Genomic DNA, 57364 nt, shown 5'->3' with positions numbered 1-57364 from the left:
CGAGTCGTTGGTCGCGTGGATGTGGAAAGGCGGGCGGGCTTGCAGCCTGCACCCGAACTGTTTTGCCCCGACGTTCTCGTGGGTCTTGCTCGTCGTGTCGTGTATGTTCGGTAGTAAACTCGTTCGCAAGGCCGCGAAGAAGGGGAAGGACAAGTACGGCTGGAAGGGCCTCGTCGCTGCTGGCGTGCTCGCGTTCGTCGGGAAGCGCGTCGTGAAGAAGAAACTCAAGCGGAAGGTCGCCTGAAGTCGCGGCGCTCCGAGCGCTCGCTCGACACCGCGCTCGCCGTCCGTTGATGTTATCCAACCAACACACGGAAAAAATTGGTTCGTGTGCCGACACGATAGCGTTGTTCTGGTCGTTAGTCGCGACGGTAGATGCGGAGTCGACCGTCGAGAACCTCGAAGGCCGACTTGAGCTGTGGCGGAATCGTCTCCGCCTTCCCGATGACGAGATACCCACCGGGCTTCAGCGACTGCGCGATGGTCCGCAGGATCGGTTGCTTGTACTCGTTGTCGATGTAGATGAAGAGGTTCCGGCAGACGACGAGGTCGAAGCCGCTCTTGGCCTCGCCGTTGATGAGGTCGTGCTTCGCGAACGTCACCTTCCGACGCACGCGCTCGGTCATCCGGAACGAGTCACCGTCACGGTCGACGTACGCATGGAAGTTCGAGAGGAACGACAGCTGTTCCTCGATGTCGACGGTCCGCGAACTGCTGTACTCGCCGTACTGCGCGGTCTGCAGGGACTCCTCGTTGATGTCCGTCCCGTAGATGCGGAACTTCTCCTCGTCGACGCGCGGGTCGTCGATGGCGAGCATCGCGAGCGAGTACGGTTCCCGACCGTCCGCGCACGCCGCCGACCAGACGTGGACGTGGTCGTTGTGCTCCGAGAGGTCCCGGAGGACGCCACGGATGCCCTCCCAGACGTCCGGATTCCGGAAGAACCCCGTGACGTTTATCGAGAACGAGTCCAACAGCGCCTGTGCCTCCTCGTCGTTGTCCTTCAGGAACTCGAAGTACTCCTCGTACCCCGAGACGTCCGTTCGACGCATCCGACTGGAGAGGCGTCGCTTCAGGTAGCTGTCGTTGTAGTGACTCGTCGCGAACCCGATCTCGTCCTCGACGTACGTGGTGACTTGCTCGTAGGCGACGTCACCGCTCACAGCTCGACCACTCCGTGATCGCCGTCGGCGGTCCGAACGGTGAGCGTGCCGGTGCTCGTGTCGAACTCGACCGTGCGACCACGCTGCCCGCCCGTGTCCTCGGCGATGATGGGGACGCCGAGCTTCCCGAGTTCGTCCTTCGCGGCAGCGGTGTTGCGATCGCCGACGCCGTCACCGAAGGACTCGAACTCGAACATGTCGCTCCCGCCCGCGATCTTCGCTTCGACGCTCGTGTACGCCGCGCCATTCTCCACCATCCGCCGGAGCATCGCGCGGATCGCGGTGTCCGCGTACTTCCCGGGCTTCTCGTCCGCGCCGTCCGCGGCGTCGCCGTCGGGCAGCATCACGTGCGCGAGCCCGCCGATTCCCGAGTCCGGGTCCCAGAGCGCGACCGCGAGACACGACCCGAGCCCGTACGATTTCAGCGTGTCCTCGGCGTCCCTGCCGCGGACGACGAACTCCGAGATGCCGACCTGTACCGGTTCCGGTGCCCCTGGTTCGCTCCCGTACGTCTTCATGCGTCCTCCATCGTCATGCGTTCTCCAGTTCGTCGATGGAGACGTCAGCTTTCGTCTCCGCGTCGGCGACCTTCTCCACGTCGAGTTCGTTCAGCGCACGTTCCAGGTCGTCCTGGTTCGGGATGGCGTAGATCGAGCAGTCGAACTCGCGGTCGTTCGCGCGCATCACGGTGTCGAACACGAACGCGAACTCCTGATCTTCGCCGAGCTGGATGACGACCGGGTCGATGACCGCCGCACCGTAGTCGTGGATGTACTCCGGCGGCGAGTGGTCGATGGTCGTCCCGAGGACGTTCGCCCACCCGTCGATGAACCCGCTCGCCATGATGTTCCCGAGTTCCTTGATCGCGCTGACGCCGAGGTCACCGAACTCGTCGTCCGGTGGACTCGGCACGGTCGCTTCGACGACCTCGCGAGCGCTCCCTTCGTCGAACAGGAACAACAGGTACCCGGAGGGGTTCCCGTCGAGTTCGTGCGCGACGCCGACGAGCATCTCGTCGTCGATCTCCTCGGGGATGGCTTCGAGACTCGCGAAGTTCAGCTTCCGGACCTCGACCTCGGTCTCGATGCCCGTGAGCGTCGTGATGTTCGACGCCACCTCCTTCGCGCCCTGTTTCGCCATCTCGTCGAACCCGGCGAGCTTGTCGTACTCGATCCCGATCGAGTTCGGGTCGCGGTGCCGGTCGAGGACGGCCGCCATCGACTCGCGCTCGGGGAACAGGTAGTGCCGGAACTCGATCTCCGTGTCGACCGCCTCGATCTTGCTCTGGAAGAGGAGCGCGAAGTCGTCGGCGTCCGGCGCTTCCTCGAGGTCGCCGATGAAGTCCATCGCGGTCCGGCCTTCGACGAACTCGGGCGTCTCCACGTCGATACCGGTCTCGAGGACGTCCGCCCAGCCGTCGATGAACCCCGCGTTCATTATCTGACCGACCTCGGTGACGGCACTTCGACTCATGTCGTCGAAATCGTCGCCGGCTTCGTCCAGGAGCGTGGAGACGACGCGCAGCGCGCTTTCGCGGTCGAAGACGATGACGGAGTGCCCGTCGATGCCGCCGGACAGTTCGACGCGGACGCCGACCTTGTCGGTGCCGTCGCCGAACTCCTTCTGGATCTCCGAGCCCCGCATGAAGTTCAGTTTCGTGACGCCGACTCGCGTCTCGACGCCAGTCATCCGCGTGAGGCGGCCTGCGGCGAGGCCGGCGCCTTCGCGCGCCATCTCGTAGAACGTCCCGAGTGCCTTGATGTCCAGTTTCATTGGGGCCGTGCCTCGATCGCGTTGACCATCTCCACGAACTCCTCGAGGTCGGGGAACGCGTAGATCTCGGCGGCGATGTCGTAACTCGGGACGGTCAGGTTCGAGTCGAAGAACAGCGCGAGGTCTTCGCCGCCCAGTCCCGCGGTCCGTTCGACGATGTCGCCCGCTGGCGCGTACACGAGCTGGGGTGTCGCGATGTCGATGGTGCGACCGAGGACGTCCGCCCAGCCGTCGATGAACCCGCTCGCCATCATGTTCCCGAGTTCCTCGACTGCCGACCGAGCCATCTCGCCGGACACGTCACCCATGTCGTCCACCATATCGGACAACATGAGCGCGGTCACCTTCTTCGCGGACGATTCCGGGAAGAGGATGAGGACGTGCCCGTGCGGCGGCTCCATCAGCCGCACGCGGACGCCGACGCGCTTCCCGTCGTCGAGCTGGGACTTGATGTCCTTCACGTCGATGAAGTTCGTCTTCGTCACCTCCATCTGGGCGTTCTCGCCCGTGAGTTTACTCATGTTCTCGGCGACGCCGTTCGTCCCCACCTTTGCCATTTCGTTGATGAAGCTAAGCTTCCGGATGTCGACCATCAAGCTCATGGTTTGTTTGCTCTCATAGCGTTTTCACGTCGAGGATGTTCACGACCTCGCCCTCCCCGAGGACGGTCGCGCCCGAGAGCCCGGGGATACCCCCGAGGACGTCGTCGTACGGTTTCACGACGACCTCCTGTTGGCCCTGAACGCGGTCGCAGTGCAGCGCCACGTCCCGGACGTCCCCGCGGACGTGCAGGAGCATGCCGCCGCCGTCCGCTCGGGCGCTACCCGGCGAGCCGAGCGCGTCTCCGAGGCGTACGAGCGGGGTCTCGTCCCCGTCGTCGGTTCGAACGACCTCGCGGTCGCCGTCCTGTTCCACCGTTGCGGCGGAGCCGATGTCCCGGACGACCTTCGTCGGGATACCGAACTCCTCGTCGCCGCATTCCACGAAGAGGACGTCGTCGATGGCGACCGACACAGGCAGCACGAGTCGGATCGTGGTGCCTTCGCCGAGTTCGCTCTCGATCTCGACCTCGCCGTCGAGGTCTTCGACCGTCGACCGAACGACGTCCATCCCCACCCCACGGCCGCTGACGTCGGTGACCTCCGAGGCCGTCGACAGCCCCGGATGGAACACGAGTTCGTGCGCTTCCGTGTCGCTGAGTGCGTCCGCGTCCTCGCGACTGAGGATGCCTTCCTCGACGGCTTCGTCGCGGAGGACGTCCGGGTCGAGGCCGCGGCCGTCGTCGCTGACCTCCACGACGACGCGGTCCCGTGCGCGTCGCGCTTCGAGCGACACGGTTCCCGTGTCCGGTTTGTCCAGGTCCTCGCGTTCCTCGCGGGATTCGATGCCGTGGTCGACGGCGTTCCGCACGAGGTGCACGAGCGGGTCGCTGATCTCGTCGAGGATTGTACGGTCCATCTCGACGTCCTCGCCTTCCAGCTCGAAGTCCACGGCTTTCCCCTGTTCGCGCGAGACGTCACGCACGACGCGCGGGAGTTTGTTCGCGGTCATCTTGAGCGGGACGAGGCGGATGTCCATCACGGTGTCCTGGAGTTCCCCCGTGATGTCCTCGAGTTCGTCGAGGTCGTCGTCGAGTTGCGCCGCGCCCGCGTCCTCCTCGACGGAGCGACGGAGCCTGACGCGGTTCGTGACGAGGCCCTCGACGAGGTTCAGGAGGCGGTCGACCTGGTCGACGTCGACGCGCACGGACTGGACGTCGCCTTCGCCGCTGTCGTCGCCGCGGGCGGGGAGCGTGGAGTCGACGAGCGCGCGCGCTTCGTCGGGGTCCATCTCGCCTTCGGGCGCGTCCACGTCGGCCGCGTCCTCGGGAGCGTCGTCGAACCCGCCGGCGTCGAGACCGTCGTAGTCGACGCCGCTCGATGCGGCGTCGTCGAAGCCGGCGTCGGTGCCGAAGTCGCCGGTCTGCACGTCGCTGTCGGCGCTCGCCGCGTCGTCGCCGGGTTCGTCGAGCTGGAACTCGCCGACCTCGACGCTGTCGAGGTCGGCTTCGTCGACGTCCGCGAGCGGGCCGGCCGTCGAGGACGCGTCGGTCTCCGCGTCGACGTCGGGTGCGTCGTCCGCACCGAAGTCGAGGTCGGCGTCGGTCTCGAACCCGTCGCCGGTGTCGAACCCGTCGCCGGTGTCGACGTCGAACGAGTCCTCCGCATCGACGGCGAACGAGTCGTTGGTGTCGAAGTCGCTGCCGAGGTCGTCGCTGTCGACGTCGTCGTCGAACCCGAGGTCGTCGTCGGTGCTCGCGGGCGTCGCCGTTCCGTCGAACGGGTCGTCGACGTCGTCGAACGACGTGTCGCTGTCGGGGTCGGCGGCGCCGAGCTCGAAGCCGTCGTCGTCGAGGTCGTCGCCGGCGGCGTCCGCGGTCGTCGGTTCGTCGAACCCGCCGACGTCCGGCGCGTCCTCGAACCCGTCGTCCGTGGTCGCCGAATCGTCGAACCCGTCGTCCGTGGTCGCCGAATCGTCGAACCCGTCGTCGGCGCCGGCCGACTCGGCGCTGTCTGCCGCGGTCGCGTCTGCGGTCTCGGGTGCGTCCACGTCGGCGGTCGCGTCTGCCGTCTGCGCATCGTCTGGCGCGTCACCGGCAGCGGCGACCTCGTCGGCGGCGGTCGACGCGTCAGCAGGCTCGTCGTCGGCGTCAGCGCCGACCGTCGACGCGTCGGCTTCGACGGGGTCCGCGTCAGCTTCGACCGTATCCGCGTCCGCGTCGGCTTCGACCGACTCGTCGTCGGCGTCGGCTTCGTCGAACCCGGTGACGTCGTCCACGAGGATGTCGTCGACGTCGCCGTCGCCGACGTCCATCTCGTCGTCGCCGAAGAAGTCCTCGTCGCCCTCTTCGAAGTCGTCGCCGAGGAGTTCGTCGAACCCGACCTCCTCCTCGTCGCTGTACTCGTCGAACTCGAGTTCGTCCAGTTCGTCCTGGAGTTCGTCGAACCCGACGGGATCGACCTCCTGTTTGAGTTCCGCGAACGTCTCCGCGGCGTCCTCGACCTGCTCCGGGTCGTCCGCGTCGTCGGCGTCGACCGCGGCGTCGTCCCCGACGACGTCGTCGCCGCCGAGGTCGAGGTCGTCGTCTCCGGCGACGTCGTCACCGCCGAGGTCGAGGTCGTCGTCCCCGGCGAAGTCGTCACCGAGGTCGAGGTCGTCGTCCCCGGCGAGCGGGTCGTTCGCCGGTTGGTCGTCGACCGCCAGGTCCTCGCCGAGGTCGAGGTCGTCGAACGACCCGGCTTCGCCGAGGTCGTCGAACCCGGAGACGTCGTCCATCTCCTCGACGAGCGCGTCCAGGTCGTCGTACTCGTCGAACTCGCCGAGGAGCTCGTCGACGCTCATGTCCTGCGCGACGTCCTCGTCGATCTCCGCGGCCGGGTCGTCGGGGAGCGGGTCAGCCGACGCATCCCCGTCGCCCGTGGACGCGTCCTCCACCGGCTCCGCTTCGTCGTAGCGCGTCGTGACGTCCGTGATGATCCAGTCGTCGACGGCGCCGACGGGTTCGAGGGCCGCCTCGATGGCGCCCGGCGTGACCGCACTCCCGAACACCGCGTCGATGCGACCGCTCGCATCGTCCGACTCGACGACGTCCCGCGGCGGCGTCGTCCCGAGCAGGTCGAACGCGTCCTCGAGCGCATCCACGACGAGTGCCGCGTTGTTCACGCTCTCGTCCTGCACGACCGCAAGCCGGACGTGATACACCGTGTGGTCCGGTTCGTCGAGGTCGTCCAGTCCACGGACCGCGTCGTCGAGGTCGTCGTCGGACGGGTCCGTGATACCGGGGGCGCCCGTCGCAGCCGCCTCCACCGCGCGAAGCCGGTCGATGGTGTCGCTCGGGTCCGTCCGGATCTCGCCGTGTTCGCGCACGTCGTCGAGCATCGACTCGAACTCGTCGACCGCGTCGAACACGTCGTCCATCAGGTCCGCCGACACGTCCATCTGGCCCGCGCGAACCGCATCCAGCAGGTCCTCGATGGCGTGTGCGAGGTCGCTCGCCTCCTCGAACCCCATCGCGCCAGCGTTCCCCTTCAGGGTGTGCGCCATCCGGAAGATGCGGTCCATCGCCTCCTCGTCCCCTGGCTCGCGCTCCAACTCCAGGAGCGCGTTGTTCAGCTCGGTGACGTTCTCTTCTCCTTCCTGCACGAAGTCGCGTACGTACTCATCCATGGGTCGAAGCCTCCTGAGCGAACGCGTCACAAATAGCTCCCGGCACGTCCGACGCCGACCGAACGTGGTCGACGGATCCCGTCGCGATCGCCTTCTCGGGGATGCCGAACACCGGACTGGACGCCTCGTCCTGCGCGATTGTCGTTCCGCCTGCTCGTTTGATCGCTTCGATACCCGCGGCGCCGTCCTTCCCCATCCCCGTCAACGCAACGCCGACGAGTGGGTCGGACACGCGCTCCGCAGCGGTCCGCATCGTCACGTCGATCGCGGGACGGACACCGTGAACGCGCTCGCCCTCGGTCAACCGCAAGCGGAGGTTCCCGGCGACGTTCGACGTGACCTCGAGATGATATCCGCCTTTCGCGACCACGACCTCGCCGTCCTGCACGCGCTGTCCGTCCGAGGCTTCGGACACGTCGAACGGCAGGAACGAGTCCATGCGCGCGGCGAGCCGGTCCGTGAAGCTCGCCGGCATGTGCTGGACGACCAACACCTTCGGGGCGAGCGTCACCGGGAGCGAACGTAGGATGCTCTCGAGTATCTTCGGGCCCCCAGTGGACGCCCCGATGACGACAGTGGGGTGCTCGACGAACGCACGGTCTGGCTCGACCGACGACTCGCCTGCCGCTCCCGACCGGTCGGTCGCCTCCGGCCGACTGGAACGCGTCGAACTCGTCGACCCCGCGGGGGCCGCGGCCCGTCGTTCCGTCGGGGTTATCGAGGACAGGTCCGCGCCGGCGACCGCGTCGACCTTCTCGACGATACGGTCGCCGAGCGATTCGATGTCCCGCGTCACCTCACCGCCGGGTTTCGCGAGGAAGTCGACGGCGCCGCGCGCGAGCGCGTCGAGCGTCGCCTCCGCGCCCTTCTGGGTGTGCGCGGACAGCATCAAGATCGGTGTCGGCTTCGACGCCATGATGCGCGACACGGCCTCGATCCCGTCCATCCCCGGCATCTCCACGTCCATCGTGATGACGTCCGGGTCGTGTTCGTGCACCATCTCGATGGCTTCCTGGCCGTCGCTGGCGCTCAGCACACGGTACCCGTGGTCCGCGACCACGTTCCCGATGACAGTGCGCATGAACTGCGAGTCGTCGACGACCAGCACGCTCGTCATGCAGGCACGACGTCCTTCAGCGCCTTCCTGACGCTGGGTTCCTCGAACGGCTTCGTCACGTAGCCGTCCGCGCCGGCCTTGACCGCGAGCTTCATCTTCTCGCGCTGACCGACGGACGTGCACATGATGACCCGCGAGTTCGGGTCGAGTTTCTTGATGGCGGCTGTCGCCTTGATGCCGTTACACTTCGGCATCACGATGTCCATCATGACGATGTCCGGTTCCTGTTCCTTGTACAATTTCACCGCTTCGGCCCCGTTGGACGCCTCTCCGAGTATCTCGTAATCGTCCTCCAGAATCTGTCTGAGGAGATTCCGCATAAAATGAGAGTCGTCCACGATGAGCACCCCTGTCGACATTCGGTTAATACACCAAGCATCGTTAGACGAAGCAAAAACATAAATGCTATTGCCCGGTTATCATTCGCGATAATACGTGTTATGGAGTCGTTACTCGCCGGTAGCGGCGTTTCAAGGGGTTCCTACCGATGCTGTCGCGACGTGACTATGACACGTTCTCCCGCGGCTCACTGCGTCGGGCCGGACGCTTCGATGACACCTTCGACGTCGACGAGGCCGACCGGCTCGGTTCGCTGGCCGTTCTCGACGCGGTGGAGGAGGCCGGCGACGAGCGGATGGTCCGCCGCGTCGTCGGTCGCGTCCTCGCTCGGCGTCACGTACTTGAGCGGGAACAGCTCGACGCCGTCGACGGTATCCACGCGGATGCCGGCCGATTGCCGGTCCTGTGGCATGTCGAAGACGATGATGCGCTGGTCGTTCTCGGGTGGTTCGTCGACGCGCGTCGGGAAGTGACTGCGCGCGTCGATGACCGCGGTTATCTCACCGCGGAGGTCCATGATGCCGTCGATGGCGTTCGCGGCTCGCGGGACGCGCGTCAACTCGCCGACCTTGACGATGTTCTTCACGGCGTCGACGTCCATCGCGAGGCGGCGGTCGCCGACGCGGAACACGACGAACTGCTCGACTTCGTCGGGCTCCCCGTCGCCGCCGGCGCGCTCCGTCTCCGGGTCTCTGGTCTCCTCGTCGGACGGCGAGGAGACCTCGACGTCCTGTAGTTCGTCGGGGAGGTCCGCGGACATTCTCGTGTTCGCTAATCCGTATGCACGGATAAAAATCTGCCCCCCGAGCAGGACGTTCGGTGGCGTTGCGAGTGACGGGGATCACCACGCGAAGGCGGCGGTGATGACGTACGCGAACGCGAGCACGACCATGGCGTGGACGGTCACCGCGGGCGATTCGACGCGGCCGTATCGGTGTGCACCCACGACGAGGAGGACGGTGGTTGGCGCGGCGAGTGCGAGGAGTGCGAGGGGCGCGAGCCCGGTGGCGACGAGCGTGGTGATGCCACCGAGGCCGATGATCGCGGTGAACGTGTAAAGTCCTCTGAGCGTGCGCACGCGGAGGATGACTGCGAGCGTGCGCTTCCCGACCTCGGCGTCGGCGCGTCGGTCGGGCCACTGGGTCGCGAGGAGGTTCGCGAAGACGATGGCCGTGAACGGGAGGAAGGTGAGGACGTCGACGACGTCGGGTGTGGTGCCGGTGACGGCGACGCCGTACAGGGGAAGTGCGAGGCCGCCGAGGAGGGCGTTCGTGAGTTCGCCGAGACCGCGCCAGGCGAGACGCGGGCCGAGCGAGTACGCGACGCCGGCGACGAGGATGACCGAGAGGAGTGCGATGGCGGTCGCTGGAAGCCCGGCGACGGCGCTCGCGAGGACGGCGACGGTCGCGAGTGCGCTCGCGCCGACGAGCGCGCGCCACGCGAACGCTCGCTCCAGCCCGGTGGCGTGGAGGACGCCGCTGCCGCCGGAGTACGGCGTGGGAGTGGTGAGTGCGTCGGTCTCGTAGTCGGCGTACTCGTTCGCGTAGTGCACGGCGACCGCGACCGCGAGGAGTGCGCCGACCCCGACGAGGACGTTCGCGTGCTCGCCGCCGCGGGCGACAGCGACGAGCACGCCGAGCGCGTACACGACGCAGATGAGCGCGAGCTGGTCGGGGCGTGCCATTCCGGCGAGCGCGACGGCGTACCGACGCCGGCGACTTCGACGCTCTGTCACGGTCGTCGGTTGGAGCGAGACGACCGTATGCGTGTCGGCGGGCCGTGGAACGCTACGCCGGGGTGTGGGTCGTGGTGGACTGACCGGGCGCTCGCCGAACCAGTCGGAAGTTTCAACAGTGATAATCGAGAACGGGTGTGACATGAGTTCGAGTGGGCGGACCGACGACGTCGCCACCAGCGTCCTGACGGCCCTCGGCAACAAGTACAGCGCCGAGATCCTCTGCGCGGCGCGCACGCCGACGTCCGTCCAGGACCTCAGCGACGAACTGGGGGTCCCCATCGCGACGTGCTATCGCCGCATCGAGGAGCTGGAGTCCGTGGGACTCCTCCAGTGCGAGGGCCGACAGCTCTCGGACGAGGGCCGGCGGACGAACGTCTACCGGCGCACGCTCGACGAGTTCGCCATCGAGTTCACGGGCGACGGACCGACCCTGTCCACCGAGGACCGGTCGGCCGCGAAGAACCAGATACAGGAACAGATGGAGTGACCGCCGGTCAGCCTCGCCGGACTGACTGGTACCCAGCGTCGCGTTGTTCACCGTCGGCTGGCGTCGCGCTCCTTCCGCGAACCTGCTCGCGTCGTCGATTCCGGCGAGGACGAACGTCCGACGAGCGACGCGTTCGCGTCGGATGAGCACGTTCAAGTGCACGCGAGGGAATCCTGGGGTATGATGGAGCGAATATCGTCGGCGTCCGCGGAGCGTCTCGAGGACGCCCGCCGGACGCTGTACGTGGGCCGGGACCGACCGCTACGCATCTCCGCCGGGCACCGCATCCAGCACCACGACGGGAAGTGCTCGCGGCCGCACGGCCACAACTACGAGATCGCGGTCGCGATCACGGGCGACGTCACCGAGGAGGGCTGGGTCGTCGACAAGGGCGTGGTGACCGACGTCGTCGACGAGTGGGACCACCGGTTCCTCCTCGAAGCCGACGACCCGCTCGTCGACGCGTTCGAGGACGCGGGCGACGGCGACGCGGTCGTCACGCTGGAACGCCCGCCGACGGCGGAGGTCATGAGCGTCGTCCTGGAGACGAAGCTACTGGAGGCGCTCCCCGAGTCGGTCGCGGACGTCCGCGTGCAGGTCGCGGAGACGAGCGAGCTCACGGGCGGCAGCCCGCTGTAGGGATGCCCGTCACGGACCGCATCGACGACGCCGACGTCGTGGGAGACAGCGGCGACGACGCGACCGCCCCCGAGGGCGACGCGCTCCCGGTGAACGAGCTGTTCGAGTCCCTCCAGGGCGAGGGCACGCTCGCCGGGACGCCGTCCGTCTTCGTTCGGACGAGCGGCTGCAACCTCCGGTGCTGGTACTGCGACTCCTACCATACGTCGTGGGAGCCGACGCACGCCTGGATGGCGCTCGAGGACGTCCTCGCGGAGGTCGAATCCTTCGACGCGAACCACGTCGTGCTCACCGGCGGCGAGCCGCTCGTGCACGACGCGAGCGAACGGCTCCTCGAGCGGCTCGCCGACCGCGGCTATCACACGACCGTGGAGACGAACGGGACCATCGCGCCCGACGCCCCGATGGACCTCGCCTCGATCTCGCCGAAGCTCGCGAACAGCGTGCCGACGGCAAAGCGCGACCCGAAGGGCGACGGCGAGTGGGCCGAGCGCCACGACGACCGTCGCGTCGACCTCGACGCGCTGTGCGCGCTCGTGGAATCGTACGACAGCCAGCTGAAGTTCGTCGTCTCCGAGGCCGAGGACGTCGCCGAGGTGAACGCGCTCGTCGAACGCGTCCGCGACGCGACGACCGCAACCGTCAGCGACGCGGACGTCCTCCTCATGCCCGAGGGCGCGACCCGCGACCGACTCGCCGAGACCCGCGAGCGCGTCGCCGACCTCGCGCTCGAGCACGGCTACCGGTACACGCCACGCCTGCACGTCGACCTCTGGAACGACGCCCCCGAAACGTGACTCCCTTCGACTACCCCATGACCGACGACACGACCGCATCGACCGACGACACGACCGCATCGACCGACGACACGACCGCATCGACCGACGACCACGACGCCGACATCGACGCTGGCGACGGCGAGCGTGCCGAACGGCGCGCGGTCGTGCTAGCCTCGGGCGGGATGGATTCGGCGACGGCGGCGTACGTCGCCGCCGACCGCGGGTACGAGCTCTACCTCCTGCACACGTCGTACGGGCAGAACACCGCGGACCGCGAGTACGAGTGCGCTCGCGCGCTCGCCGACGCGACCGACGCGGCGGACTTCCTGCACGTCGAGACCGGGCACCTCGCGGCGATCGGTGCCTCCAGTCTGACCGACGACGGGATGACGGTCGCCGACGCCGACCTCGACGACGACGAGATCCCGGACTCGTACGTCCCGTTCCGGAACGCGAACCTGCTCGCGATGGCGACGAGTTACGCCGAGGCGAACGATTGCGAGGCGGTGTTCATCGGCGCGCACAGCGAGGACTTCTCGGGGTACCCCGACTGTCGCCCGGCGTTCTTCGAGGCGTTCCAGGGCGTCGTCGACGCGGGGACGAAGGACGAGACGGCTATCGAGATCCGCGCGCCGTTCGTCGAGTGGTCGAAGACCGACATCGCCGAGCGCGGCCTCGAACTCGGCGTCCCCTACGAGCACACGTGGAGTTGCTACCGCGAGAACGAACCCGCGTGCGGGACGTGTGACGCGTGCGCGTTCCGCCTTCAGGCGTTCCAGCGACTCGGCGAACGCGACCCTATCGCGTACGCCGAACGCCCGGACTACGTCGACGACGCCTGAGTCGAGAGGGCGTGCACTCGACGGGGTTGAGCGCACTCGACGACCCGTCGTTCACTTGCATCGGGGGTGTGGGGCTCGGTTCCCTCACCGACGCGTCCATGCCTGCTGGAACCCTGGTCACTCGCTCGGGCTAGCGGCGGACTCGTCCTCGCTCGGACCGACGTCGCGTTCGCGCGCCAGGACGGTGACGGCGATGCCGGCGAGCGCCACTGCGCCACCGACCACGGTGAGCCAGCCCGGGACCTCCGCGAAGATGACGAGCGCGAGGAGCGCGCTCCCGACGGCCTCCCCGAGGAGCGAGACGGAGACGACCGCGGACTCGACGCGTTCGAGCAACCAGTTGATGACGGTGTGGCCGAAGAACCCCGGACCGACGGCCATCGCGGCGAACAGCACCCACTCGACGGCCGGATACCCCAGGAGGTCGTGGCCCTGCACGAGCGCGGTCACGAGGAGAGCGACCGTACACGCACCGTAGACGACGGTCGTGTACGGGAACACGCGAACGCGCTGGCGGAGCGACCGCCCGACGAGGACGTACGCCGCGGCCATCCCCGCGGAGACGACGGCGAGCGCGTTCCCGAGGAGCGGGTCGGAGACGGTCGAGGAGCCCGAGGCGTCCAGCCCGATGAGTGCCGCGCCGACGACCGCGACGACGATCCCCAGCACCATCCGGGGCGTGATGCGGTCAGAGAGGACGAGCCAGGCACCGATGGCGACGAACACGGGCTGGGTCTGGACGAGCGTCGCGCTCGCAGCGATCGTGGTGAGGTCGATGCTGACGAACCAGAGCGCGAAGTGCGCGGCGAGCGCGACGCCCGCGACCACCGCGATCGCGAGGTCGCGGCGCGATATGTCGCGGAAGTCACCGGGGTTCCGTCGGACGGCGAGTGGCGCGACGAGCGCCGTCATGAACAGGACGCGGTAGAACGCGATGACCGTGCTCGGCGCGTCCTCGACGGCTCTGACGAGCGGGGCGCTCGTCGACACCGCGACTATCGCGACGGCGAGGCCGACGACCGGTCGTTCCACGACCGCGCGCCGCACCCGATTGAACACACCATCACGGTACGCGGACGCCCTCAAACCCGTTCCGGTACCGGCCCAAGCGGCCGCGTCGCTACTCGGCGTCGCCGGGCGTGTCGAAGTCGTGGAAGTGCTCGCCCTCCTCCTTGCTGAGGATGTCGAGTGCCGCAGCGCCGCCGTCGCCGGCGGAGATGACGGCCTGCCATTCCTGGTCGCGGACCATCGCGCCGGTCGCGTAGCAGTCCGCGATGGACGTCTCCATCGAGAGCGTCACGCTGACGGTACCGTCGTCGTCGAACTCGCACCCCATCGATTCGGCGAGGTCGCGGTCCGCGCCGGTCGCGAGCACGACGTAGTCGCCCTCGTAGCGACCGTCGACGTCCTCGGTGGTGTGGACGACGAACCCGTCCTCCGTCGAGTCGACGGACGTCACCGCTTCCCCCTGGTGCCGTTCGACGCCGTACGAGTCCGCCTGCTCGCGTGCTACGTCCGCGAACCGACTGCCGTCCATTGACTCGATGCCGAGGTAGTTGAACAGGTGGGCCTTGTGCAGCCACGTCTCGTCCGTGTCGAACACCTTCGTCTCCTGCCCGTTCTTCGCGGTGAACAGCGCCGCGCTCAGGCCGGCCGGGCCGCCCCCGACGACGAGTACTCGTGCCATGCTACCATACATCGTGCTCCGGTGGAAAAAACGTATCCGTCCCGGAACGACCAGTAGCCCGTCGCGCTACTCGAGGATGCGCTTCGTTCGCTTGTGGCGGTCCCGGAACATCCCCTCGAACCCGACCTTCGCGAACGGTCCCGCCAGGTCACCGAGTCCGCCGAGGGGCAGACGATAGTCGACGCGGTCCCGGACGATGGTGTCCTCGCCGTCGGCGTAGAACATGTGCGTGTGCCGCCACTCGCGGAACGGCCCGTCCCGCATCTCGTCGACGAAGTACGCCGACCCGTCGCTCGCATCGCGTTCGACGATGACGGACGTCCAGGACTGCGCTGGCGTCACCCCGAACGGCCGCATCCGCATCTCGATCTCCGCGCCCGTCTCCAGGACGTCCGGGTCGAGTTCCCCATCCGGCCCGCGGACCGCGAGCAACTCCAGTTCCATGAACGCCGGCGTCAACGCCTCCAGTCCCGACGCGTTCGAGTGGAACTCCCAGACCGCGTCGAACGGCGCACGAACCCGGACCTCCCGCGTGAACGTCGGCATACTCCAGAATTGACACCCGACGGGCATAACGCCGCTGGTCGGGGAACCCCTCCCGCCACGCCTCGCGCGAACCAACGAACGCCATCGCCACCCGGATACCCCACCGCACGCACCGCCCCCGACCGCATCCGACGGTCGACCCGCGTCGCTACTTCAATCGCTCCTGGAGGAACGAGGGATGTGCCGCAGTCACGCCATCTATCTCGAGTATCTCGTCCTCGATGACGGCACCGAGCGCGTTCCCGTCCGTCGCACGCACCTCCGCCATCAACATGTGGTCGCCACTCGACGTGTACAGGGACTCGACCTCGTCCAGGTTCTTCAACGCGCGCGTCCCCTCCACGTACTTCTCGCTCGCCACGTCGATGCCCACGAGCGCGATCGACTGACTCGCGAGCTTCTTCGGGTCCACGTCCGCGGAGTACCCGACGATGACGCCCTCGGACTCGAGTTCCTTGATGTACTTCCGGACTGTCGGCTTCGAAACCCCCGCCTTCTCCGCGATCTCCGCGTGAGAGGCCTGTGCGTCCTCCTCGAGGATAGAGAGGATGCGGTCGGCCGTCGACTGCGTGCTCATATATGTAGAAGAAATTTGCGTCGGTGCGAAAGAAGCTTTCGGACGACCGAACTCCCCCTCGCAACTCGAGAACCGCGGCATGCGAGCGCAGGTGGTGGTCGCCCGAGCGCGAACCGACGACCCGGTCGGCCTACTTGTGGCGGTCGAGCAGGTCGTAGCTCCGCTCCCACTCGTAGTCGTCGTCGAAGTACCGCTCCGCGAGCGGCTCCGTCGGCATCTCGCCGATGTCCTGCTTCTGCTGCTGGTAGGACACCGACTCGTCGTCGACGTAGTACCGGCCCGTGAGGACCTCGCCCTCGTAGAGGGCCTCCTCGGTCTTCGTCATCATCTCCTGGGCCTCGCGGCGCGAGCTCGTGTCGAAGTCGTAGTCGTCGGACTCCTGCACGTCGATGTACGGCACGTACTGACGCGCGTCCTTGTTCCAGGTCGGACACTGCGTGAGGAAGTCGATGTGCGCGAACCCGTCGTGCTCGATGGCCTCCTTGATGATCTCCTTCGCCTGGTTCGGGTTCACCGCCGCGGTCCGCGCGACGTACGTCGCCCCGCTCGTGAGCGCGAGCGACAGCGGCCGGATCGGCGTCTTCGTGTTCCCGTGAGGCTGGGTCTTGGACTTGTGGCCCTTCGGCGACGTGGGACTCGTCTGGCCCTTCGTCAGCCCGAAGATCTCGTTGTTGAACACGATGTACGTCATGTCGTGGTTCTCGCGCGCGGTGTGCATCGTGTGATTCCCACCGATGCCGTACCCGTCGCCGTCACCGCCCGCGGCGATGACCTCGACGCCGGGGTTCGCGAGCTTCGCCGCACGCGCCACGGGCAACGACCGCCCGTGGATCGTGTGGAACCCGTACGTGTCCAGGTAGCTGTTCAGCTTCCCCGAGCACCCGATGCCCGTGACCGTCAGGACCTCCTCGGGCGTCTTCCCGACCTCCGGGAGCGCCTGCTTCAGTGCCTTCAGGACACCGAAGTCACCGCACCCCGGGCACCACGTCGGCTGGGGTTCGAGACCGGGCGTGAACTCGTCCCGGTCGATCTCTCGCTCGTCGTCGACTGCGTTGAATGCACTCATGGGTTAGTCACCTGCTGCAGGTTCGATGCGGACCTGCGCCTGCAGGTCCGACGTGTCGCCACCGTTGACGTTCGCTTCGAACCCCTCGACGACCTCCGCGGGCTCGAAGGGGTTCCCGTTGTACTTCAGGAGGCTCGTCAGCTTGTCGCCGAACCGACCGAGCTCCTTCTGCGTGAGACCGCGGAACTGCGCGGTCGCGTTCATCTCCACGACCATCGCCTCGTCCACGCTCTCCAGCCACTCCGTGACCTCCGCGACGGGATACGGCATCATGTCCGAGACCGACAGCGCCTTCACCGAGTGCCCGTTCTCGTTGAGGCGGTCGACGGCCTCCTTGACCGCACCCTGACTCGACCCCCAGGTGAGGATGCCGTACTCGGCTTCCTCGGGACCGAAGTACGTCTGCTGGGAGTCCTCGTCGAGCTCCGCGCGGATGGCCTCTTTCTTGCGCTTCCGGCGGTCCATCTGCGCGACGCGGTTGTCCGGGTCCTCGCTGATGTGCCCCATCGGGTTGTGCTCGTTCCCGCTGGCGAGGAAGCGGCCGGCCTGCTGGCCGGGGAGCGACCGTGGACTCACGCCCTCGGGCACGCCCTCGAAGTTCTCCTCGGGGTCGTGCTGGAATCGCTTGAACTTCCCGGAGTCGTCGTGTGCGGCCTCAAGGAGTTCCTCCTCGGTGAGCGTCGACCCGAGGTCGGGCGCGGGCTCACGGTTGAAGAACTCGACGTCGACGTTCGTGTTCTCGCCGCCGAGCTTCTGGTCGTAGACGAGGATCGCGGGGATCTGGTAGTCCCACGCGATCTCGAACGCCTTCCGCGTCTGTTCGTAGGCCTCGCGGATGTTCCCGGGCGCGAACACGACACGCTGGGAGTCGCCCTGGCTCGTGTAGAGGACGTGCTCGAGGTCGGCTTGCTCGGGCTTCGTCGGCATCCCCGTGGAGGGACCGGCGCGCATCGCTTCGACGAGCACGAGCGGCGTCTCCGTCTGCTCGGCGAGGCCGAGCGGTTCGCTCATGAGCGCGAATCCACCGCCGGACGAACCGGACATCGCTTTCGCACCGTTGTGGCTGGCGCCCACCGCGAGCGCGGCTGCGGCGATCTCGTCCTCGACCTGCTCGGAGATGCCGCCCATCTCCGGGAGGTTCTGGCTCATGATGGTGAAGACGTCCGTCCACGGCGTCATCGGGTAGCCGGCGATGAACCGGCAGCCGGCGTCGATGGCGCCGTACGCGATGGCGTTCGACCCCGAGAGGAGCGCTTGCTCGCTCTCGTACTCGCCGGTGGGCGCACGGAGGTCGTGCGTCATCTCCGTGTTCTCCTTGACGTCCTCGTAGGTGTCCTCGAGGATGGTGACGTTCGCGTCGAGGATGTCGCCGGACATGGCCTCGGTCATGATCTCCTTGATGTGCTGGAGGTCCATGTCGAGGAGCGCGGCGGTCGCGGCGACGCCGGCGGTGTTCCGCATGACCTCGCGCCCGTGTTCCTTCGCGATCTCGCGGAGGTCCATCGGGTAGAGGTGCCAGTCGTTCTCCTCGGCTCGTTCCTCGAGGTCGAGTTCGGCGACGTCGTCCTCGTCGAGGAGGCCGGTGTCGTAGACGATGACCCCGCCCTCGTTGAGGTCGTCGAGGTTCTCGCTGAGTGGCTTGAGCTCCTCGTTCCCGTAGTACGCGTTCTCCTTCGGGTTCCGCGCGAAGGAGTCCCCGAGTGCGAGGAGGAAGTTGTATCCGTCGCCGCGGGACCGTACGTCGTCGTTGGACGCGCGGATCTCGACGTACGTGTGGCCGCCGCGGATTCGAGAGGGATAGTGACGATGCGTGAAGATGTTCAGCCCCGAGCGCATCAGGGCCTTCGCGAAGTTCTGGCTGGTCGAGTCGATCCCGTCACCGGAACCGCCCGAGACGCGCCAGATGAGGTCGTCGTCAGTCATTGTTGGTAGTCACGGCCCATGCTGGACCTAGGTACTTGAAGATTCAAGAGAAACCGACTAAAGCCTTTGCTATCCATTAGCACACAATAATTGTGAAGAACCGGGAAACGGTTTCCGGGTTTCCGGGGACGGCGCCGACCCGCACTATTTCAAACGAACGTTCATCCGGGACGTGGCTACCTCTCGAAGAACCGACGAGAAGGACCTCTCCTACTCGTTGCGCGGACTGCTCGGATGGTAGTCGGTATCGTACTCGCCGACGTCGCCGTCGACGCGGTCCGGGTTGATGCGCCCCGAGAGCAGCATGAAGTCGACGAGCGTCAGCGCGAGCATGGACTCGACGACCGGTACGCCACGGGGCGGCAGGACGGGGTCGTGACGGCCGATGACCTGCTCGGTCTTCGCCTCGCCGGTCTCCCAGTCCACCGTCTCCTGCTCCTTCGGGATCGACGTCGGCGCGTGCAGCGTCACCTCGCCGTAGATGGGTTCGCCCGACGAGATACCGCCCTGGATGCCGCCGTGGTCGTTCTCCTTCGGGACGGGGTTGCCGTCGTCGTCGAACGCCCAGTCGTCGTTGCGTTCCTTGCCCGTCCACGTCGTCGCCTCGGTGCCGAGGCCGAACTCGAACGCGGTCGTCGCCGGCACGCTCATCATCGCCTGCCCCAACCTGGCCGACAGCGAGTCGAACCGTGGCGCGCCCAGCCCGACGGGCACGCCCTCCACGCGGAACTCGATGCTCCCACCGATGGAGTCGCCCTGCTCCTGGTACTCGTCGATGCGTTCGCGCATCCGCTCGGCCGTCTCGGGGTGCGCACACCGGACGGGGTTGTCCTCGCTGTGTTCGAGCATGTCCGCGAACGACACCTCGGGCGCCTCGATGTCGTCGATCTGGTTCACGTGCGCCTTCAGTTCGACGCCCTCGCGAGCGAGGAGCTTCTTCGCGATAGCGCCCGCCGCCACCCAGTTCACGGTCTCCCGGGCCGACGACCGCCCACCGCCGCCCCAGTTCCGCGTCCCGAACTTCGCCGAGTACGTGAAGTCCCCATGCGAGGGGCGGGGTGCCGTGATGAACGGCTCGTACTTCCCGCTTCTCGCGTCTTTGTTCTCGATGACCATCCCGATGGGCGTTCCGGTCGTGTACCCGTCCTGGATACCGGACTTGATCGAGACCGCGTCCGGCTCGCCGCGACTCGTCGTGATCTTCGACTGCCCCGGCTTCCGCCGGTCGAGGTCGCGCTGGATGTCCTCCTCCGAGAGCTCCAGGCCCGCAGGGCACCCAGAGACCGTCACGCCCATCGCCTCACCGTGGCTCTCGCCGAACGTCGTCACCTGGAAGAGCCGCCCGAACCGGTTCCCGTTCATGCACGCTCCTACGCGCCCTACCCTTTCAACCCTATCCTACCCGCAAGTCCGGCCCGCGTCCGCGATCCCAGACCACCCTCCACGGGCGGCGGGGGTTCATCAGTGATGCCGCAGCAAGCACCGGCGTCCGCTGATCGACGCCGCCGGCAGGCCTGGGCTGGAGCGTGACGATCCCGTCGGCGAGCAGCCACGACCGTCACCTGTCGGGCCGACGTGCGCGCTGCCGAGTCACAGCGCGCCAGCCACGTCGTCGAGTCGTCCTGCCGCGAACGGGACGAGCATCTCGTCGGGGTGGAGCCCGCCGTGCATCCCGACGAATCGGAGGCTCGTCGCCGCCGCGCCCACGGCGAAGTAGACGCCGAGGTCGGGGTGGCAGACGACGAGATCGCCGACGCGACGCTCGGTCTCGGGCGCAACCGGCCCGTCGCCGTAGAGCCCTCGCGCGAGTGCGTCCTCGCCGTCGAACACGAACGCCTCGACCTCGTCCTCGAGGACGCGTCGGACGTCCGCCGTCGCGTCGTCGCGGACGTGGAGTTCGACGCTCCGCGGCCCGCCGGAGAGGTACACCGGCGACCCGTCGTCGAAGCGTTCGAGACCGTCCACGACCGTCGGGTACTCGGTGAGGTCCACGTTCCGGTCCGGCTCGGTGTCGATCTGGCCGTGGTCCGCGCAGAACGCGACGAGCACGTCCTCGTCGGCGCCGACCGCATCCTCCGCGGCGGCGACCGCGTCCGCGACCGCGTTCCACGTCTCGTCGACGACGCCCGCGTACGCATCGGAGTCGTTCCCGTCGTGGTGCCCGCTCGCGTCCACCTGCGGGAGGTAGGCGTAGACGTACGCCGGGTCGGTCGCGTCCGTCATCGCGTCCGCGACCGTCGCCGGGAGCGTCGCGAGGTCCTCGCCGTCGTACTGCGAGGCGGTCGCGCCCGAGTACGGCGACGGGAACGGTGCGATGGTGCGACAGTCGACGCCGCGAGCTTCGAGTTCGGGGTAGATGGGGTCGACCGCGAACGCGTCCTCGGCGTCGTACCCGGAGACGTCGCTCCCACCGGTGCCGTCGAACCCGAGCCCGAGGAAGGAGGCGTCGAGGGCGGGGTCGTAGACGTCCCAGCCGAGGACCCCGTGCTCCGCGGGGTACGCGCCCGTGTTCAACGTCGTGATGGCGGCGGCGGTCTCGCTCGGGAACACCGACGTCAGTGGCGTCACCGTCGTCGACGATTCGATTGCGCTCACGACGGGGTGATGGCGGTGGTCGTGCCACTGCGCGAGCCCGAAGCCGTCGACGAGGAAGAGGAGGACGTGGTCGACGTCGCGGTCGTCGCTGACCGTAACGCCGTCGACGCCGTCGTAGACGTCTTCGGGGAGCCGGCGCCTCCCGGTGGGTTCACCGAGCGCGCTCGTGAGGGTGCCGGGGACGTTCCCGAAGCAGTAGTCCACGTACGCCGGGTAGAGCCGCGGCCCCTCCTCGTTGCGCTCGCGGAGGTCGGCCGCGACGTCGTCGCGGAGCATGTCGATGACGACGTGCGGTCAGCCCAAGAGTCCTGTGACGGTGCGGGTCGTGGTACCGTGACGGTCGCCCAGCGGTGCGTGACGGACGCCCGGTAGTCAGTCCATCGGGTGGGCGTGCGCGCCGAGGTCGGCGAGCGCGTCGAAGAACCCGGGGAAGGAGACGTCGACGTGCTCGCAGCCCTGGATGGTGGTGTCGCCGTCGGCGACGAGTGCGGCGACGGCGAGGGACATGACGATACGGTGGTCGGCGCGGCCGTCGACGGTCGCGCCCTCGAGCGTCGTCTCGCTCCCGTGCACGGTGAGCGCGTCCCGTTCCTCGGTGACGCTCGCACCCATCTTCGCGAGTTCCTCCGCCATCGCGGTCACGCGGTCGGTCTCCTTGTAGCGGACGTGCTCCGCGTTCTCGATGCGCGTGTCGCCGTCCGCGACCGCGCCGAGTGCGGCGATGGTCGGGAGGAGGTCGGGCGTGTCGCCGACGTCGACGGTGACGCCCGAGAGCGCGGCTCGTTCGACGGTCACGGCCCCGGCGTCGCGGTCCCAGTCCACGGGTGCGCCCATCCGCTCGACGACGTCGAGGATGGCGGCGTCGCCCTGCGCGCTCGGGACCGCGCCATCGACGACGACCTCGGGGTCGCCGGCGACGGCGCCGGCGGCGAGGAGGTACGACATCGACGAGAAGTCACCGGGGACGCGGTACTCGCCGCCGGCCGCGGCGTAGGACTGCCGGCCGTCGACGCGGTAGCCCGCGACGGCCTCGGCGGTCTCGCCAGCGGTCGGTTCCGCCGCGACCCCGAACGCGTCGAGGACGTCGAGCGTGATGTCGACGTACGGCGCGGACTTCAGGTCAGTCTCCAGGGCGACGTCGACGCCGTCGTCGGTGAGTGCACCCGCCATCAGGAGCGCGGTGACGAACTGCGAGGAGACGTCGCCGGGGATGCTCGCGGTCCCACCCGTCATGGGGCCGTCGACGACGAGCGGCGCTTGCCCGTTCGAGCGCGTACTCCGAGCCCCCGCGCCGAGTTGCGTGAGTGCGTCCAGGAGCGGGCCCTGGGGTCGCGAGCGGAGCGACGAGTCGCCCGTGAGGACGGTCGTGCCGTCGACGAGTCCCGCGACCGCGGTGACGAGTCGCATCGTGGTGCCGCTGTTCGCGCAGTCGACGACGTCGTCTGGCGTCACGGGCTCGCCCGCGAACCCGTCGACGCGAGCCGCGCTACCGTCGTCAGCGAAAGCGACGGTCCCGCCGAACGCCTCGACAGCGCGGGCCGTCGCTCGCGTGTCGGCGCTCACGAGCGGGTCGCGGACCGTGGCACCGTCGCCGAGGCCGGCGGCGAGGATGGCGCGATGCGTGTAGCTCTTCGATGGCGGGGCGCGTGCAGTCCCCGAGACCGACGAGGGAGAGACGTGTGCGTCCATGCCCGAGCCGTGGACCGCCGCGGGGTTATGGGTACCGACGGCGACAACGTCCGCCAGCGCCGCCCGGCACGGAGCCAGCACGCGGTATCGGGTTCCGTCGGCGAGCGAACCAAGTTCGTCGGGCGCCATCGTCCTCGTATGCCAGTGGAATCGCCGGACCCGCGGAGCGTGGACGTCCTCGTCGTGCACGCCGACGACGTGGTTGCGGCACTCGCGGCGACCGCGCAAGGACGGGAGACCGTCCTCAGGGTGACGCCGCCGTTCCGTCGACGCCAACGCGCCCGCATCCACGTGCCTGGAGAGATGGGAGTCCAGCAGGCCGCACCGCCGGAGAGCAACCCGGCTGGGAATGACGAACGGGCCGAAGACGTCGACGCGGATCCGCTCCTCGTTCCCGCGGAGGCGTTCGTCGACGAGAACGCCCAGTCGTTCCCACGAGCACCGGACACGGAACCGAAACCCGCAGAATCACCGGAGTACGACGTCGACGAGCACTTCGAGCGTCACGAGGACGCGGTCGCCGACTGGCGGGAGCGAGTGCCCGAGCACTTCCGCGAACGAACGCACGTCGCCGGTCCGAGCGACGAGCGCTGCGAGTTCGAGGTGCGGTACCTCGGTGCCCGAAAGGGGTAGACGTAAGCCCGACCGTTCCGAGGGTACGCCCATGGACCCGGACTTCGCAGCGCTCGATGCGTACCTCGACGAGCACGACCTCGACGGGTACGCGTTCGCCGACGACGAGTCGAACTCCGACCTCTACTACACGACCGGTTTCGGCGCCCCGGACCCGTTCGTCGGCGTCTACACGCCCGACGAGACCGCCATCCTCGTGTCGTCGCTCGAGTACGGTCGCGCGAAGAAGGAGGCGCGCGCCGACACCGTGAGACGTCGCTCCGAGTACGACCCCCGCGAGAAGCAAGCCGAGTACGGCCAGGACAACGTCCAGCAGAAGGTCGTCTCGGAGTTCCTCGCCGACGTCGGCGTCGAGTCCGTCGCCACACAGCATGGGTTCCCGGCAGGGCTCGCCGACGGCCTCCGCGAGGAAGGCGTCGCGGTCGACCCCGAGTCGACCGGGAACGGCGTCGTCACGGACGTCCGTGCGGTGAAGACCGACGAAGAACTCGAGTACGTACGCGAAGCCCAGAAGGCCAACGAGAACGCGATGGCCGCAGCGGAGGCGCTCATCCGCGATGCGACCGTCGAGGACGGCGTCCTCCACTACGACGGCGACGTGTTGACGAGCGAGCGCGTCACCGAGGAGATCGAGGTGGCGCTCATCCGCGAGGGCTGTGCACTCGACGAGACCATCGTCGCGTGCGGCGCGGACGCCGCCGACCCCCACGACCGCGGGAGCGGCCCGCTCGAAGCCGGTGAGACCATCATCATCGACATCTTCCCGCGGAGCAAAGCGTCGAAGTACCACGCGGACATGACGCGGACGTTCGTGAAGGGCGAGGCGACCGACACCCAGCGCGACTGGCACGCGGTCACCGACGAGGCGCGCAAGGCGGCGCTGGACGCGGTCGAAGCCGGTGCGACCGGCGAAGCGGTGAACCAGGCGGTCGTCGACGTCTACCAGGACGCCGGTCACCCGACCGTCTTCACCGACCCCGACACCGAGACCGGATTCATTCACTCGACCGGGCACGGCGTCGGCCTCGACGTCCACGAAGCCCCCTCGATATCGCTGAACGGCGAGGAACTCGAAGCCGGGCACGTCATCACCATCGAACCCGGGCTCTACGACCCCGCCGTCGGCGGCGTCCGCATCGAGGACATCGTCGTCGTCACCGACGACGGCTACGAGAACCTCACCGACTACCCGATCGAGCTCGAGGTCGAGTAGGTCCCTGACGTCGGCGAGTGGCGGTATCGAACGGCTTTTCTCCCGCGGTCGGCTACTCGCGTCCAGATGCGAGTACTCGTCGTCGGCGCCGGGACGATGGGTCGCTGGTTCGGGGACCTCGTGGACGCACGCGTCGCGTTCGCGGACGCCGACCCCGCCGCGGCCGACCGCGCAGCCGAAGCCGTCGACGACGCCGAAACGACACCGTTAGACCCGGAAACCCCGGCCGCTGATGCTGATGCGGACGCGGCCGGACGGCGGTTCGACGTCGTCTGCGTCGCGGTCCCGATGACCGTCGCCGCAGACGTCATCGCTCGCCAGGCGAGTCGCGCGACCAGCGCGGTCGTCGACGTCGCAGGCGAGATGGGCGGGCCAGTGAACGCGATGCGCGAGCACGCGCCCGACCTCGAACGACTGAGCCTCCACCCGCTGTTCGCCCCCGAGAACGCACCCGGAACCATCGCCGCGGTCCACGATCAGCGCGGTCCCGTCACCGACGCACTCCGCGAATCGCTCGCCGCGAACGGGAACGACGTCTTCGACACGACCGTCGACGAGCACGACACGGCGATGGAGTCAGTACAGGCCGCTACGCACGCCGCGATCCTCGCGTGGCAGCTCGCCACCGACGACGTCCGCGAGGAGTTCCACACGCCGCTGTCGCGCGAGCTCGCCGACCTCGCCGCGCACGTCACGAGCCAGGAACCACGCGTCTACGCCGACATCGCCGACCGATACGCTCCCGGACGCCAGGCGCTCGCCGACGCGGCCGCTCGTCTCGCCGACGCCGACCACGACGCCTTCCTCGACGCGTTCGCCGACGCCAGCGAACGCGCCCACGACGACGACACCGACCACCGATGACAGATTCACGGACCACCGACGACGAACGACGGACCACCGACGACGAACGACGGACCACCGACGACAGACTCACGGACCACCGATGACAGATAGGGACGCCATCCGGAACAACGCGAAGTACCTCCAGAACGTCCGCCCGATCGACCCCGAGGAGATCTGCGAGTACGTCGACGGCCATCCCCATCCCGCGGTCGTGAAGCGAATCCTCCACGAGGAAGCGCTCGACCTCGGCCTCGTCCAGCAACCCGACGGCACGTTCGTCCCCGTCAGCGAAGCCCCAGTCGACCACCGCCGCGTGGACGTGGACCGCTTCCCCGTCCGGTACGCGCGAGCGTTCGAGGACGAACTCGTCGCCGCACACGGCCCGGACTGGCATCGCGGCGACAGCGGCGACGCGCTCCGCGAGACCATCCGCCGGATGAAGGACGACTACTACCACCAGCGCGACGTCACGTACGACGAGCAGGCCGCGCTCGCGTACGGTTGCTATCACCTCCCCGACTTCTACGCCGCCATCCAGTACGTGCTCGGAGACCTCACCGAGAAAGACCTGCTCGACCACGACCTCCGCGTGCTCGACGTCGGCGCCGGCGTCGGCGGCCCCGCACTCGGCCTCCACGACTACCTCCCGAACGACGCACTCGTCGACTACCACGCGCTCGAACCGAGCGCGAACGCGGACGTCCTCGAATCGATGCTCGACGAGACCGGCGACAACTTCCACACCACCATCCACCGCGAGCGCGCCGAATACTTCGACCCACGCACCGATGAGGGCCGAGACTGGGACCTCGTCGTGTTCGCGAACGTCCTCAACGAACTCGCCGACCCCGCAACCGTCATGGAGACGTACACGAACGCGGTCGCGGACGACGGCGCACTCCTCGCACTCGCCCCCGCCGACCGGAACACCGCCACCGGCCTCCGAACCGCCGAACGTGCCGTCGTCGAATCGACGAACGCGACCGTCTACTCGCCGACCGTCCGCCTCTGGCCCGGCCACGAACCCAGCGACTGCGGGTGGACGTTCGACGTGAAACCCGACCTCGACGTCCCCGACTTCCAACGGCGCCTCGACGACGCCACCCCCGAGACCGACGCCGACCACGCACCCGGCGAGTTCGTGAACGTCGACGTCCAGTACGCCTACAGCATCCTCCGACGAGACACTACCCGACGGCTCGACGTCACCGCCACCACGAACAAGTACGCCCGCATGGCTGACACCGAGACGCACGTCCCCAACCGCATCAAAGCCATCGCGGTGAAACTCTCCCACGACCTCACCGACCGCGACGACGCCAACCCGCTCTACAAGGTCGGCGACGGCAGCCAGACCATCGACCACTACGCCGTCCTCACGAACGAGACCGCACTCAACGACGGCCTCCGGCGCGCCGACTACGGCGACCTCCTCACGTTCGACGGCGCCCTCGCCCTCTGGAACGACGACGAAGAAGCGTACAACCTCGTCGTCGACGAACACACCACCGTCGACCACGCCCCCGCCCCACTCTGAGACGCTAGCTCACCGGGCACACTGAGACGCTAATTCACCGGCCACAGGGACCGACCGAGGACACCCGCGACCAGCACGCTTAAACACCACACACTCACAGACTGGGACATGACGGACGCCGAACGCTCCATCCTCCTCACGAACGACGACGGCATCGAAAGCCCCGGCCTCCACGCGCTCGCCGACGCCCTCGACGACCACGGCGACGTCACCGTCGTCGCCCCAGCCACCGACCAGAGCGCCGTCGGCCGCAGCATGAGTACGACCGCGGAACTCACCGAACACGAACGCGGGTACGCCGTCGAAGGCACGCCGACGGACTGCGTCGTCGCCGGACTCACCGAGTTCATCGACGACCCAGACCTCGTCGTCGCTGGCTGTAACCGCGGCGCGAACCTCGGCCACTACGTCCTCGGTCGCTCCGGGACCGTCTCCGCCGCCGTCGAAGCCGCCTTCTTCGGCCTGCCAGCGATCGCAGCGAGCCTCTACGTCCCTATCCCCGACGACGTCCAGTTCTCCGACGTCCAACCCGAGAAACGCGACTATCGCGAAGCCGCCCGAGCGACCGCGTACCTCGTCGAACACGCGATCGACTCCGGCGTCTTCGACCACGCCGACTACCTGAACCTGAACGCGCCGATCCCGGAGAACGGCCCCGCGGACATGGAGATCACGCGCCCCTCGCACTCCTACCACATGGACGCCACGCACGAGGACGGCCGAATCGTCCTCCACGACCACGTCTGGGAACGCATGGCCGACGGTGACCTCCCCGACGAACCCGGCACCGACCGGCACGCAATCGTCAACGGGAACGTCAGCGTCAGCCCCCTCACCGCCCCCCACACCACCGAACATCACGAAGCCCTCGACGCCCTCGCGAACACGTACACCGGACGATAACGCTTACCCGACCCACGACACAACACCCGACACATGTCCACCGTCGAAATCGAGTTCTGCCTCCCCTGCGGGTACCTGAACCGCGCCGAAGACGTCCAACACGTCATCCTCGAATCACTCGGCGAAACCATCGACGAGATCACGCTCGTCCCCGGCGACAACGGCGTCTTCACCGTCACCGTCGACCAACAGAAAGTGTTCGACATCGCAGACGACGACTACAACGTCGACCAGATCGTGCGAGACGTCAGGAACAACACCTAGACGCGCCGCCGACGCCGCCCCAACAGGACCCCAACAACCACAATCAGCAACAGCACCACACCAATACCACCCAGCACACGCCTGTACTCACGGTCACTCATCTCGAACCGACCGCTATCAGACGCGCTCTCGTTGACGTACGTGTACTCGCTGACGCGGTTCAATTTCATCGGCTCGAACGGGACACGATTGAAGTGCGCATTTCCAGGACGACCGTAGAACTCCCATTTCGCATGCAATGGACCAGTTTCGTTCAATCCATCCGCATGTATCCAGATTTCTCCCTCGAACTTCTCTCCTTTAGCCACCGGGACGATTAGAGATTCAGTCGTCTTGTTATCGCCTCCGCCAGAATGCAAGTACAGCAGTTTCGCATCGACGTCCGGCGTCCATACTCGGGCGTACGCAGGATAGTGATGCTTCGTATCAGAACGAGCAGTGACGAAGACACGCCCATGCGTTCGGTTGACTTGCTCAAACGCCACATTCGTAACCGTCGGACGTAGATACCGGCCGTTGTGCTTTCTCGGCACCGTGAAATTGTATGTGAAGCTGAAAACCTTCTCATGCGTGTAAAGTGTGATGTTTCTGAGAACATCCCCCGCATAATATTTGTTTAGAAGGTAGACCTGAGACTGTGAGGTTTCGCCTTCAGAAGCACGCCAACCTCGACTAATTAGCCTATTATTATTGAGCTGGACAGCATATGCAGCGTTCGTTTTGTTGTCGGCGAAGTGCTCTGCACTCACACGAAGGGTATGGTTAGATACGTTGACCCGCAATACGTATTCTGTTCCACGAGTCCTAAACGTCCGTTCGATAATACCTTCCGCTGACGGGGTTTGAGCCAGTTCAAGCTCTTGCTCGGGGCTAATTTGTCCACCCGCTACTGATGATGTCGGTACGGCAGCAATCACGAGAAGACCGACAAGTAGGATAGAAGTCTTATTCATTGCAGTCCTCCGTATCGGATTCGCAGCCAATGATTCGGGCTTTGGCTGCTTCGATCAGTTCTTGTTTCGTCGCATGTCCAGTCATTTCGATGGTGATCGTGAAACGTCGGTGTTGATCTGGTTCGGGCCCGTAAACGAGCGTACCGCTGACCGTGGCGTACGTCACTTGGACGTTCGATTCGTCGTCATACGTTTCGACTACCTCGGTGACATTCCTTTCCTTCGTGAGAACCCACTTGCGATGCTTCTCGATGCTCCCGATTCGCATGTCTTCGGCTTTCACCATTCCTCGAGCCTGCACGATCGTCGAGACGTTGGTGAACGCAGTCCACTCTTCTCGTGATTTCTGTACGGTCTTCGAGACCGAGTGCCGAGTCTTTGTCTGGGTGCGTTCCTTCGGAATCTGCACGAGGTACTCCGTGTGATATCTCTTGGGTTCGGAGCGGACCTGGCGAGTGTTCCCGGTCGCAGTATGTCCGTTCGCGAACGCATCTTTCGCCCAGTACCGGTGCTTGACTCTCCGGGTGACCTCTCGCTTGACGGTTACTGTGCGTTCGACCTGCTTCGTCTTCTTGACAGAGATCGTTCGTTCGCGATCGTAGCACCCGATGCGGCGGTGACAGACCTCCTCTTGAATAGTCTTCTCGACGGTCACAGTCACCGGGACTTTCTTGGTCACGTCCCTCTCGACAGTAACTTGATTGGTCGTCCAGTACCGGTACTGGCGTTGCGTCACGTAGGCGTTCGGATTGGAGACGACGCGTCTCGTCTGTCCGGTCGGTCTTCCCTCCGTGACCTTCCGCTTCCACTCCGAGACGACCACCGTCTTCGTCTCCTCGTATCGCTCCTTCCCTGCATAGGACCATTCGGGCTTCGACGCAGCGAACTGCCTCGCGCTAGAACCCTGACTGAACGTTCTCCGTTTCGTCTCAGTGTACGTTTCACGCTCTCGATGCTGGATCGACACCGAATCGACGAACTGTCGTCGCTTCTCGAACGACCAACCGTCGCGGAGAAGTTTCCGGTACCTGCTTCGGTCAGTTATCTCGATCTGTTGATTACCGCTCTCGTTCTTCACGCGATACGCTGTGCGTTCCAGCGACAGATTCCGTGCCTTCTCGGAGAAGCGGAGTTCGACATCTCCCAACTCTTGAGACACGTAGATTCGTTCCGGATTCTCGACGTTGTACATCGTTATCCAGTTCTCACCCTCGTTCAATTCCTGCGCCTCCACGCGGACCGTCGTGACCCAACGATGCAAGCGATGTTTGATCGCGTTATTCCCTTCGACCTCGTTCGGCGGAATCTGTCGCTTCTCCACGGAGAGAATCTCGACAGCACTCGAATTCGTCCGAGCCCCCAACGTGATATTGTATCGCTTCGGGTCCTTCGTGAAAGCGTACGAATCAGTCCGAACCTCGATAACGACGTCCTCACTACGATTGTACGGTCCAGTGTTTGTAGTTTTCTTCGATACAATCCGAGGAATATAATACGGGAGAAAGCTGCCGAGTTCTTCGGCTGTGGCTCCCGTTTCGTCTATAATCCGAACTCCAGCGGTGTCAGTAGGAGTCAGCTCTGCAACCCATTCATTATTTTGAACATGCTTTGCGCCGTCTAGCCAGTTTATCCTCATCTGGTGATTGTCGGGATCGAAGGATTGGCTCGCGTCAATTACCATTCCCCAGTTCTGAACTAACCGCTTAGTCCCCTCCGTGGGAGAGGTAAGTCTAAGCTCGGGGGGGCTAGACGTGACGGTGAATGAGGAATCGAAGATGGTCGTACGACTGTTATCAATTGAAAAGTCTGTGCTAACTGAATACGAATCAGGGACATGGCCCGCCCAGTCCGATTCTATGGTAAGGACATCTGTCTCTTCGTTATACGACTGACGCCTCGCATTCAGATCTATGGTGTCGGATGTGTTGGGTTCCGTGTTAGTAGAAATTTGTGAGGATTCGTACCCGTTGAGGTCGATCTTGACGACGTGAGTTGCGGTATAGCGATCTGCGTCGATTCGTGGGTGATAGGAGTCGACGGGTGTGTCTGGGAAACCGATGGAGATGATTTCGGGTCCGGGAGACGTGTTGAGGGTGTGGCTCGTGGTTCGTGTCTGGCCGCGGTTGTCGGTTGCTGTTAGTGTGACGGTGTAGGTTTGGTTCGCGGTGAGGTTCTCGAATCGGTAGCGGTCTCTGACCTGTTCGGGTTGCAGTCGTCGCATCGGTGGATAGCCGAGGTGGAAGTCGTTCCCGTCGCCGACGGTGACGGTGACGTCTTCGAGGTTGCCGTAGCCGTCGCGGACCTCGAAGCCACCTGTGATGACGCTGCTTTCGACGGTGGGGTCGTCGAGTATCGGGGTGGGTGCAGGGTCTGCGATGACGTCGGTACTGCCGTCGCTGAACGTTGCTGTGACGGTCGAGTCGTCCGCGTACGTGACTTTCGCCTCGAGTGAGTGGCGTCCCGCTGTCCAGGTGGCGTCGATGCCTGGGCTGGTCGTCTGTGGGTTACCGTTGACGATCCATTCGATGCTACTGACGTTCTGTGGGTGGGCGTTGGACGCGATACCGTAGGACGCTTCGAGTGGACGGTCGCCTTTCACGAGCTGCGGGCCGGTGACGGTCGGGTCGAACTGGCTGGCGAGCGTGCCAACTGAGGTGTTCGACGTTCCGTCTCCAGGCAACGAGCCATTCCCTGCCCCGGGCGAGGGTGTGATGATCGGTTCAGGGTCGCTTCCGTTCGCTGGGTCCGTGGAGTCGGGCCCGTTCGCCGGATCCGTAGGGTCGGAGCCGTTCCCGTCTCCGGGTGGGGGTGTCGCGTTCGCTGCGTTGACTGTGACTTGGAGGGTATCGGTGGTCGTCCGTCCGATCTCGTCTGTCACGATGACGGTGATGGATTGTTCTCCGGGGTCTTCGAAGGCTCTCGTGACCGTCGTCGTGTTATCGACCTGGATGGTGGTCTCGTTGATGCGCCAGGTGATGTCCTGGACGGGTTCACTTCCGGCGGTGACGTTCGCCTGGAAGGTCGTGGGTGTCTCGGTCGTCGTTCGGCGTGGCCCGGTAACGTTCACGGTCGGGGGGTCGTCCGGTGTGACGGTGACGTAGAGGTAGTCGGTTTGCGTGGCTCCGTCGTCGTCGGTCACGGTCAGTGAGACGTTGTACGTCCCGTTGTTCGCGGCACGGAAGCGGGTGCGTTCGCAGTTCGTGCACCCGGGCTCGATCGTGTTCCCGTCGGGTGTGTCGATGCGCCACGTGTATTCCTCGATGGTTCCGTCGGGGTCGCGGCTCCCGGTGGCGTCGAGGAGGACGGTACTGCCTGCGGTGACGCGCTGGTCGAGTCCAGCGTCGGCGATCGGAGGTTCGTTCGGGGTCGGGTGATGGGCAGCGGGGAGTGTCGGCGTGGTGATCAGGAGGAACGCCACCACAAGATTCCAGACCATCTGTCTCGGAAATAGATTCGTTACGCGGTATAAATCCACGGAACTTACTGGCTTCTATCCAGTATGGTGACGTGAATCGGTGGAAGGACTATCGAAACTGACTGGGAGCCGATGTGACGGCGAAAGTTCGAAGAATCAGTTCGAGTCCGCGGATGGACTCTGCTCAGTCGTCGTCGTCGTTGTCGGGGTTGCCCTGGGCGAAAGAGAACATGTCGTCCGCGTCGTCCTCGTCGTCGTCGGTGTCGTCGGTTGCGTCGGACTGGTCGTCACTTTCGGACTCGTCGTCGTTCGAACTGTCGTCCGCGTCGACGTCGCCTGCGTCGTCGGTGATGGCGTCGCCGTCACTCCCGAAGTCGAGGTCGCTGGCACCAGCGAGCGGGTCGTCGTCTGAGACCTCGCCGTCGTCGATCGAACCGGCGTCCTCGCCTGATTCGACGTCGTCAGGTTCGTCGCCGGTGACGCTGTCGTCGTCGGCCAGCGGGTCCTCGTCGAAGCGCAGCGCGTCCTCGACATCCTCGTCGAGCGAGTCGCCGGACTCCGGTTCGTCGTTGGTGTCCGAACCGTCGGGTTCGCTGGCCTCCGACGGGTTCCACGGCGAATCGTCGACGTCCGCCGTCGAATCGGACTCGTCGACGTCAGCCGTCCCTTCGGGTTCGTCGACGTCGGTCGTCCCTTCGGGTTCGTCGACGTCGGTCGTCGTTTCGGACTCCTCGACGGGTTCCGTCGGGGTCTCCTCGGCACTCGGAGTCCCGAGGTCAAGGTCGTTCGCGCCGGTGGTCTCTCCGAGGTCGCCGGTGTCGTCGGTCTCGCTGCCTTCGACGCTGTCCGCGCCACCGAAGTCGCTGCTGTCGAACGCGTCGGTCCCAAGGTCGTTCTGGGCGTCGTCGTGCACCGTCTCGTCCACGTCCGATTCGGCTTCCGCGTCCGGTTCGTCCGCCAGCGGGTCGTCGAGGGTCTCCTCGAACGAGGGCGCGTCGTCGCCGGCGTCGAACGCTTCGCCGTCAGCATCGAACGTCTCGTCGTCGGCGTCGAACGCGTCGTCGTCGGCGTCGAACGCGTCGTCCTCGTCTTCGAACGTTGCGGGCGTTCCGAGCCCGGACTCGGAGTGGTCCGCGTCGGACCCGTCGCCGGCGGGTTCGTCCGGGAGGTCGCCGAGCGGGTCACCGCCGCCGACGCCACCTGCGGCGTCGGCGTCTTCGGACTCGGCCCCGGGGCCGTCCGAGAGGTCGTCGAAGGCGCCTCCAGCGTTCGCGGACGGTTCAGCGGACGCAGGCTCGCGCTCCGTGGTCGTGTCCTCGGCGTCCTCGTCCGTCGATCCGAGTTCGGATGCGTCCGTCGCGTCGCCGCTGAGTTCGCCGACTGCCGCGGCCGCATCCGCTTCGACGTCCACGTCCGTCTGCGTGTCCGCGAGCAGGTCGGACTCGTCCATGTCCAACGCCCCTGCCTCGTCGGTCTCCGTGTCGAAGCGGTCGAGCGCCTCGGACAGCCGCGACGCCTGATTCGCCAGGTCGCTCGCGCTCCGAGACACCTCCGTCAGTGCAGTCGTCTGCTCCTCGGCCGCCGCAGCGACGTTCTCCGCCTCCGCGGTCGTCTCCTCGCTGATCGTCGCCGCATCGTCGACCATCGCGACGACCTCCTCCGTCGAGGCCGCCTGCTCTTCGGTCGCCGCCGAGATCTCCTGGACGCCCGTGTTCGTCTCCTGGGCGTACCCCGCAATCTCGTCGAGCGCTTCGACCGTATCCTCGACTGCTTCGGTCGTCGCCGCGATCTGCTCGCTCGCCGCTTCGACACCGCGAACGGACTGCTTCGTCTGGTCCTGGATACGCTCGAGGCGTTTCTCGATGTCCTCCGCAGCGTCCTTGGTCTCCTCGGCGAGGTCCTTGACCTCGCCCGCGACGACGGAGAACCCTTCCCCGGACTCGCCGGACCGCGCAGCCTCGATGTTCGCGTTCAGCGCGAGCATGTTCGTCTGCTCGGCGATCTCCGTAATGAAGTCGATGAGCTCGTCGATCTGCGCCATCTCGTCCTCGAGCTGGCCCATCTGGTCGGTGACGACCTCGCGCTCGTCCTCGAGCTGACTCATGCGGTCGATCGCCTCCTCGGCGGCGTCGCGACCGTCGCGGCCGGTCTCGGCGGTGCGCTCTGCGAGGTCCGCGACCTCGTTCGACGAGGACGCGATCTCCTCGATCGTCGTCGACAACCCGCTCATCTCCTGACTGACGTCCTGAAGGCTGTCGTTCTGGCGTTCCGCGCCGTCGGAAATCTCCTGGATGGACTCCGTGACCTGTTCGCTCGCGGACCGAACCTCCTCGCTGGACGCCGTGACCTCCTCACTGGAGGTGGCGACCTCGTTCGCGAAGTTCTTCAGGTGCGCGGTCGTGCGCTCGATCTCCGCGATCATCTCGTTGAACTCCTCGGCGATCTCGACCATCGCGTCGCTCTCGGATTCGCCGTCGAGACGCTGCGTGAGGTCACCGGCAGCACACGCCTGCATGACGTCCGCGTACTCGTCGGCCTTCCGCTCGAGGTGCCGGTTCATCTGTTCGGCTTCGGCGCGAGCGAGCTCGGCTTCCTCGCGAGCGTCCCGCGCCTCCTGGATCTGGTTCCGGAGGGCGTCACGCATCTCCGCGAACCCGTCGTAGAGCCGACCGATGCTGTCGATGCGTTTGGTCTCGAAGTCGACGTTGAGGTTCCCCTGCTCCATCTGGGAGGTCTTCGAGGTCAACCGGTCGATGGACGACGCGGTGTTCCGACCGATGATCATCCCGATGAGGAGCATCACTGCGATGGACCCGAGCGTCGCGAACAGCCCGTACTGGTTGACGGTCTCCACGAACCCGTACGCTTCGCTCTCGGGCGTGTGCGTGAGCACGTACCAGTTCGGGCCCTGCGCGTCGACCTGCGAGTAACTGACGACGTACCCCTCGTCGTCGTAGTCGTTGGGGACGAACTCGGCGAGGTTCCCGCTCGGGATGCCCAGTTCGAGGACGTGGTTGCCGGTTTTCGTCGTGGCGTTCGACGTGACGCCCGCGACGACGTCCTGGTTGTCGTACTGTGCGCCGACGAGCTCGCTCTCGCTGGAGAAGGCGACGTTCCCGCTGTTTTCGTCGTAGACGGTCGTGAACTGTCCGGACCCCTGCGTGAGGGTGTCACTGAAGCTGTCGGTGTTCACGACGTACACCACGACGAGGTTCGAGCGACCGGGGAGCGAGTGCGTGTACGCGAGCGCGCTCTCGTTCTGGTCGGTGAGGCGGTAGTCGATGGTGTAGAGTTCAGTGACTGCGCCTTGGGTCCCGGAGATGTTCTGGGTCGCCCAGGGTTCGTCGAGTTCGCTCAGTCGCTTTCCGTCGTACTGCGTCGTGGAGGACGCGTTGACGGTGCCGGAACTCGTGTCGACGAAGTGGACGCGCATCCCGTTCGAGAAGTCCGATACGCGATTACCGAGGATGTCGTCGACTTCGTCGTCGTTTTGTGCGTTGTTGATTCCCTCGGATTGGACGAGCGAGGTGATGATCGCTTGGTTCTTCTCGTGCCAGGACACGAGGTTCTGTGCTTGTTGGTTCGCGACGTTGTCCAGTCCGCCGTTGACTGACGTCCGGACTTCGTCGGTGATCTGTGTCGTGGCGCCAACCCCCACTGCCCCCACGACCACTCCCATCAACAGAAGCGCGATGCCGAATTTTAACGCATAACTTCTGCGGATAAAGTTCGGTGTAACTGTTCGCAACGGGCCCAGCATATGTGCACAAGGGTGGCCTTTGGGCTATAAAATCCCTCCGGCCGTTATCACCCATGAAAACCTTAGCAGGCTTGTAATTACAGGCATAGTTATTATTTTTCAATGCAGTTTGATTGGAGGTCAATTTGGGGTTACCGGCGGTCGACCTGGCGCATCTCGGTCCCAGCGGTCCGGGCGCGTCACCCTCGACGCCGTCCGTCTCGTGAGGAAGGTTGAAGCGCAGGGGAGCCGTACGCTCGGGCGAATGGAACGGGAGGCAGTGGCGTCGTTCGTCGAACGAGCTACGGCAGCTATCGAGGCAGCCCCCGCGATGGCGAAGCGTAACACGGAGTTGCGCGTGGTCGAACCGTTCCTCTCGACGCTGGGCTGGGACGTCCGTTCCCCGTCGGTAACCGCGGCGTACTCGGCGCCGAACGGGACGACGGTCGACTACGCGCTCTGCCCGGGCCGGACGACGGGCGCGTTCGTGATGGTGTCGCCAGCCGAGGACGACCTCTCCGAGGAGCGCCGGAACGACCTCGTCGCGGCGATGCGGGCCGCTGCCGTTCCTCGCGGACTGTACACGAACGGTCGACGGTACGCGCTCGTCGCACTCGATGGTTCGGGGGCCGATGCTGGAGACGGCGGGCCTGGTCGTTCGGTGGAGCACGTGGAACTGGCGCTCGAAGCGCTCCCTGCTCGACTGGAGGCGCTCGACGCGTTGTCGTTCGACGCGGTCGCGGCGGCAGTCGGTACTGACAGAATGGCTGTCGCGGAGGCACTCGTCGCCGCAGACCGGGACGCCGTGGACGCGGTCACCGAGCGCGTCGTCGACGTCGCGCGCGAGTACGGTGATGACTCGGTGACCGACGCCGTCTCGGATGGCTCCGTGGATGCCGTCGCGTCGGACGTCCGACCGATCGCCCGCCGGTTCCTGCGTGCAGTCGTCGACGAACTCGCCCCCGACGGTGTCGACCCGAAGAGCGAGGCGGCCGCGCTCGGGGACGCTGCAGTCACCGGTCAGGACGGTGCGGCGTCGTCGGGGCATAAAGATGGTGCGGCATCGCCGGGGCAGAAAGATAGTGCAGCGTCGCCTCGGGAGGAGGACAGTCCGGCGTCGCCGGGGCAGACCGAGCACGAGAAGAAGGGGTCTACGGGCGAGAGCGCCGGGGACGATGCGCCGGCCGGTGCTCGCGAGGAAGTCACTGACCGGAGCGGAGTCACGTCGCTGTCGCGGGCGAGTGCGAGCGAGGGTGCGTCGGTGGACAGCGAGTACGTGCTCCGGTTCTTCGAGGACGGCCGGTCGGTCGGCGCGGTCGGGAACCCGAACATCGACGCTGCGCTCGCGCAGGGCGTCCAGTACCTGCTCGAGGAGCGCGGTATCGGGCCGCGAATCCAGTTCCCGTACGCGCCGACGTCCGACGACCGAGCGTTCCTGCATCGGGAACCGATGCACCCGGACGGTACTCGGATGCAGTCCGCGATCGACATCGGTGGCGTCTACGTGGAGACTGGTCGACCGGTGAACGACCTGCAGTCCGCGGTCGAGGCGCTCGCCGAACGCGGTGGGCTTCGCGTGATGTTCTCGGGCGACTGGGCTTGAGCGTCGGAAGGAAGTCGATTCGAGGTCGTTCCTGGTGCGGATGCGGTCCGAATCGGGGGGAAGCGAGTGCTCTTCAGCGCCGATGGTCTATGGACGGGTATGAACATGCTCGTGGACGGTGAGTGGCGCGAGGACGCGTACGAGACGACCGACGACGACGGCGAGTTCGACCGACAGGAGACGAGTTTCCGGGACTGGGTGCGCGACGACGCCGACGCGCGGTTCACGCCGGACGCCGGCCGGTACCACCTCTACGTCTCTCGAGCGTGTCCGTGGGCGCACCGCGCCGCGATGGTGCGGACGCTCATGGGTCTGGAGGACGTCGTCTCCATGGACGTCGTCGACCCGTACCGCGACGCCGACGGCTGGCAGTTCACGCCGTCGAAGGACGACTGCACGTACGACACCGTGAACGGCACCGAGTACCTCCGAGAGGTGTACACGGCTGCGGACGACGAGTTCACGGGACGGGTCACCGTCCCCGTGCTCTGGGACCGCGAGGAGGAGACCGTCGTGAACAACGAGTCCGAGGAGATCATCAAGATGCTCGCGGACGCGTTCGGGTCGTTCGCGTCCACCGACGCCGACCTCTACCCGCCGGCGCTCCGCGACGACATCGACGACGTCATCGAGGCCATCTACGACCCCATCAACAACGGCGTGTACCGCGCCGGGTTCGCTGATTCACAGGCTGCACACGAGCGAGCCGTGTCGGAGTTGTTCGACGCACTCGAGCACTGGAACGCCGAACTCGAGGAGCGTCGTTGGCTCGTCGCCGACCAGTTGACGCTCGCGGACGTCTGCCTGTTCACGACGCTCGTGCGGTTCGACGAGGTCTACCACACGCACTTCAAGTGCAACGTCGCAAGAGTGACCGACTTCGGTGCGCTCTGGGGGCACACTCGCGACGTCTACCAGCTCCCGGGAATCGAATCGACTGTGAACATGCCACACATCAAGGAGCACTACTACACGACCCATACGGACGTCAACCCGAAGCGGCTCGTCCCGGTGGGTCCGGACCCAGCGTTCGACGCGGCGCACGACCGGGGCGAGCTCCCGGGCGAGTACCCCTTCGAGTCCTGACAGACGCGGTTCCGCGCACCGAGAGCGTTCGTCATCACCACCACCTCCCACTGGCGTCTGTCTGTCACGGCACACTTTCGAACAGGCACGCGTTATCTTAAACCTAGGCAGTGTTTGTCCGAACAGACGCCAGGTGGCCATCGCGGAGAAACCACTGCAGTCCCACACTCATCCAGACAGAAGAATTAAATTTATGTCCTTTATAGTAGGTATATTACTAAGAACATGGCCGATACATTTTTGCTATATCATGCTCATAACGTGCGTAACAACTGATTACCAGTATGTATTCAACTCTCCCCCCCGGAGCCCGGAGCGACAATCGAGCAGCGTCCGCGATTGTCGGTCTCGTCCTCCTGTTCGGGCTCGTCATCGCGGGAGCCGGCATCATCTTCTGGGCCGGCATGGACGCGAAACAATCCGTCCAATCGGCCTCCGAGGTCGACACCGCCGAGACCTCGCTCCAGGAGGTGAGCTCGAAGCTCTCGACGCTCTCGTTCAAGGGTAACGGGACCGTGACGTCGTTCGACCTGAGCGGGAAGGACCCCAACGAGGTGGCAATCGAGGAACAGGGGCGGCTTCGTTTTCAAATAAATCAGAATTCGTCGTGCACGCACGAGATGGAACTCGGGTCGATCGTCTACGAGAACGACGACGGGACCACCGTCGCCTACCAGGCGGGTGGCGTGTTCAAGAAGCAGGGGTCGAGCGTGACCGTCGTCCAGTCCCCGACGCTCGAGTACCGTAGCCAGCAGATCAACAACGAGACGGTCCAGACCATCCGGTTCCCGGTCGTGAACGTCAGCGGCGACATCGACGGCAGTGACGAGGTCACCGCTCAGGCGACCCGGAAACGGAACGACGACCTCGAGGAGGACCTCTGTCTGGCAGGTGGCTCCGGTTCAGTCGCTCACGTCGACAACCTCACCGTCACCGTCGAGGACAGCCCGTACTACAGCGGCTGGATCCAGTACTTCGATAACGAGTTCGGCGAGGAGCACGTCATCGCGAACAACTCCGATCCGAGCACGCGAACGGCGTCCTACGTCGTCGAGCTCGGTCGGAACGACTCGGCGACGTCCTCTCCCGGACCGGAGACCGGCGAGTACACCGTCGCAGGGGCGACGGTGCGTGCAGCCATCTGGAGTTCCCAGGACGAACTGAAGTTCCAGAGCAGCTCCGGCGCACATCGGCCCACGATAGTGGACAGTTACGATTCGAGCGAGAACCCCTACACGGTCGCGAGCGGCTCGGAGGCAGTGGTCGTCAACGACGGGAAGATCAGGATCAAGCAGAACACCGAGATATACGGCGACGTCTTCGCTGACGGCGACGTCAAACTCCAGGGCAGCAATGCTGAACCCGTCTACGTCGAAGGGAACGTCGTCTACAACGGCTCGCGGAGCGGGAACCACTACACCGTGACCGGCCAGTTCAAGCGCGGCTTCGGGTTCGTTCCCGACGGCGTCGTCTCGCCCGACAGCGACATCCAGAACGCGATCGCGAACGCGCAGGACCCCGACGTGAACAACAACACGGAGACGAACGTCTTCAAGACCGGGCGCGGCGAGGTCCACGCCGGCACGGTCACGCATGGCATCTACTACACGCAGGACTTCTCGTTCGACGTCGCCGACGACGAGAAGGTCGTCTTCGACACGACCGACGGCGACATCGTCGTCGTCGTCGACGGCCCCATCGATAGCGAGAGCCGAATCGAGGTCCGCGGCGACGGCCAGGTCCGGTTCTTCGTCAAAGGAGACGTCGCGCTGGACAACGAGGTGAAGGTGTTCGACGATGGCGCGTCGAACCCCAACAACGACTCGACGCGCGTCCGGATGTACGTCCACAGCGGGTCCGACGTCACGTTCGAGAAGGACACCGAGTTCACGGGCGTCCTCTACACGCCGACGGGCGGTGACGTCGCACTCCGCCAGGGCTCGCCGACCGAGGCGGCCGAAGTGTACGGCGCCGTCGTCGGCGGCAAGGTCATCGTGAACAAGGGCACGCAGGTCCACTACGACCTCGCCGCGAAGGACAGCGGACCGAAGTCCACGAACGAGTCCGCGATGCCCGCGCCCGACGACGACGACGACGGCGTGCCGGACGCCGTCGACGAATGCGAGAACAGCGACGGGAGCGGCGTGAACGGCTGCGGCGCCGTCACCGAGGACGAGGACGCGAACGCCCTCGTCGTCAACCAGTCCACCGCGAAGCTCACCGTCGTCGGGTCGATGGTCGCCGACAACAAGACCGTCATCCGCGAGGTCGGCGAACGCGAACCGCTCGACGTCGTCTTCGTCATCGACGACTCAGGGTCGATGGGGAATCCGGAACACACGGGGTATGGCTCAAGTTTGGTCTCCCTCGAACCAAACTATGGTAGTTGGTCCAGTTGGGTGCTGGATGAAGATGCCTCGTACGTCGACAATCCAGACGGGGAAGAAACCGTCCCAGAAGGAGAAGTCTGGCAAGTTTATACGGACCGCCCCGGGAGGGGGAACGACGACATCGAGATGTTTGAGCCGGGAGAAGAAGTCGACTTTGACGAAAGAGGCAATGTCAACTTCATCGCGGTCCGACGAACCACTTCTGTCTCCGAAAGGACCTATACGGTCGACGAAGGAGAGGTCTGGCTTGCGAAACAAGACGCAGACGGTGACGAAGGGGATCCAAGCACCGAGTGGTTCTTCCCCGGTGAGACGGTTAGCTCCGAGAACTGGGATTACGCCGAACAGCACATCATAGGGAATGATCCGAACGACACCCGTGAGGACGCGATGCAGGACTTTATTGGATATCTCAACTCGTCCCGTGGCGACAGGGTTGGCGTCGTCGAGTTCTCTGGCGGGGAAAGAAATGACGCCCGTCTTGTGCATCAAATCGGGAGCGAGGGCGCGCTGTTTGATGGTGCAAACTCCAGTCTCACGCTCCGCTCAAGCGGTGGCACGCCGATGGAAACCGCAATAGCGCTGGGTGGTCAAGAGTTGCTCGATGGCGACAACGAAGAGAAGGTGATGGTTCTCCTCACTGATGGCCAGCCAGATTATGACCAAGATCCCTTTGAAGCCGCAGAAGATCTTGACGATAGCATTACGGTCCAGACCGTCGGCCTCGGACCGGGGAGTGATGACGACCTGTTGGAGGACATAGCAGATGAGACCGGCGGGAACTTCTCGAAGGTTGGCGACGCAAACAAGCTGGAGGAGACCTTCCAGAAGATAGCCGGGTCCGTCACCGACCGTCGGGTCAACGTCATCGAGTACAAGAACACGACCGTGGAGGTCGAGGTCGGCACCAGCTCGGTGACGCTCTCGGGGAACGCGAACGACCCGACCGACAGCACGCGGCCGTCGAAGGAGATCGACATCGCGAGCCTCCAGGGTGCGAGCGACGACGAGATAGAGGAGTACGTCGGGACGCTCGTCAGTGCGCGAGCGACGACGCAGTCCTGTAGCGGGAACTCGACGTTCGACACCACCACCGGGCCGGACGGCGAGACCTACGAGGAGGTCGTCTGTGACTCGACCAGCGGCGTGTTCGACGACGTCGGGAACGCGGACGACTCGACGCACAAGATCTACGTCGACGGCGAATCGGTTCCCAGCAGCGCCACGTTCGAGGGCGGCTGGTTCAAGGACCAGACGTTCACGCAGGTCATCGAGGAGTACGAGGCCGACACCGGCAAGACGCTCCTCGATTCGAGCGGCAACGCGTTCGACCTCGGCGAGAACGACGCCGTCATCGTCGTGAAGACGAACAGCTCGAACGACGACACCGACTACGTCGTCCTTCACTTCGAAGCGTACGACACCAGCGTCGACTACGACGTCGACCCGACGGTGTCCGACGATCCGGCAGACGACCCGGACTCCGCCCCTGGCAACCCGTCCACGAACAACAGTTACGTCGTCGAGATCAACGAGAACAACGTCGAGGTCGGGAACGAATCCAGTTCCTCGGTGACCGCAGCCGCCGTCCAACCCGGTAGCGCCCCGCGAGCCATCGCCGCCACCGACCCCGGACCGACCCGTGGGTCCCAGCCAGCAGCTCGCGTCGCGGACGCCGCGCAGTAGTCACCCACCACGTCCCCGGTAGCAACACGTTCCGCTCCTCATCTCACTCACGACTGGAAGGACGTCGACACTATAACACCCCACAACTCCCTGATTCAAATCCCTCGCAGCCAGAGCTCGCTCATCGCTTCGTTGCTCGCGAGAATCATGGGCGCTGCAGGATTTGAACCCGCGGCAGCTTGGTCCGAAGCCAAGTACTCTGTCCAGGCTGAGCTAAGCGCCCTGTGTCTATCGGGAGTTGGCAGAGCGATTTAAATGATGTGGTTTCGGGGCGGAATCGGGGTGCTTTTTGGGGGGCCGTGGGTGGACTGGGGTATGTCGAGTGTCGTCGAGACGGGTCGTGGGTTGGTGGAGTTGACGCGACCGTCGAACTCGGTCGCGGCGGGCGTGTTGACGTTCCTGGGGGCGTTCGTCGCGGGTGGGGTCGCTGGGCGGCCGGTGGCGGCGAGTGCGGCGGTTGCGGCGACAGTGTTCGCGACGGGAGCGGGGATGGCGATCAACGATTACTTCGACCGGGAGATAGACGCGGTGAATCGGCCGGAGCGCGCGATTCCGCGTGGTGCGGTGAGTGCGCGTGGGGCGTTGGCGTGGAGTGCGGTGCTGTTCGTCGGTGCGGTCGTCGCCGCGGCCGTCCTCCCGGTTCTCGCTATCGGTATCGCGGTGGTGAATCTCCTGGCGTTGATCGCGTACACGGAGTGGTTCAAGGGCTTGCCGGGGGTGGGGAATCTCGTCGTCGCGTACCTCACGGGGAGTACGTTCCTGTTCGGTGGTGCGGCGGTGGAGGCGCCGCTCGCTCCCGGTGTGTTGTTCGTGCTTGCGGCGCTGTCGACGTTGAGCCGCGAGATAATCAAGGACGTCGAGGACGTGGCTGGCGATCGCGAGGAGGGATTGCGGACGCTCCCGATAGCGGCGGGTGAACGAACGGCGTTGCACGTCGCGACGGTCGCGCTGGTGGTGGCGGTCGCTGCGAGCCCGATTCCGTTCGTGCTCGGGACGTTCGGAGCTGCGTACCTCGCGCTCGTCGTTCCCGCTGACGTGGCGATGCTGTACGCGGCCTTCGAGGCGTACGAGGACGCGACGCTCGGCCAGACGCACCTGAAGTACGCGCAGTTCCTGGCGGTCGTGGCGTTCCTCGTCGGTCGGGTCGCACCGTCGGGAATCGTCCCGACGTGAGTGGGTTCCAGCGACCGACGCCACTCCTCCTGTCAGCGGGCTAAGTGACCCAATCAAAACTTCTATATGCTGGATACTGTATTCTCTTATCAACCGAAGCGCGGTGGGCGCGCCGTGGTGGGGCGACGTCTGCTGCGATAGTCATTCGCCATGTACGAACTGCCAGAAGAACTGTCGGACGCTCCCTTGCCGGCTGGGACGAACCTCCTCGTCGCTGGGCCGCCATTGACGGGTAAGCGCGACATCGCGTTCGAGATTCTGGCGACTGGGGCGCGAGCCGGGGAAGGGTCGATCGTGGTGACGACGAAGGACGACGCGGAGAAGGTCCTCGAGGACTACGCCGGGTTCGTCGGCGACGTCGAGGACGTCGACGTCGGGGTCGTGGATTGCGTGACGAAACAACGCGGGGTTGGGAACGTCCGGGAGGATCCACGCGTGAAGTATGCTTCCTCGCCGGTCGACATGACCGGGATCGGTATCAAGCTGTCCGAGTTCCTGGAGGAGTTCTATCAGGTACGCGGGCACGAGCAGAACCGCATCCTCCTGCATTCGATATCGACGTTGTTGATGTACTCGGACCTCCAGACCGTGTTCCGGTTCATGCACGTGTTCACGGGGCGCGTGCAGAGCGCGGACGCCCTTGGCGTGTACGTCATCGATTCGACGGCGCACGACGACCAGACGATGAACACGCTCAAGCAACTGTTCGACGCGGTCGTCGAGGTGACCGACGACGGCGACGGCGAGCGAACCATCGAGACCGCCGGCTTCCCGAGCACGAACTGACGTCGCAGCCGACGGGTGCAGGCCACCGGCCGACGGTCTAGGACCTTTCCCGACGGTGCAGGGGCTCGGCTGACTGGGACTGCGGGATGTGGTTCGCGGTGTGCACGACGGCGCTAGCCTTTTGCGGTCCGTGAGCGTCTGTCCAGACATGGTCGTCTCGACTGATTCGGCGTTGCGGGACGTACTGGACGTGGAGACTATCGCTGTCGTCGGCTGTTCGTCGACGCCGGGAAAGGCCGCGCACGACGTGCCGCGGTACCTGCTCGACCACGGCTACGACGTGATTCCCGTGAACCCGTACGCGGAGGAGGTGTTCGGTATCGAGGCGGTGGATTCGCTCGCTGACGTCGACCGTCGCGTCGACGTCGTGGACGTGTTCCGGCCGGGCGACGAGGCGCCCGGCATCGTGGATGCGGTCCTGGAGCGTGAGGACGTGGAGACCGTGTGGCTGCAACTCGGTATCACGAACGACGACGCCGGTCGTCGCGTCGAGGAGTCCGGGCGGAACTTCGTCCAGGACAGGTGCATCAAGGTCGAGCACTCGCGGCTCGTCGACTGACCGGGCGTCGAAGCCGCCGCGTCGCGCCGTGAGTTCGCGCCGCGGTCAGCCCTCCCACTCCTCGAAGTCGCGGTAGACGCCCTTCGAGAGGTAGCGTTCGCTGGAGTCAGCGAACACGGTGACGACGGTGTCGTGGGGGGCGTCGAGGTCGCCGGCGGCGATACGTTCCGCGATCTCACGGGCGGCGAGGCTGTTCGCGGCAGCCGAGGACGCGACGAGTTGGCCTTCCTCGGCGGCGAGGCGTTGCATCTCCTCGTGGACGACGCGGTCGTCGAACGCGAGGAGCTCGTCGACGACGTCCGGGTCGAACAGCTCGTTCGTCGCCGGGTCGTGCGTCCCGATACCTTCGATCTTGTACTCGTCTTCCTCGGGGTCCTCGCCGAAGAACGCGGAGTACATCGACCCGCGTGGTTCGACCGCGGCGACGACGACGTCGTCGTTCCGTTCGCGGAGGTACTTCGCCATCCCCATCAGGGTGCCGCCGGTCCCGCAGCCGGCGACGACCGCGCCGACCTCGCCGTCGAGGGCCTCGTGGACCTCCGGGCCGGTCGTCTCGTAGTGCGCTTCGACGTTCAGCGGGTTCTTGAACTGCTGGGGGACGACCGCGTTGTCGAGCTCCTCGGCGAGCTGGTGGGCGCGGTCGATAGCACCACCCATCCCGTCCTCGGTCGGCGTGTTGATGACTTCGGCGCCGAGCGCGCGCATGAGTTGTTGCTTCTCGAGACTGAAGCGCTCGGGGACGACGAACATCGCCTGCACGTCCAGTTGCGTCGCAGCGGTCGCGAACCCGATACCGGTGTTGCCGGCGGTCGGTTCGATGACGGTGCCACCGGGCTCGAGCGTCCCGTCGTCGAGCATCGCTTCGAGCATGTACTTCCCGATGCGGTCCTTGATGCTCGCGCCGGGATTGAACGATTCGAGTTTCGCGTACACGGGCACGTCGTCTGGCGATGCCTGCACGCGGACGAGCGGCGTCTCGCCGACGGTGTCGTTCACCGAGGCGAGGGGTTCGCGGTACGTGGTCATTAGCGTGGCAAACGTTGCCGGCTGTGTTATGTCCTTCTCATTCCGAGAGGCGACCCCGAGTCGTGCACCCGCCTCGCAGTGAGGGTTCGGGCGTTCGAGACCCGCAGTGACGGTTCAGGCATTCGAGTTCCCGTCGGTCACGGCGGTCGCGTCGTCGGTCGATCCGTCGGTCGCTTCGGTATCGCTCGCTTCGGCTGCCGTTCCGCCGTCGCTCTGGTCGTCGGCGTCCTCGATGGCGGCCTCGGCGACGACCGCTTCCACGTCGATGCCGCGGTCCTCGGCGAGCGCCTCGATGACGACGCGCTGATGCTCGACGGCGTTCTCCAGTTCCTGGACGCGTACCTGCGTGTCGTCGACGGTGTCCTCGACGCTGACGACGCGCTCGTGGACCTCCTTCAGTTTCACGTACAACTGTTCAGCTCGGTCGGCAAGCGTCTGGATCTTCTTTGCGGTCGAGCCGAGTCCCATGCGCGAGAGCAAGCGAGCCACGCAGTAGTGCCTTCCCCTTCGCGTTCGCCGCTCGCACCGCAAGCAGCCGATTCACTGCGAGCAGCCAGTTCGAGCGGGTGGCGCGATCGACCGGGTGGCGGGCGTCGGTTCGACAACGTGGTATTTAACGGGGTGGGGGGCGGAGTGCCCGGTATGGTCGAGGTGGAAACGCCGGCGACGGTCGGCGTCGTGTCGGCGGCCGCGTACGCGGCCGGTATGCTCGTTCCGTACGTCGCGGGTGGCGTCCCCGGGAGTGCCGTCCAGACGTACTACACGGAGTTCGGGATCGTCGGCCCGCCGTACATCGCGGTGCTCGCGCTCGTCGCACTCATCGTCCTCGCGGCCGGCCGACAGGGTCGGACCGCGCCGGATATCGCCGCGGGCGTCGCACTCGTCGTCGGATTCATGGTCGTGCTCCTGACGGCGATGTGGGCGTTCGGCGGGGTCGCCGAGCTCGTCGGGAGTCTCTCGACGGCAGCGTGGCTCGCGTACCACCGATGGGTGCTGCTCGTCGCCGCGGTCGGCATCCTCGTCGGGGCACTCTGGTTCGCTGACGCAATCGGCGTCCTCCGTCCGAAACCCGAGCCAGCGTCCTGAGGCCTTCTGTTCGCGGGCGTCGACCGCATCGCCGACGTCGACGCCGGCACCGAGTTCTCGGAGTGAGTCGAAAGGCACTTACCGGCGAGGCGGTTACCTTGGAGTGGACTAGGTCGGGCAGTTAGGCCCTGCTCGCTACCCCCGGTATGGTCTTCAGGGGGGACTGAACCCTGGGCGCGTGCGGACAGACCCGAGCGGGCCCCGGGAGCTGACATAGAAGCCTCGTCCGTCGGGGATGGCGGTCGTCGGGCGTCGTCCGCAGGGACGGCGTTCCCGACGTTAGTCGGTGGTAATGGGTCAGGCACGGAAGTGAGCAGCCCACCGCCGGACAGCGATCGCTCGACGGGTCGCGGGGTGGAGGAGGCAACCGGGACCCCCCGTTCGGGAACGCCGTGCAATCCCAGGCGTCCACATTCATACCGATTCTACGACTCGCGAGCGGAAGCGACGCGCACGTCGAACCCACCGGAGGTGCATTGGATTCCGAAGTGAACGGCCCCGTGAGCTTTCGCGGCCGAAGGCGTTTCAGTGCTTGGTGCGTTCGTGTCGGTATGCGCGACCTGGACGACATCGACATGCAGATCCTCGAGTTGCTCGCCGACGATGCACGTCGTGCGTACAGCGACATCGGTGACGTCGTCGGACGGTCGGGGCCAGCGGTCTCGGAGCGCGTCCGAAAGCTGGAGGAGGCGGGCGTCCTCCGTGGGTTCACGGTGGACGTCGACCGCTCTCAGCTCCGCGAAGGCGTTCCGGTGCTCGTCGACGTCGCGGTGGCTGCCGGGCGTCGCGAGCCCGTCCGGGACGCGTTCCGGGCGGCCGACGCCGTCGAACACGTGTTCACGACCGCGAGCGGGGACGTCGTCGTGCAGGCGTCGCTCCCGAGTACGGACGCGTACCGCTGGGTGGAGGACGTGCTCGACCCGGACGACTTCGAGTCCGTCGACGTGACGTTGCTCGCGGACGTCGAGTGGCGTCAATCCGTGGGCGCGACGGACTTCGCGGTGTCGTGCGCGGAGTGCGGGAACACCGTCACGAGCGAAGGGACGAGTGCGACGCTCGGCGACGACAGCTACCGGTTCTGCTGTGAATCCTGCGAGCGCGCGTTCGTCGACCGCTACGAGGAACTCAGTGACGGGCGTTGACTTTGGGTTCCTAAGTTCGAGGGCCTGCTGACGAACGGACTGGAAGAACAAACTGGTTGAAAGAGGAGGCCGTACTAGACCACATGACAGAACGAACGGTCCACGTCGACGTCACGGGGATGTCCTGCGCGAACTGCGCGGACACCGTCGCGTCGGCCGTCGAGGGCGTCGACGGCGTCGTCGACGCGTCAGTGAACTTCGCGACCGACGGCGGGAGCGTGACCTACGACGACGACGAGACGACGCTCGCGGCCATCTTCGACGCCATCGAGGACGCGGGCTACACGCCGATCACCGACACCGTCACCGTCGCCGTCACGGACATGTCGTGTTCGAACTGCGCGGACACCATCCACGACCGCCTCCTCGAGGTGCCGGGCGTGGTCGACGCGAGCGTGAACTACGCGACCGACGAGGCGACCGTCGAGTACGCGCCCGACGCAGTCGACCGGCCGACGCTCTACGACGCCATCGAGGACGCCGGGTACTCGCCGGTCCGCGACGACGACCGAGGCGGCGACGCTGGGAGCGAGGACGACGAACGCGCCGGCGAATCCCGTCGCGGCGAACGCGAGGAGTCCGCCGCGGACGTCGCGCGCCGCGAGGAGATAGAACGCCAGAAGCGCCTCACGATATTCGGCGCGGTACTCTCCCTCCCGCTGCTCGGGATGCTCACCGCGCACCTGTTCGCGCCCGACCTCCTCCCGGAGACGATTCCCGGCCTCGGCATCCGGTTCGAGTGGCTCGGATTCGCGCTCGCGACGCCCATCCAGTACGCGCTCGGAAAAGAGTTCTACGAGAACTCCTGGACCGCGGTCGTGAAGAACCGCACCGCGAACATGGACGTCCTCATCGCGCTCGGGTCCTCGACCGCGTACCTCTACTCGGTCGCCCGCCTGCTCGGGTTCCCCGGCGCTGGATTCTACTTCGACACCGCCGCGCTCATCCTCGTGTTCATCACGCTCGGGAACTACCTCGAAGCGCGCTCGAAGGGCCAGGCCGGCGACGCGCTCCGCGAGCTCCTCGAGATGGAGGCCGACACCGCCATCCTCGTCGACGACGACGGGAGCGAACGCGAGGTCCCCGTCGAGGACATCTCCGTCGGCGACCGCATGAAGGTCAAGCCCGGCGAGCAGATTCCCACGGACGGCGTGGTCGTCGACGGCCAGAGCGCGGTCGACGAGTCCATGGTCACGGGCGAATCCGTCCCCGTCTCGAAGGAACCCGGCGACGACGTCGTCGGCTCCACCATCAACGAGAACGGCGTCCTCGTCGTCGAAGCGACGAAGGTCGGGAAGGACACCGCCATCCAGCAGATCGTCCAGACTGTCAAGGACGCCCAGTCCCGCCAGCCCGACATCCAGAACGTCGCCGACCGCATCAGCGCGTACTTCGTCCCCGCCGTCATCGTCAACGCCCTGTTCTGGGCGGTCGTCTGGGGGCTCGCCCCGCAGTTCCTGACGGACCTCGTCGGCGGCCTCCTCCCGTGGGGGCTCGTCGGCGGCGGGCCCGTCGCCGGCGCCGGCGGCGCGGGTGGCGTCGGCGTCCTCGAGTTCGCCGTCGTCGTGTTCGCGTCCGCAGTCCTCATCGCGTGCCCCTGTGCACTCGGGCTCGCCACGCCCGCAGCGACGATGGTCGGCACCAGCATCGGCGCGCGCAACGGCGTCCTCTTCAAGGGCGGTGACATCCTCGAACGCGTCAAGGACACCGACGCGGTCGTCTTCGACAAGACCGGGACGCTCACCAAGGGCGAGATGACGCTCACCGACGTCGTCGCGCTCGACGACGCGAGTGCGCGCGCTGACGGTGGGGACGCCGCCGCCGACGGCGGAACGGTCGCCGCGACGGACGACGCGGCGTTCGACGAGGACGCGGTCCTTCGACTCGCGGCGAGCGCCGAGTCCGCGAGCAGTCACCCGCTCGCCGACGCCATCGTCGACGGCGCCCGCGAGCGCGGACTCGACGTCACGGACCCCGAGGACTTCGAGAACGTCGCCGGGAAGGGCGTGCGTGCGACCGTCGACGACCACGACGTCCTCGTCGGGAACCCCGCGCTCCTCCGCGAGCACGACGTCGACCCCACGCCGGGCGACGACGCCCGCGAGGGACTGGAAGCCGACGGGAAGACCGCGATGCTCGTCGCCGTCGACGGCCGCGTCCGCGGCGTGCTCGCCGACGCCGACACCGTCAAACCCACCGCCAGGGACGCCGTCGCCGCGCTCCGCGAGCGCGGCCTCGACGTCCACATGATAACGGGCGATAACGAACGCACCGCGCGCGCCGTCGCCGACGACCTCGGTATCGACCCCGCGCTCGTCCGCGCGGGCGTCCTCCCCGACGAGAAGGCCGACGCCGTCGACGCCATCCAGGACGACGGCACGCGCGCGATGATGGTCGGCGACGGCGTCAACGACGCCCCCGCGCTCGCCACCGCGTTCGTCGGCGTCGCCATCGGCAGCGGGACCGACGTCGCCATCGAAGCCGCCGACGTCACCCTCATGCGCGACGACCCCATGGACGTCCTGAAGGCCATCCGCGTCAGCGAAGGGAGCCTCGCGAAGATCAAGCAGAACCTGTTCTGGGCGCTCGGGTACAACACCGCCATGATACCGCTCGCGTCGCTCGGGTTCCTCCAGCCCGTGCTCGCCGCCGGCGCCATGGCGCTGTCCTCGGTGAGCGTCCTCGCGAACAGCCTCCTGTTCCGGCGGTACGACCCCGACACCGACTACGAACTCCTCGGACGCCTCCGCCCCTGACACCATGAACCGGAATACCGCCATCGCGCTCGGCGTCGCCGCGCTCGCGCTCGTCGTCATGTTCGCAACCCCCATTCTCGCGATCATGCTCGGGCTCGGCGGCATGGGCGGAGGCGGGTGGTGGATGCCGATGGACGGCCCGACGTGGGGGAGCGGGATGCACGACAACACTCGCGGCGGCCTCCCCGGATGGTTCGCGCTCGTCGGCCTCCTCTCACAGCTCGCGTTCGTCGCGCTCCTCGCCGCCGGCGCGTACCTCCTCTACCGCGTCATCGCCAGCGACGACGGCGACCGCGCGCTCGAGGAACTGCGCGCCGCGTACGCCCGCGGGGACATCGACGACGGCGAGTACGAACGCCGCAAGGACCGCCTCCAGGAGGACTGACCGCACGACCCGGACCTCACGCCGCGGCCCAGCCGTCTAGCACGAACCTGGTTCTCTCGCGGCCTGCGACGCCCACAGATGCCAGTCGAAGCACTGCTCGGGGACGTCCTCGCGAACCGGACGCCGCTGTACGCGTCGGTCGTCCTCGTCGTCGCATCACTCGTCGCCCTCCCCTGCGACGTCCGCGCGAACGCGTCACGCCGAGCTAGCCGGCGTCGCGTACCGGAGAAAGACCGCTCGCAGCCCGGTCAGTCGTCGGCCGGCGTCACCACTTCCTCGGAGACGTCGAGCGTCCCCGACAGCTCGCGGTTCGGATACGGGATGTCGATGCCCGCGTCGTCGAACCGCTCCTTGACCGCCTGCACGTACTCGCCGCGCGTCTTCACGAAGTCCGAACGCGACGGGTCCGCGATCCACACGCGGGACTTCAGACCGACCGACGAATCACCGAGCTCCGTGAGGCGAACCGACGGCTCCGGGTCCGCGAGGATGTCCTCGTGCGCTCGGGCCTCCTCGAGGATGATGTCCGTCGCCTCGTCGATGTCGTCACCGTACCCGATACCGAACAGGAACTGCAGCCGGAGCTTGTCCTTCGCCACCGGGTTCTTGATGACGCCGTCCGTCAACTGCGAGTTCGGCACCGTCAGGAGCTCGTTGTCGAACGTCCGGACGCGGGAGACGCGCAGACTGATGTCCTCGACGACCCCCGAGTTGCCGTCCCACTCGATCCAGTCACCGATGCGGAACGGCTTGTCCGTGAAGATGAAGATACCCGCGACGAAGTTCGCGATGACGTCCTGCATCGCGAACCCGATCGCGAGCGTCGCCGCCGCACCGATCGTCGCCAGCGCCGTCAGGATGTTCCCGAACCCCGCGAACGCGAACGCCACGCCGAGCGCCGCGAAGTACACCGCGAAGTTCACGAGCTTCTTCAACGGCACCTTCGCGTGCCGGTCGAGGCCACGACGGTCGAGCAAACGGTCGACGAGCGGAAGCACGATGACGCGCCCGACGACGATCACCGCGACGAACGCCACCACGAACAGTATCCCATCCGCGACCGTCTCCGCGTACGCCTCCGGGATACCGAGGTCGTTCATCGTCTTCGCCAACCCCGACAGCCCAGCCTGCAGCGGAATCACCGATACAGCACCCCCGTGTTCCCACGGGTCTCGAAGAGCTCCGCGTTCGTCAACTCAGCGAGCTCCTCCGCGAGCTCCTCCGTCGACGTCCCACCTCGCGCCGCTCGCAGGAACTTCACCTTCACGAGATCGCGAGCCGCCAACTGGTCCGAGAGCTCGTCGACCACGGACTCGATACCTGCCTTCCCGACCCACACCGTCACGTCCAGGTCGTGGGCCTCCTTCCGCATCTCCTCGTCGTTCATAGTCGTCTCGAACCGTAAACGCGGGTGCGGCTTAAACCCTTAGCCGAATCAGTAGCCGGAACTTACCCGCGACCAGCGCGAGCGCACTCACTCACGGCAGGACCGTCACTCGCCGTACGGATACCGGGCCTGCGACCCGCAGTCACACGTCACCACCACGTGCCCCGACCGCGTGCGAACGCGAGCGTTCCGGCCCGGTCGGAGGAACGCGTCGCAGTCGTCGCAGGTGAACCGCCGGAAGTCCCGCGGGAGCGACAGCCGCTGGCGTTCAGCGAGCCGGCGCGCCAACCGCACGTACTCGCGAGCGCGCTCTGCCTCCCCCGCGACCGTCGCCTCCCGCGCCAGCACGTGCAACCGCTCGATCCGCTCCGCAGCGACGTTCATACCACCAGTACCGTACTCACCCGGGTAAACGTTCTTCCTCGCACTCGCCCAGGCCACGCACACGCCCGCCCAGGAGACTCCCACCCCACGAGTGCGTCGTCGCGTGCCCACACGAGCAACGCAATCCGGAAAGACTACACGCGACCACCGACCAGCGACCACAAACGAATGCGCGTCCTCAATCACCTCGAACTCGAATCCCAACTCCATCGGTCGGGCATGGGTACCGCCGCCGCCCAGCAACGGAAGTCCCTCGCACGTGCCGACGCCGACGTCGACGTCGTCACGAGCCCGTGGCGGGACGGCAACCCGCTCGACGCCGCGTTCGCGAACCTCGCCTTCGAGGAGTCGTTCTTCGAGGAGTACGACGTCGCACACCTCAACATGGCCGGGCCCGTCAGTCTCGCGCTCGCCCGCCACGCGAAAGCGAACGACGTCCCGCTCGTTCTCCACACGCACGTCACCGCCGAAGACTTCCGGGACAGCTTCCGATTCTCGAACGCCGTCGCCCCCGCGCTCAAAGCCTACCTCAAGCGCTTCTACTCGCAGGCCGACCTCGTCCTCTGCCCGAGCGAGTACACCAAAGGCATCCTCGAATCCTACCCCGTCGACGCCCCCATCGAACCCATAACGAACGGCATCGACGTCGACAGCCTCGACGGCCACGAACGCTTCCGCGAACCCACCCGCGACGAGTACGACCTCGACGACACCGTCGTCTTCGCCGTCGGGAACGTCTTCGAACGGAAAGGCCTCACCACGTTCTGCGAACTCGCGCAAGCCACCGACCACGACTTCGCGTGGTTCGGGCACTACGACGACGGCCCACAGGCGAGCAAGACCACCCGCAAGTGGACCGAGAACCCACCCGAGAACGTCACGTTCACCGGTTGGGTCGACGACAAACGGATGGCGTTCGGCGCCGGCGACGTCTTCTGCTTCCCCGCGAAGGTCGAGAACCAGGGACTCGTCGTCCTCGAAGCGATGAGCTGCGGGAAAGCCTGCGTCCTCCGGGACATCCCCGTCTTCCGCGAGTACTTCACCGACGGCGAAGACGCCATCCTCTGCTCGGAGTTCGACGAGTTCGTCGACGCCGTCGACCGCCTCGCCGACGACCCCGACCTCCGCGAGCGCCTCGGCGAGAACGCCAGGGAGACCGTCGAAGAGCACTCGCTCGACCACGTCGGGAACCGCCTCGTCGACGCGTACCGGCGCGTCATCGACGACTGAAGCGCCGCCACGCGTCGACTCGCTGACTATCGAAGCCACTAAGCCACCGAACATACTTTCGCCAACAATGACACGGGTCGCCGCCTTCACCGACACCTACCATCCGACGGTGAACGGCGTCACGTACACCATCGACGCCTGGTGCAACCACTGGAACGACCACCACGGTCGCATGGACGTCGTCTACCCCGGGACCGACGAGTACACGCCCGGCGCACGCGAACACCCCGTTCGGTCGCTGCCGTTCCCGTTCTACGACGGCGTGCGCGTCGGCGCACCGCGCGTCCCCAAGACCGTCCCACGCGCCGACGTCGTCCACGCCCACACCGCGTTCGGCCTCGGCCTCGCCGCGCGCCGATACGCCCGCAAACACGACCTCCCGCTCGTCGCCTCCTACCACACTCCGACCGCCGAATACGCCGAATACATCTCCTCCTACGACAGCGTCCTCGCAGGCATCTCCACCGCGAGCGAAACCTACGAGCACTGGTACTACGAGCACGTCGACCTCGTCATCACCCCGAGCGAACCGACGAAACGCCACCTCGTCGACGACCTCGACGTCACCACGCCCGTCCACGTCGTCTCCAACGGCATCGACACCGAGCGATTCCAGCCCGCCGGCGCCGAGGCCGACGCCTTCCGCGACCGCTTCGACCTCGACGGCACACTCGTCGGGTACACCGGCCGCCACGGCTACGAGAAACGCCTCGAGGACGTCATCGGCGCCACCGACGGCATGGACGACGTCACCGTCGTCTTCGGCGGCGACGGCCCCGCCCGCGACGACCTCGAAACCCGCGCCCAGCGCGCCGACGTCGACGTCCGCTTCCTCGGCTTCCTCGACCGCGACGACATGCCCGCATTCTACACCGCACTCGACGCGTTCGCGTTCCCCTCCCCCGTCGAGACGCAGGGACTCGTCGCGCTCGAAGCGAACGCCTGCGGCACCCCAGTCGCCGGCGTCGACGCCGGGGCACTCGCCGACACCATCGACCACGGCGAGACCGGCTACCACTACGAACCAGGCGACGTCGACGGCTTCCAGACCGCCATCGAACGCACACTCGACGACCACGACCGCCTCGCAGCGAACTGCCTCGACCGCCGAGACACCTTCAGCATCGAACACGCCGTCACCGAACTCCGCACCCACTACGACACCATCACGTAGCCCCCGCCGACAGCTAGCCGGTCACGCGGAACTGTCCAGGTGCGAACGACAACCCCACCGCGAGTCCCTCACAGAGCGCAAGCACACCCACGACCAACGCACACGTCGACACGACCACGAGCGCGCCGCTCACACCACCATCCCCACCGAGACCTACGAACACCACCGAGAACCCCACCACCGCACCAGCTCCAGACACCACCACCAGTCCAGCGTACCACCGCGGTACCACCAACAACGCCACCCCCAACACCAACACGGACAACGACATCCTTCCCCACGACACACACCCCCACAGTAATAGCGCTGCCGCTACATGTGAACGAACCAGAAAGAACGCGACCGCAGCCCGCGACTCAGTCGTCCTCGAGCGCGTCCGCGATCCGCTTCAGCGCACGCGTCTGATCACGCAGCTCATCACGCATCTGGCGGACTTCCCGCACCAGCTCCTCGTTCCCCGAATCCTCCTGCGCACCAGGCCCACCGCCCATCCCACCAGGCCCAGCGCCACCGGGACCACCACCCATCATCCCACCCATCATCTGCGCGAACGGATTCCCACCGCCACCCATCCCACCAGGCCCGCCAGGCCCACCAGGACCACCTTCACCACCCATCATCTCCTCCATCCGCTCCCGTCGCTCCTCGTCACCCTCCTCCTCACGACGCTCACGAATCTCCTCGACTCGCTCGCGGAACGACTTCTCCTCAGAATCCTCACTCGCCGCCTCGTCACCGTTCTCAGAGTTCTCGTCTGCCATACCCCACACTCCGCACTCCCCGCCGAAAAGGGTTTTCGTCCCCACCCACCCACAACCACGAACCACCCCCAACCACCAGCA

The 57364-nt window shown here is 66.2% G+C and carries 51 protein-coding genes, 1 tRNA gene and 1 other RNA gene; 24 read left to right on the top strand and 29 right to left on the bottom strand.

Features of this window, described 5'->3' with window-relative positions:
* The first annotated feature begins 103 nt into the window (after positions 1 to 103).
* Entirely contained in the window at positions 104 to 244 is a 141-nt protein-coding gene (locus LI336_RS00265; protein ID WP_227130618.1) for a hypothetical protein, read from the top strand.
* 115 nt (positions 245 to 359) lie between these two features.
* Here the strand turns inward: LI336_RS00265 and LI336_RS00260 are convergent, their stop codons facing one another.
* The 9 genes from LI336_RS00260 to LI336_RS00220 all read right to left on the bottom strand — a co-directional run bounded on the left by LI336_RS00260 (position 360) and on the right by LI336_RS00220 (position 10333).
* A complete protein-coding gene (locus LI336_RS00260) occupies positions 360 to 1163 on the bottom strand; it encodes a CheR family methyltransferase (RefSeq protein WP_227130617.1) in 804 nt (267 codons plus the stop codon).
* Entirely contained in the window at positions 1160 to 1681 is a 522-nt protein-coding gene (locus tag LI336_RS00255; RefSeq protein WP_227130616.1) for a chemotaxis protein CheD, read from the bottom strand. The genes LI336_RS00260 and LI336_RS00255 overlap by 4 nt, the downstream gene beginning before the upstream one ends.
* A 13-nt stretch (positions 1682 to 1694) precedes the next feature.
* A complete protein-coding gene (locus LI336_RS00250) occupies positions 1695 to 2936 on the bottom strand; it encodes a chemotaxis protein CheC (RefSeq protein ID WP_227130615.1) in 1242 nt (413 codons plus the stop codon).
* The gene (locus tag LI336_RS00245; RefSeq protein WP_227130614.1) at positions 2933 to 3538 is read right to left on the bottom strand and encodes a chemotaxis protein CheC; all 606 of its coding nucleotides are present in this window, start codon (positions 3536 to 3538) and stop codon (positions 2933 to 2935) included. Before LI336_RS00245 ends, LI336_RS00250 begins: the two co-directional genes overlap by 4 nt.
* 13 nt (positions 3539 to 3551) lie before the next feature.
* On the bottom strand, positions 3552 to 7142 hold the full coding sequence (locus LI336_RS00240; RefSeq protein WP_227130613.1) for an Hpt domain-containing protein: 3591 nt from the start codon (positions 7140 to 7142) through the stop codon (positions 3552 to 3554).
* Positions 7135 to 8259, bottom strand: a complete 1125-nt coding sequence (cheB, locus tag LI336_RS00235; protein ID WP_227130612.1) for a chemotaxis-specific protein-glutamate methyltransferase CheB — start codon at positions 8257 to 8259, stop codon at positions 7135 to 7137. Before cheB ends, LI336_RS00240 begins: the two co-directional genes overlap by 8 nt.
* A complete protein-coding gene (cheY, locus tag LI336_RS00230; protein WP_227130611.1) occupies positions 8256 to 8618 on the bottom strand; it encodes a chemotaxis protein CheY in 363 nt (120 codons plus the stop codon). Before cheY ends, cheB begins: the two co-directional genes overlap by 4 nt.
* Before the next feature lie 167 nt (positions 8619 to 8785).
* The gene (locus tag LI336_RS00225; RefSeq protein WP_227130610.1) at positions 8786 to 9358 is read right to left on the bottom strand and encodes a chemotaxis protein CheW; all 573 of its coding nucleotides are present in this window, start codon (positions 9356 to 9358) and stop codon (positions 8786 to 8788) included.
* An 81-nt stretch (positions 9359 to 9439) separates the two neighbouring features.
* Positions 9440 to 10333 carry a prenyltransferase gene (locus LI336_RS00220; protein WP_227130609.1) on the bottom strand — a complete coding sequence of 298 codons (894 nt, stop codon included), beginning with the start codon at positions 10331 to 10333 and terminating at the stop codon, positions 9440 to 9442.
* Between the two features lie 142 nt (positions 10334 to 10475).
* Between LI336_RS00220 and LI336_RS00215 the strand changes: the two genes are divergently transcribed.
* From LI336_RS00215 to queC, 4 genes are all read left to right on the top strand, one after another.
* Positions 10476 to 10823 carry a winged helix-turn-helix domain-containing protein gene (locus LI336_RS00215; protein ID WP_227130608.1) on the top strand — a complete coding sequence of 116 codons (348 nt, stop codon included), beginning with the start codon at positions 10476 to 10478 and terminating at the stop codon, positions 10821 to 10823.
* Positions 10824 to 11003: 180 nt separating this feature from the next.
* On the top strand, positions 11004 to 11462 hold the full coding sequence (locus LI336_RS00210) for a 6-pyruvoyl trahydropterin synthase family protein (protein ID WP_438267256.1): 459 nt from the start codon (positions 11004 to 11006) through the stop codon (positions 11460 to 11462).
* A gap of 2 nt (positions 11463 to 11464) precedes the next feature.
* Positions 11465 to 12259 carry a 7-carboxy-7-deazaguanine synthase QueE gene (locus tag LI336_RS00205; RefSeq protein ID WP_227130607.1) on the top strand — a complete coding sequence of 265 codons (795 nt, stop codon included), beginning with the start codon at positions 11465 to 11467 and terminating at the stop codon, positions 12257 to 12259.
* A 17-nt stretch (positions 12260 to 12276) separates the two neighbouring features.
* On the top strand, positions 12277 to 13083 hold the full coding sequence (queC, locus tag LI336_RS00200) for a 7-cyano-7-deazaguanine synthase QueC (RefSeq protein WP_227130606.1): 807 nt from the start codon (positions 12277 to 12279) through the stop codon (positions 13081 to 13083).
* Between the two features lie 117 nt (positions 13084 to 13200).
* Here the strand turns inward: queC and LI336_RS00195 are convergent, their stop codons facing one another.
* The 9 genes from LI336_RS00195 to aroA all read right to left on the bottom strand — a co-directional run bounded on the left by LI336_RS00195 (position 13201) and on the right by aroA (position 23166).
* Positions 13201 to 14142 (bottom strand): DMT family transporter, encoded by a 942-nt coding sequence (locus LI336_RS00195; RefSeq protein ID WP_227130605.1) that lies wholly within the window; start codon positions 14140 to 14142, stop codon positions 13201 to 13203.
* A 61-nt stretch (positions 14143 to 14203) separates the two neighbouring features.
* Positions 14204 to 14770 (bottom strand): FAD-dependent oxidoreductase, encoded by a 567-nt coding sequence (locus tag LI336_RS00190; RefSeq protein ID WP_227130604.1) that lies wholly within the window; start codon positions 14768 to 14770, stop codon positions 14204 to 14206.
* Positions 14771 to 14836: 66 nt separating this feature from the next.
* Positions 14837 to 15316, bottom strand: coding sequence for an SRPBCC family protein (locus tag LI336_RS00185; protein WP_227130603.1), 480 nt, complete (start codon positions 15314 to 15316; stop codon positions 14837 to 14839).
* 148 nt (positions 15317 to 15464) lie between these two features.
* Complete coding sequence (gene lrpA1 / locus LI336_RS00180) at positions 15465 to 15893, bottom strand: HTH-type transcriptional regulator LrpA1 (RefSeq protein WP_227130602.1); 429 nt, start codon at positions 15891 to 15893, stop codon at positions 15465 to 15467.
* Positions 15894 to 16023: 130 nt separating this feature from the next.
* Positions 16024 to 16959, bottom strand: a complete 936-nt coding sequence (locus tag LI336_RS00175; protein ID WP_227130601.1) for a thiamine pyrophosphate-dependent enzyme — start codon at positions 16957 to 16959, stop codon at positions 16024 to 16026.
* 3 nt (positions 16960 to 16962) lie between these two features.
* Positions 16963 to 18882, bottom strand: a complete 1920-nt coding sequence (locus LI336_RS00170) for a 2-oxoacid:acceptor oxidoreductase subunit alpha (RefSeq protein ID WP_227130600.1) — start codon at positions 18880 to 18882, stop codon at positions 16963 to 16965.
* A gap of 210 nt (positions 18883 to 19092) precedes the next feature.
* Positions 19093 to 20244, bottom strand: coding sequence for a chorismate synthase (gene aroC, locus LI336_RS00165; RefSeq protein ID WP_227130599.1), 1152 nt, complete (start codon positions 20242 to 20244; stop codon positions 19093 to 19095).
* 228 nt (positions 20245 to 20472) lie between these two features.
* A complete protein-coding gene (locus LI336_RS00160) occupies positions 20473 to 21753 on the bottom strand; it encodes an alkaline phosphatase family protein (protein WP_227130598.1) in 1281 nt (426 codons plus the stop codon).
* Positions 21754 to 21849: 96 nt separating this feature from the next.
* Positions 21850 to 23166 carry a 3-phosphoshikimate 1-carboxyvinyltransferase gene (gene aroA, locus LI336_RS00155; protein ID WP_227130597.1) on the bottom strand — a complete coding sequence of 439 codons (1317 nt, stop codon included), beginning with the start codon at positions 23164 to 23166 and terminating at the stop codon, positions 21850 to 21852.
* Positions 23167 to 23304: 138 nt separating this feature from the next.
* On the opposite strand from aroA, the gene LI336_RS00150 reads away from it, so the two are divergent.
* The 6 genes from LI336_RS00150 to LI336_RS00125 all read left to right on the top strand — a co-directional run bounded on the left by LI336_RS00150 (position 23305) and on the right by LI336_RS00125 (position 28562).
* Positions 23305 to 23799: a DUF8009 family protein gene (locus LI336_RS00150; protein WP_227130596.1), complete on the top strand. Its 495-nt coding sequence runs from the start codon at positions 23305 to 23307 to the stop codon at positions 23797 to 23799.
* Between the two features lie 31 nt (positions 23800 to 23830).
* Complete coding sequence (locus LI336_RS00145) at positions 23831 to 25012, top strand: M24 family metallopeptidase (RefSeq protein ID WP_227130595.1); 1182 nt, start codon at positions 23831 to 23833, stop codon at positions 25010 to 25012.
* Between the two features lie 66 nt (positions 25013 to 25078).
* Positions 25079 to 25876, top strand: coding sequence for a prephenate dehydrogenase/arogenate dehydrogenase family protein (locus LI336_RS00140; protein WP_227130594.1), 798 nt, complete (start codon positions 25079 to 25081; stop codon positions 25874 to 25876).
* Positions 25877 to 25958: 82 nt separating this feature from the next.
* Positions 25959 to 27395, top strand: coding sequence for a small ribosomal subunit Rsm22 family protein (locus LI336_RS00135; RefSeq protein WP_227130593.1), 1437 nt, complete (start codon positions 25959 to 25961; stop codon positions 27393 to 27395).
* A 108-nt stretch (positions 27396 to 27503) separates the two neighbouring features.
* A complete protein-coding gene (gene surE, locus LI336_RS00130) occupies positions 27504 to 28298 on the top strand; it encodes a 5'/3'-nucleotidase SurE (protein ID WP_227130592.1) in 795 nt (264 codons plus the stop codon).
* A gap of 33 nt (positions 28299 to 28331) precedes the next feature.
* Positions 28332 to 28562, top strand: coding sequence for a SelT/SelW/SelH family protein (locus LI336_RS00125; RefSeq protein ID WP_227130591.1), 231 nt, complete (start codon positions 28332 to 28334; stop codon positions 28560 to 28562).
* Here LI336_RS00125 and LI336_RS00120 read toward each other — a convergent pair.
* From LI336_RS00120 to LI336_RS00110, 3 genes are all read right to left on the bottom strand, one after another.
* A complete protein-coding gene (locus LI336_RS00120; RefSeq protein ID WP_227130590.1) occupies positions 28559 to 29515 on the bottom strand; it encodes a hypothetical protein in 957 nt (318 codons plus the stop codon). The two genes, LI336_RS00125 and LI336_RS00120, sit on opposite strands and share 4 nt — an antisense overlap.
* Positions 29508 to 32951 (bottom strand): PKD domain-containing protein, encoded by a 3444-nt coding sequence (locus LI336_RS00115; RefSeq protein WP_227130589.1) that lies wholly within the window; start codon positions 32949 to 32951, stop codon positions 29508 to 29510. Before LI336_RS00115 ends, LI336_RS00120 begins: the two co-directional genes overlap by 8 nt.
* Before the next feature lie 163 nt (positions 32952 to 33114).
* Positions 33115 to 36588 (bottom strand): methyl-accepting chemotaxis protein, encoded by a 3474-nt coding sequence (locus tag LI336_RS00110; RefSeq protein ID WP_227130588.1) that lies wholly within the window; start codon positions 36586 to 36588, stop codon positions 33115 to 33117.
* Positions 36589 to 36934: 346 nt separating this feature from the next.
* Here LI336_RS00110 and LI336_RS00105 point away from each other — a divergent pair, with 346 nt between their 5' ends.
* The 3 genes from LI336_RS00105 (at position 36935) to LI336_RS00095 (ending at position 43434) form a co-directional block, all read left to right on the top strand.
* A complete protein-coding gene (locus LI336_RS00105; RefSeq protein ID WP_227130587.1) occupies positions 36935 to 38272 on the top strand; it encodes a hypothetical protein in 1338 nt (445 codons plus the stop codon).
* A 99-nt stretch (positions 38273 to 38371) separates the two neighbouring features.
* A complete protein-coding gene (locus tag LI336_RS00100) occupies positions 38372 to 39358 on the top strand; it encodes a glutathione S-transferase family protein (RefSeq protein ID WP_227130586.1) in 987 nt (328 codons plus the stop codon).
* 284 nt (positions 39359 to 39642) lie between these two features.
* The gene (locus LI336_RS00095; protein WP_227130585.1) at positions 39643 to 43434 is read left to right on the top strand and encodes a vWA domain-containing protein; all 3792 of its coding nucleotides are present in this window, start codon (positions 39643 to 39645) and stop codon (positions 43432 to 43434) included.
* Between the two features lie 148 nt (positions 43435 to 43582).
* Here LI336_RS00095 and LI336_RS00090 read toward each other — a convergent pair.
* Positions 43583 to 43657 (bottom strand) — tRNA-Arg (locus tag LI336_RS00090).
* A gap of 92 nt (positions 43658 to 43749) precedes the next feature.
* Between LI336_RS00090 and LI336_RS00085 the strand changes: the two genes are divergently transcribed.
* The 3 genes from LI336_RS00085 to LI336_RS00075 all read left to right on the top strand — a co-directional run bounded on the left by LI336_RS00085 (position 43750) and on the right by LI336_RS00075 (position 45952).
* A complete protein-coding gene (locus LI336_RS00085) occupies positions 43750 to 44607 on the top strand; it encodes a geranylgeranylglycerol-phosphate geranylgeranyltransferase (protein WP_227130584.1) in 858 nt (285 codons plus the stop codon).
* 150 nt (positions 44608 to 44757) lie between these two features.
* Complete coding sequence (locus LI336_RS00080; protein WP_227130583.1) at positions 44758 to 45393, top strand: RAD55 family ATPase; 636 nt, start codon at positions 44758 to 44760, stop codon at positions 45391 to 45393.
* Positions 45394 to 45541: 148 nt separating this feature from the next.
* Complete coding sequence (locus LI336_RS00075) at positions 45542 to 45952, top strand: CoA-binding protein (protein ID WP_227130582.1); 411 nt, start codon at positions 45542 to 45544, stop codon at positions 45950 to 45952.
* 45 nt (positions 45953 to 45997) lie between these two features.
* Here LI336_RS00075 and LI336_RS00070 read toward each other — a convergent pair whose 3' ends face one another.
* Positions 45998 to 46978 (bottom strand): PLP-dependent cysteine synthase family protein, encoded by a 981-nt coding sequence (locus tag LI336_RS00070; RefSeq protein ID WP_227130581.1) that lies wholly within the window; start codon positions 46976 to 46978, stop codon positions 45998 to 46000.
* Between the two features lie 114 nt (positions 46979 to 47092).
* A complete protein-coding gene (locus LI336_RS00065; RefSeq protein WP_227130580.1) occupies positions 47093 to 47446 on the bottom strand; it encodes a DUF5798 family protein in 354 nt (117 codons plus the stop codon).
* A 174-nt stretch (positions 47447 to 47620) separates the two neighbouring features.
* Between LI336_RS00065 and LI336_RS00060 the strand changes: the two genes are divergently transcribed.
* The 5 genes from LI336_RS00060 (at position 47621) to LI336_RS00040 (ending at position 52347) form a co-directional block, all read left to right on the top strand.
* On the top strand, positions 47621 to 48064 hold the full coding sequence (locus tag LI336_RS00060; protein WP_227130579.1) for a DUF7548 family protein: 444 nt from the start codon (positions 47621 to 47623) through the stop codon (positions 48062 to 48064).
* A gap of 101 nt (positions 48065 to 48165) precedes the next feature.
* Positions 48166 to 48478, top strand: an RNA gene (ffs, locus tag LI336_RS00055) — signal recognition particle sRNA.
* A 137-nt stretch (positions 48479 to 48615) separates the two neighbouring features.
* A complete protein-coding gene (locus LI336_RS00050; protein WP_227130578.1) occupies positions 48616 to 49206 on the top strand; it encodes an AsnC family transcriptional regulator in 591 nt (196 codons plus the stop codon).
* Between the two features lie 83 nt (positions 49207 to 49289).
* Complete coding sequence (locus LI336_RS00045) at positions 49290 to 51962, top strand: heavy metal translocating P-type ATPase (protein ID WP_227130577.1); 2673 nt, start codon at positions 49290 to 49292, stop codon at positions 51960 to 51962.
* Positions 51963 to 51966: 4 nt separating this feature from the next.
* Positions 51967 to 52347, top strand: a complete 381-nt coding sequence (locus LI336_RS00040) for an SHOCT domain-containing protein (protein WP_227130576.1) — start codon at positions 51967 to 51969, stop codon at positions 52345 to 52347.
* 248 nt (positions 52348 to 52595) lie between these two features.
* Here the strand turns inward: LI336_RS00040 and LI336_RS00035 are convergent, their stop codons facing one another.
* The 3 genes from LI336_RS00035 to LI336_RS00025 form a co-directional block, all read right to left on the bottom strand.
* The gene (locus LI336_RS00035) at positions 52596 to 53447 is read right to left on the bottom strand and encodes a mechanosensitive ion channel family protein (protein ID WP_227131420.1); all 852 of its coding nucleotides are present in this window, start codon (positions 53445 to 53447) and stop codon (positions 52596 to 52598) included.
* Positions 53448 to 53485: 38 nt separating this feature from the next.
* A complete protein-coding gene (locus tag LI336_RS00030; protein ID WP_227130575.1) occupies positions 53486 to 53734 on the bottom strand; it encodes a YhbY family RNA-binding protein in 249 nt (82 codons plus the stop codon).
* A gap of 105 nt (positions 53735 to 53839) precedes the next feature.
* A complete protein-coding gene (locus tag LI336_RS00025; protein ID WP_227130574.1) occupies positions 53840 to 54118 on the bottom strand; it encodes a ribonuclease P protein component 4 in 279 nt (92 codons plus the stop codon).
* A gap of 168 nt (positions 54119 to 54286) precedes the next feature.
* Here LI336_RS00025 and LI336_RS00020 point away from each other — a divergent pair, with 168 nt between their 5' ends.
* Both LI336_RS00020 and LI336_RS00015 read left to right on the top strand, forming a co-directional pair.
* Positions 54287 to 55348, top strand: a complete 1062-nt coding sequence (locus tag LI336_RS00020) for a glycosyltransferase family 4 protein (RefSeq protein ID WP_227130573.1) — start codon at positions 54287 to 54289, stop codon at positions 55346 to 55348.
* A gap of 67 nt (positions 55349 to 55415) precedes the next feature.
* A complete protein-coding gene (locus LI336_RS00015) occupies positions 55416 to 56522 on the top strand; it encodes a glycosyltransferase (RefSeq protein ID WP_227130572.1) in 1107 nt (368 codons plus the stop codon).
* A gap of 13 nt (positions 56523 to 56535) precedes the next feature.
* Here the strand turns inward: LI336_RS00015 and LI336_RS00010 are convergent, their stop codons facing one another.
* Both LI336_RS00010 and LI336_RS00005 read right to left on the bottom strand, forming a co-directional pair.
* Positions 56536 to 56793, bottom strand: a complete 258-nt coding sequence (locus LI336_RS00010; protein WP_227130571.1) for a hypothetical protein — start codon at positions 56791 to 56793, stop codon at positions 56536 to 56538.
* An 85-nt stretch (positions 56794 to 56878) separates the two neighbouring features.
* A complete protein-coding gene (locus LI336_RS00005; protein WP_227130570.1) occupies positions 56879 to 57283 on the bottom strand; it encodes a hypothetical protein in 405 nt (134 codons plus the stop codon).
* Positions 57284 to 57364 lie beyond the last annotated feature (81 nt).

It is taken from the genome of Halorubellus salinus, assembly GCF_020567525.1.
Classification (GTDB): Archaea; Halobacteriota; Halobacteria; order Halobacteriales; family Natrialbaceae; genus Halorubellus; species Halorubellus salinus.
Note: the sequence above shows the minus strand (reverse complement) of the source record. Positions and strands in the feature narration are given on the sequence as shown.

Bases quoted from the DNA above. Each gene is read 5' to 3' on its own strand.
- LI336_RS00005 (WP_227130570.1), bottom strand. From the start codon at position 57,283: ATGGCAGACGAGAACTCTGAGAACGGTGACGAGGCGGCGAGTGAGGAT.
- LI336_RS00160 (WP_227130598.1), bottom strand. From the start codon at position 21,753: ATGCTCCGCGACGACGTCGCGGCCGACCTCCGCGAGCGCAACGAGGAG.
- LI336_RS00170 (WP_227130600.1), bottom strand. From the start codon at position 18,882: ATGACTGACGACGACCTCATCTGGCGCGTCTCGGGCGGTTCCGGTGAC.
- LI336_RS00150 (WP_227130596.1), top strand. From the start codon at position 23,305: ATGCCAGTGGAATCGCCGGACCCGCGGAGCGTGGACGTCCTCGTCGTG.
- LI336_RS00140 (WP_227130594.1), top strand. From the start codon at position 25,079: ATGCGAGTACTCGTCGTCGGCGCCGGGACGATGGGTCGCTGGTTCGGG.
- LI336_RS00080 (WP_227130583.1), top strand. From the start codon at position 44,758: ATGTACGAACTGCCAGAAGAACTGTCGGACGCTCCCTTGCCGGCTGGG.
- cheY (WP_227130611.1), bottom strand. From the start codon at position 8,618: ATGTCGACAGGGGTGCTCATCGTGGACGACTCTCATTTTATGCGGAAT.
- LI336_RS00205 (WP_227130607.1), top strand. From the start codon at position 11,465: ATGCCCGTCACGGACCGCATCGACGACGCCGACGTCGTGGGAGACAGC.
- LI336_RS00025 (WP_227130574.1), bottom strand. From the start codon at position 54,118: ATGAACGTCGCTGCGGAGCGGATCGAGCGGTTGCACGTGCTGGCGCGG.
- LI336_RS00210 (WP_438267256.1), top strand. From the start codon at position 11,004: ATGATGGAGCGAATATCGTCGGCGTCCGCGGAGCGTCTCGAGGACGCC.
- LI336_RS00070 (WP_227130581.1), bottom strand. From the start codon at position 46,978: ATGACCACGTACCGCGAACCCCTCGCCTCGGTGAACGACACCGTCGGC.
- LI336_RS00265 (WP_227130618.1), top strand. From the start codon at position 104: ATGTTCGGTAGTAAACTCGTTCGCAAGGCCGCGAAGAAGGGGAAGGAC.
- LI336_RS00145 (WP_227130595.1), top strand. From the start codon at position 23,831: ATGGACCCGGACTTCGCAGCGCTCGATGCGTACCTCGACGAGCACGAC.
- LI336_RS00125 (WP_227130591.1), top strand. From the start codon at position 28,332: ATGTCCACCGTCGAAATCGAGTTCTGCCTCCCCTGCGGGTACCTGAAC.
- LI336_RS00215 (WP_227130608.1), top strand. From the start codon at position 10,476: ATGAGTTCGAGTGGGCGGACCGACGACGTCGCCACCAGCGTCCTGACG.
- LI336_RS00245 (WP_227130614.1), bottom strand. From the start codon at position 3,538: ATGAGCTTGATGGTCGACATCCGGAAGCTTAGCTTCATCAACGAAATG.
- LI336_RS00105 (WP_227130587.1), top strand. From the start codon at position 36,935: ATGGAACGGGAGGCAGTGGCGTCGTTCGTCGAACGAGCTACGGCAGCT.
- LI336_RS00085 (WP_227130584.1), top strand. From the start codon at position 43,750: ATGTCGAGTGTCGTCGAGACGGGTCGTGGGTTGGTGGAGTTGACGCGA.
- LI336_RS00060 (WP_227130579.1), top strand. From the start codon at position 47,621: ATGGTCGAGGTGGAAACGCCGGCGACGGTCGGCGTCGTGTCGGCGGCC.
- LI336_RS00240 (WP_227130613.1), bottom strand. From the start codon at position 7,142: ATGGATGAGTACGTACGCGACTTCGTGCAGGAAGGAGAAGAGAACGTC.
- LI336_RS00250 (WP_227130615.1), bottom strand. From the start codon at position 2,936: ATGAAACTGGACATCAAGGCACTCGGGACGTTCTACGAGATGGCGCGC.
- LI336_RS00175 (WP_227130601.1), bottom strand. From the start codon at position 16,959: ATGAGTGCATTCAACGCAGTCGACGACGAGCGAGAGATCGACCGGGAC.
- LI336_RS00100 (WP_227130586.1), top strand. From the start codon at position 38,372: ATGAACATGCTCGTGGACGGTGAGTGGCGCGAGGACGCGTACGAGACG.
- LI336_RS00035 (WP_227131420.1), bottom strand. From the start codon at position 53,447: ATGAACGACCTCGGTATCCCGGAGGCGTACGCGGAGACGGTCGCGGAT.
- LI336_RS00065 (WP_227130580.1), bottom strand. From the start codon at position 47,446: ATGGGACTCGGCTCGACCGCAAAGAAGATCCAGACGCTTGCCGACCGA.
- LI336_RS00050 (WP_227130578.1), top strand. From the start codon at position 48,616: ATGCGCGACCTGGACGACATCGACATGCAGATCCTCGAGTTGCTCGCC.
- LI336_RS00075 (WP_227130582.1), top strand. From the start codon at position 45,542: ATGGTCGTCTCGACTGATTCGGCGTTGCGGGACGTACTGGACGTGGAG.
- LI336_RS00120 (WP_227130590.1), bottom strand. From the start codon at position 29,515: ATGAATAAGACTTCTATCCTACTTGTCGGTCTTCTCGTGATTGCTGCC.
- LI336_RS00190 (WP_227130604.1), bottom strand. From the start codon at position 14,770: ATGGCACGAGTACTCGTCGTCGGGGGCGGCCCGGCCGGCCTGAGCGCG.
- LI336_RS00095 (WP_227130585.1), top strand. From the start codon at position 39,643: ATGTATTCAACTCTCCCCCCCGGAGCCCGGAGCGACAATCGAGCAGCG.
- queC (WP_227130606.1), top strand. From the start codon at position 12,277: ATGACCGACGACACGACCGCATCGACCGACGACACGACCGCATCGACC.
- aroA (WP_227130597.1), bottom strand. From the start codon at position 23,166: ATGGACGCACACGTCTCTCCCTCGTCGGTCTCGGGGACTGCACGCGCC.
- LI336_RS00010 (WP_227130571.1), bottom strand. From the start codon at position 56,793: ATGTCGTTGTCCGTGTTGGTGTTGGGGGTGGCGTTGTTGGTGGTACCG.
- cheB (WP_227130612.1), bottom strand. From the start codon at position 8,259: ATGACGAGCGTGCTGGTCGTCGACGACTCGCAGTTCATGCGCACTGTC.
- LI336_RS00255 (WP_227130616.1), bottom strand. From the start codon at position 1,681: ATGAAGACGTACGGGAGCGAACCAGGGGCACCGGAACCGGTACAGGTC.
- aroC (WP_227130599.1), bottom strand. From the start codon at position 20,244: ATGAACGGGAACCGGTTCGGGCGGCTCTTCCAGGTGACGACGTTCGGC.
- LI336_RS00045 (WP_227130577.1), top strand. From the start codon at position 49,290: ATGACAGAACGAACGGTCCACGTCGACGTCACGGGGATGTCCTGCGCG.
- surE (WP_227130592.1), top strand. From the start codon at position 27,504: ATGACGGACGCCGAACGCTCCATCCTCCTCACGAACGACGACGGCATC.
- LI336_RS00185 (WP_227130603.1), bottom strand. From the start codon at position 15,316: ATGCCGACGTTCACGCGGGAGGTCCGGGTTCGTGCGCCGTTCGACGCG.
- lrpA1 (WP_227130602.1), bottom strand. From the start codon at position 15,893: ATGAGCACGCAGTCGACGGCCGACCGCATCCTCTCTATCCTCGAGGAG.
- LI336_RS00040 (WP_227130576.1), top strand. From the start codon at position 51,967: ATGAACCGGAATACCGCCATCGCGCTCGGCGTCGCCGCGCTCGCGCTC.
- LI336_RS00030 (WP_227130575.1), bottom strand. From the start codon at position 53,734: ATGAACGACGAGGAGATGCGGAAGGAGGCCCACGACCTGGACGTGACG.
- LI336_RS00115 (WP_227130589.1), bottom strand. From the start codon at position 32,951: ATGGTCTGGAATCTTGTGGTGGCGTTCCTCCTGATCACCACGCCGACA.
- LI336_RS00225 (WP_227130610.1), bottom strand. From the start codon at position 9,358: ATGTCCGCGGACCTCCCCGACGAACTACAGGACGTCGAGGTCTCCTCG.
- LI336_RS00020 (WP_227130573.1), top strand. From the start codon at position 54,287: ATGCGCGTCCTCAATCACCTCGAACTCGAATCCCAACTCCATCGGTCG.
- LI336_RS00135 (WP_227130593.1), top strand. From the start codon at position 25,959: ATGACAGATAGGGACGCCATCCGGAACAACGCGAAGTACCTCCAGAAC.
- LI336_RS00015 (WP_227130572.1), top strand. From the start codon at position 55,416: ATGACACGGGTCGCCGCCTTCACCGACACCTACCATCCGACGGTGAAC.